A 57,671-nucleotide genomic window follows, 5' to 3' on the forward strand; every position below is an offset into this window, starting at 1 on the left:
AATAGACCTACGCTCATTATTGTATGTAATGCAACTTCACTATTAGTTGATCTCAAAATCCTTGGTTCTTTTTTTATTTTATTTATAAACTCCTCTATTTTCTTTAATTGTTTTTCATTTACTAAATCAGATTTATTAAGAAGAAGGATATCTCCGTATAAAATTTGAGAATAGGCGACACTTGTATTATTAATTTCAAAATCAAAATTTTCTCCATCAATGACAGTGATTATCGAATCTAATCTTACTTTTTCTCTAAGATCACCAGCCGCAAAAGTCATGGCTACTGGTAATGGATCTGCTAATCCAGTTGTTTCAACAATCAAATAGTCTAATTTTTCAGCTCTTTCTAAAACTTTGGATACGGTATTTAATAATTCGCCATTGATAGAGCAACATATACATCCATTATTTAATTCGATCATATCTTCTGAGCCTTCTATTATTAAGTCATTATCTATTCCGATTTCTCCAAATTCGTTGACTAAAACAGCTGTTTTAATACCAACTTGATTTTTTAAAATATGATTTAGAAGTGTAGTTTTGCCAGAACCTAAAAATCCACTAATAATAGTAACTGGCAATAAATTTTTAGACATTTTGAATAGTTGAAAACAAGTTTATATTTTTATTGATCGAAAATTTTGTTGATTTCCGAAGCTAATGTTTGATCCAGATTCGTAATACCTCCTAGATCATGTGTATTTAATTTAATTATTACTTTTGCATAAACATTCTCCCAGTTAGGATGATGATTATATTTTTCACAGATTAAAGCAACCTTAGTCATAAAAGCAAAGGCTTCAATAAAATTAGCGAAGTTAAATTCTCTTTGGATTTGTTTAGATTTAATTTCCCAGCCAGGTATTTTGACAACTAATTCATTCAATTCTTCATCTTGCAAAATGTAGGGTTCCATTAAATAAGAAATCTGACTTATTACATTATAAATATCTTACTTTTTCTCACCAATTATATGTACATTAATGATTCTTTCCTTTTGATCAAATCGATGTTCCCATAAATAAACTGCTTGCCATGTGCCAAGCATAATTTTCCCGTCTTGAAAACTCAAAGATAAACAAGTGTTTGTTAGGGATGTTTTAATATGTGCTGGCATATCGTCAGCCCCTTCTTGATAATGTTTATAGGATATTTCTTCTCTATTTTTTGATAAGGTTAAGTAGGAATCATAGGGAACTATCGATTGCATATACTTTTTTAGGTCCCTCAGTACATTTGGATCTGCGTTCTCATTAATAGTTAAACTGCAACTTGTATGAAGTGAAGTTAAATTTAAAATTCCGGAATGAAAATTATTTTTTTCAACACATAAATTTAAATCATATGTGATATCAATAAAACCCTCGCCATGGGTTATGAATTTTAATTTTGAAAATATTTGTTCCATATAAGTTAAAACTTAATTAATCAATATCCTATTATGGATAAAGATGCATGTTTTACTGCAGACATTAAAATTTTTATCTTAAGATAAATTTAATTTCCATTTAAATCTTTGGCTGAAACTCATTGGAATAAGCTGGGTGCTTACCTTAAAGAAACACAAATATTAGGTTCAATCCAAAATACACTTTATTGGGATCAGAATACTGGAATGCCAAAGAAAGGTGCTTCTTGGAGGTCTGAACAACTTACTTATATTGCAAAAGTATTGCATGAAAGAAATTCTTCCGAGGAATTTTCTAATTTAATACAATCTGCTAAAAATGAACTAGCAGATATTGAACGAAATTCCGATAATCAACTTTTCATAAAAGATAAAGAAAGAAATATTAGTCTTTTATTGAAGGAATTTAATAGAGAAAGAAATTTAGATCCTAAATTAGTTGAGTCTCTAGCAAAGGCAAAATCTAAAGGGTATGAAAGCTGGCAAGAAGCTAAGGAAAAATCAGATTTTAAAATTTTTCTTCCTTTCTTTGAAGAATTAGTTAAATTGCGGATTGAAGAGGCAAAACAAATATCAGATCAATATTCACCATGGGAAACTTTAGCCCAACCCTTTGAGCCTGAATTAACTTTAAAGTGGCTGAATAAAATGTTTCAGCCTTTGAAAGACACTCTCCCAGAGTTGATTAGAGGGATTAATAAATCTAAGAAATATCACTGGGATTTGAGTCCAGAATCTCAACATAATTTATGTTCTCAATTACTTGATGAGTTTGGGAGAGATAAAGATCTAGTTGTTGTTGGTAAATCTCCCCATCCTTTTTCGATTACATTAGGGCCTAATGATTACAGGATTACGACAAGAATTGTTGAAGGTGAACCATTATCAAGTTTTTTAGCAACTGCGCATGAGTGGGGGCATTCTATTTATGAGCAGGGTTTGCCATCTCAAAGTCATCAATGGTTTGCTTGGCCTTTAGGTCAAGCAACCTCTATGGGTATTCATGAAAGTCAATCTTTATTTTGGGAAAATAGAATAGTTAAATCCAAATCTTTTTCAAAAAGATTTTTTAACAAATTTGTTTCGGCTGGATGTTCTCTTAATAATTATTTAGAACTATGGAAATCTATTAATCATTTGGAAGCAGGATTAAATAGGGTTGAAGCGGATGAATTGACTTATGGCTTACACATATTAATAAGAACCGAACTTGAAATAGATTTAATTGAAAGAGGGTTACCTGCTGAAGATATTCCAACAGAATGGAATAAAAGATATGATGAACTCCTAGGAATTAAACCATCTAATGATTCAGAAGGTTGTCTTCAAGATGTTCATTGGAGTGAAGGGGCGTTTGGATATTTCCCCTCATATTTGTTAGGACATGTTATAAGTGCGCAAATATCTTCTCAAATGGAAAGAGACATAGGTTTGATTGACAACTTAATTGAAAATGGTGAATATCAAAAGATCATCTTTTGGTTAAAAAATAATATACATAAATATGGCAGATCAGTTAATTGTATGGAGTTGGTAAGAGCTGTAACTAATGAAGAACTATCGCCAAACTATTTTATTAATCATTTAAGGTCTAAAATAAATGATTTTTGCTGAAACATTACTTTTAAAGAATTTGGTTAGGTGTGAGGATGTAAGATAAACAAAAATAATTTCTTGATGGCAAATCTAAATCAGCCCCCAAGCAGGGTTACCCCAAATTTATTGCACATACTAAATGCTTTCACTGATAGCTCAAATACAATAATAAACACTATTGTTGAATTGAACTCTAATACCATAAATAAATATGAATTAATTACAGAAACGGGCCATCTTAAACTTGATAGGGTAGGTTATTCATCACTTGCGTATCCTTTTGCTTATGGATGTATTCCAAGGACATGGGATGAAGATGGAGATCCACTTGATGTAGAAATTGTTGGAGTAACTGAGCCATTGATACCCGGATCTATTGTGGAAGCAAGGATTATTGGGGTGATGAAATTTGATGATGGTGGAGAGGTCGATGATAAGGTAATAGCGGTTCTCGCAGATGATAAAAGAATGGATCATATCTCAAGTTATGAAGACCTTGGAGATCATTGGTTAAAAGAAACAAAGTATTATTGGGAGCACTACAAAGATCTAAAAAAACCAGGAACATGTACTGTTAATGGTTTTTTTGGGATAGAAGAAGCTGTTAAAGTGATTAAAGATTGTGAAGAGAGATACAAAAAAGAAATTGATCCTAAATTAGTAAATTAACTAATTTTATTTTTCTCTAAATTTTTCAAATATTTCGCTTAGTATTTCTTCGGCACCTTGCTGCTTTAATTTTTTAGCTAGTTCTTTGCCTACTTCTTCGGGATCATTAATATTGCCAATATATTGATCTTTAATAAGCCTTTCTCCATCAAGAGATGCAACCATACCAGTAAGGCAAAGTTGTTCATTCTGAATTTTACTATTCACACCTATTGGGACTTGGCATCCACCTTCAAGCTCTCTTAAAAAAGCCCTTTCTGCTAGACATCTTTGACTGGTGGGTTTATCTTCTAAGATATTTATAATTTCTAAAACTTTTTTATCATCAGATTTACATTCAATGCCTAGTGCTCCTTGGCCAACGGCATGAAGGGAAACTTCACTTGGGATAATCTGGTGAATTCTTGATTCAAAGCCTAATCTCTTTAAACCAGCGGCCGCAAGAATTATACAATCAAATTCTCCTGCATCTAATTTTTCAATTCTTGTAATAACATTTCCCCTGATATCTTTGAAAACAAGATGTGGGTACTTATTTCTTAATTGTGCAAGTCTTCTTAGAGAGCTTGTTCCAACAATCGAACCTTCAGGTAAGGTTTCTAATTTATAACAGTCATTTTTTTTGTTTACTACTAAAGCATCTGCAGGATCCTCCCTTTTTGTAATGCATCCTAATTTAAGGCCATTAGGCAAATTGGTTGGTAAATCTTTTAGAGAATGTACTGCTATATCTGCATGGCCTACGAGCATTTGTGCTTCAAGTTCTTTTGTAAATAAGCCTTTGTCGCCTATTTTTGCTAAGGCTACATCAAGGATTTTGTCACCTTGAGTTGCCATAGCTTCTATAGATACCTCTAAATTGGGAATATTCCTTTCTAGTTGATCTTTAACCCATAAAGTTTGAACCATTGCTAGCTTACTTCTTCTACTAGCTATTTTTAGCTTAAAATTAGTCATTAAATATTATTTTGAGTTTGAATTAAAAATTAAGTCGAATTTATTTTAAGCTATTATTTTGCCAGTTTTTAAAGCTAATTATTATACTTAACTTTTTTTATTTTATATATTCTTTTAAAACCCCATTTCGATTTGGATGTCTAAGTTTTCTTAGGGCTTTTGCCTCTATTTGTCTAATTCTTTCTCTCGTCACATCAAAAATCTGGCCAATTTCTTCAAGAGTTTTCATTCTTCCATCATCAATTCCATATCTCAATCTGAGAACATCTCTTTCTCTTGGACTAAGAGTGGCTAATACTCCTTCCAAATCTTCTCTTAATAAAGTTTTAGAAACATCTTGCTCTGGATTTTCTATATCAGCCTCTATAAAGTCTCCTAGTCTTGAGTCTTCTTCTTTCCCTATTGGAGTTTCTAAAGAAATAGGAAGTTGCGCACTTTTAGCTATAAATCTTAATTTTTCGATTGTCATTTCCATACTCTCAGCGATTTCTTCTTCACTAGGTTTCCTGCCAAATTCTTGGCTAAGAACTTTTGTGGTTTTTTTAATTCTGGATATTGTCTCGTATAAGTGAACTGGCAATCTAATAGTTCTACTTTGATCCGCAATTGCTCTTGTAATGGCTTGGCGAATCCACCAAGTTGCATATGTAGAGAACTTATAACCTTTTTCATGGTCGAATTTTTCCGCTGCCCTAATTAGACCCAAACTTCCTTCTTGGATTAAATCTTGAAATGATAAACCTCTGTTCATATATTTTTTAGCAATGGAAACAACTAATCTTAAATTTGATTGAACCATTTTTTCTTTAGCTCTCCGCCCTAAGAGAAGTCTTCTTCTAAATTTGGGAAGAGGCATATCTATTAACTCGGCCCATTCTCTTACAGATGGGAAATGTCCTTTTTCTGACTCATATTGAGTTGCTAGCTCTTCTAATTGGAGTAAGTCAGCAATTTTTCTTGCAAGCTCAATTTCTTCATCTGGTCTTAAAAGTCTAATTCTTCCAATTTCTTGGAGATAAACTCTTATTGAATCTTCAGTGTAGATACCTTTTGGCCCAAGCTTTATATTCCCGAGCCCTTTATCTTCTTCTTCAGAATCACTAAATTCATTATTGTTATTTTCAATATTGCTTTCGTTTAACTCAGCAGATGTCTGTAAAGTTTGATTATTTTTATTACTATCTTCTTCAACTACTGTTTCTAAATTTGTATTAATTTTTTTATTGATCTTTTTTTTTGAACTAGGCTTGGAATTCTTTGATTCTGCTGCGACTGGACACATAATTGACTCCTTTCTACGGTGAATTTAACTAGATAAAATTTTATTTAGGGCTAATTTGAACATTTAGTAGTAAAGTCCCCTTAATGTTTAAAAAACTTTTTCACAAAATGAGAATAAGAAAAGTTTTCTAAATTGTTGAAAAATTTAAATAGTGCTATAGATTACCTAAAGTAAAAAGTCTTGGGATTTCTCAGACAGGCAGATCATTTTTTGAATTTTCAGTCAATGATCAAAGCTTCATGTCTCCCTTAAGAGCAGGATACTTACAATGTGCAAAAAACACTTTGTGGAATGTTCAACAATCCAATACTAAGAAAAAGTTTTGAAGCCGGCAAGTAATCAGTTATTAAATATCTCCTACAAATTGGAAATTTTGCTTGATATAGGTAGTAGTAATGAAAGCTTTTACTATTTAGATGGAAATAATCTTGGAGCAGAAGTTGGAGATATTGTAAGTGTGAGACTAAGGGGGAGATTATTGAATGGGTTGGTGATCTCCAAAAAAGACTTTTCGACAATCAATAATGATGAATCAAATATTACTGGAGGAAAAAGCATAAGATATTTGTTTGTTGAAAGTATTTTGCAGAAAAAAATAATTGATGAATCTTGGAGAGAATTGATAGACTCCCTAGCCTCTTTTTATATGGTTAGTAATTTAAAAATGTTTAAAACTGCATTTCCTCCTGGCTGGATTGGTAAATATAAGAATTTTTCTAAAGGTTTAAAAGATCAAATATGGATTGAAACTAAAAAAGAATTTGATATTAAGAAAAATGGATTAACCAAAAAAGAATTTTTTTTAATGGATACTTTATCTAAAAAAGGTAATTGGCAAAGTGAATTAATAAAGTCTGGTTTTAATTACACTCTAATTAACTCAATGGTCAGTAAAAATTATCTTGCTAAATCTAAAAGAAAAAAAAATATAAATACTAAATTAAATTCCTTTTTAAATGATCATATTGCAACGAAAAAACCAAATCTTACAAATGAGCAAAAAATTGCATTTCAAGAATTTCAAACAATGAAACCAGGAGATGCATTACTTCTTTGGGGCGAAACAGGTTCAGGTAAAACAGAAGTGTATATGAGAATTGCTGAAGATCAATTTCTTAAGAAAAAAAGTTGTTTGATACTAGCCCCAGAAATTGGATTAATTCCTCAACTTATTGATAGGTTTAGTAGGCGATTTAATAATGTCGTTTACGAATATCATAGTAATTGTTCTCCCGATCATAGAACTTTAGTTTGGAAGAAAATTATTAATGCTAATGAACCTTTAATAGTAATAGGTACAAGGTCGGCAGTTTTTCTTCCAATCAGAAATCTGGGATTAATAATAATGGATGAAGAACATGATGTTTCTTATAAGCAAGATAGTCCTATGCCTTGCTATGACGCAAGAGAGATTGCTATTGAAATAGTAAAAAGGAATTCTGCAAAGTTAATTTTTGGGAGTGCAACCCCATCAATGAAGACTTGGAAAAAGTGTATTTTTGAAAGGAATTTTAAATTGGTAAGAATGATTCAAAGGATATCCAGTAATGAGACTCCTGAAATAAAAATTATTGATATGCGGGATGAGTTCAAGAAGGGAAATATGAAAATTTTTTCCAATGAATTATTACAATTGCTTCCTCAACTACGCTTAAAAAAAGAGCAAGCAATAATTTTGATCCCTAGGAGGGGGCATAGTGGATTTTTAAGTTGTAGAAATTGCGGATATTTAATAAATTGCCCCAACTGTGACGTTCCTTTATCAGTTCATCTCGGATCACAAGGAAAAAAATGGTTAAGGTGTCATTGGTGTGATCATAAATCAAGATTGATCAATCGTTGCCCAGATTGTCATTCAACTGCTTTCAAACCTTTTGGAATTGGTACGCAAAGGGTAATAGAGTTTTTAAATGAAGAATTTCCTGACTTAAGAGTACTTCGCTTTGATAGAGATACAACTTCAGGAAAGGATGGTCATAGAGATATTCTTTCAAAGTTTTCTAAAGGTGATGCTGATATTCTTGTCGGTACTCAGATGTTGGCAAAAGGTATTGACATCCCCAATATTACTCTTTCAGTAGTTATTGCAGCAGATGGGTTGCTTCATCGCCCAGATATTTCAGCAGAAGAAAAATCATTACAATTATTTTTGCAAGTAGCAGGAAGGGCCGGCAGGGCACAAAAAAAAGGGAAAGTAATTTTTCAAACATATAAACCTAACCACCCGGTGATTTCGTATCTTCAAAAAAGAGATTATGAAAGATTCTTAATTGAAAACTCGAGATTGAGAAAGGATGCTAATTTATTTCCATTTTGCACAATTTGCCTACTTAAATTATCAGGTGAAAATTATGAATTAACTGAGTCAATTGCAATAAAATTAGCAAAATATCTACTCAGTTTTTGTGAGAAAAAGAACTGGAAATTAATTGGTCCTGCCCCTAGTTTAATAGCTAAAGTCGGTAAAAAATTTAGATGGCAGATATTAATACATGGCCCTGAAGGAACAAAGATACCTTTACCTGATAGATCAATATTATGGAAACTTATTCCAAAAAATGTTTTTTTAACAATAGATGTTAATCCAGCAGAGTTGTAATTACTTTGATGGAAGTTGAGGTAAATCTGAACCTAATTTAAATCTATAGAATCTTAATAAATAAGCCAATATTATAATTATTAAAATAATAGATATCCCAATCAAAAGTTTGTTGAGGCTCCAGAAAGAAAATTCAAGACTATTTATCTGCCCTTGATTTAAATTCCAAATTATTAGATTTTTTGTGATTTCTAAATTTGAATTATTTTTATCGGTAAGGATAGCTTTATTAGGGTGAATAATTTTGAAAATGAGTTCTAAATTATCAATACCTTGAATAGAATTTAGATCCAAATCTAACCTGTAAAAGTATTTTTTAAAAAAAATGAAGTTTTTTTGAGTAGTATTAATTTCTATATTTGTTGATTCTCCCGCTAACTCTCCAGCTGTATTTTGGGTGATTTTAAGAACTTGCTTTGTATCTTCTAAATTGAGATTTTTATGTTTCAAAGAAAAGGTTGATTCGTCTTGTTCAATTTCTGCGTCAGGAAAAATATCTTTCATCTTCTCTTCAAATTTTAATTGCCAAGGAAATTTCTTTATGTATTTACTCTCTATCACTAAATTATTAGTTATTGAATCAAGTTCACTAAGATCAAGGGTATCCTCAATTTTTACGCAGCCACTTAAAAGTGGAATTAATAATAATAGTATTAAAAAAATGATCAGTGAAAAGCCTTTCTGAAAGGGTTTTGTTTCACCAGTTGGTGTCTCAGTTACATTAATAAATTTTTTTTTCTTCAATACTTCTCTTTTTTTGCGCAGTGAGTTAAGAGATTTTTTATTGAGTGATGGGTCGCTTTCAAACTGTACGTTCCAATTTTCTGGCTTTTTAATGTCAGGAGAGTCTATAACTTCCATCAAATATTTTGCATTTTCTCTCGTCTTATTATCGTAAGATTTTAGAAGTTCTTTACAAAACCTTTTAGCCTCCTCCCTTTTATTGATACCACATAGAGCAGTAATTAAGATTGTTCTTAAATTTACTCCCTCTTTGCTTGATAAAGGAAATGATTCGATTATGGGCAAAAGAAATTCAATGCAATAATGATACTCACCTTTAGCTAAAGCAAGTTCTACTTTTTCTAAAACTTGCTCATAAGTTTTCATGGGTTAGGCGACTATCATTGTACCTATTCCGGAATTTGTAAAAATCTCAAGAAGTAATGAATGTTCTATTCTTCCATCAATTATGTGAGCTGCTTTGACTCCTTGGGCTAAAGCTCTTATACAGCATTCTGTCTTTGGAATCATACCTTCAGTCACAATTTTTTTATCAATAAAATCCCTTGCCTCTTTGAGATTAGTTTTTTCAACAAGACTATTTTTGTTATCTTTTTCTTTTAAAATCCCTTGAGTATCAGTAAGAAGAATAAGTTTTTCTGCATTTATTGCAGCAGCAATTTCTCCAGCAACAAAATCTGCATTAATGTTATGGGAAATACCCTCCAAGGTTGATCCAATGCTAGAAATAATTGGGATGTATCCTTTAGAAATAAGAGGATCTAATATTTCAGGATTGATTTTTGTAACCTCTCCCACTAACCCATGGCTACCATCTCCTAGTTCTCTAGATTGAATTAAGTTGCCATCAAGACCTGATATTCCCACAGCTAAGGATCCAGTTTTATTAATCCCTTTTACAATTTGTTTGTTAACTCTACCCATTAGAACCATCTCGACAATTTCCATTGTTTTTTGATCAGTAATTCTTAATCCATTTTCGAATTTAGGAGATATTTCTAATTTCTTTAACCAATTATTAATCTCGGGTCCACCTCCATGAATTACTATCGGACAAACCCCAACGGTTGATAAAAGTGCTATGTCTCTAAAAAAAGCATTTTTTAAATTATCATTCTCCATAACAGAACCACCATACTTGATAACAATTTTTCTACCTGAGAAACTTTGTATATATGGAAGTGCTTCGCTTAATATTGATACTCTTTGAGAATCATTCATTATTAAAATTCATTAAAACTTGATTGAATTGAGAAATTAGGTTTTTACAAATATATCCCTATATTCAATAAAAGAGAATAAAATCAAATTCTTTTTTATTATCGTCGATAATAAATTCTGATTCAAGACCTTTGACGAAAAACCTGTTTAATCTTTCTTGTTTTTCAATCCATTTTTCTAGAGGGACAGCGTTTAATTCGAAACGCATTCTGAGACCATTTTTTTCTTCCTTTGTAATTTCTTCTATTTCTTTTAATTGAGGGGGGTTATCCTCGTCCCACAAATTTAAAGATTCTAATGACGATTCAAGATGAGCTTTTATCCCATACCTCCATCTTGTAACATCTTTAACTAGTGCTGTTAATTCTTTTGGTCTATTAAATTTATTTGTCGCAAAATTTGTCTTGTCAAACAACTCTACAGGAGGTATTTCGGAAGTCTTTAAGCCTAATCCAATTAGAAAAATAGGTACTCCATAAAAAAAAGTAGGTACACTTAAATTCACTGAGTCTGTAAAATAAGCAGTCATTCCAACAAAAGCTAATATACCCCCAGCGGTTACGATTAAGTTTCCAGGCGATAAGTATTTCTTCATTTTGATTTAGTAGAATGAGTTTTAAATGGGCTAACAAGTATTATGCAAGATCCTAATACTGCAAATCAAGGAGATTTAATTTTTAAACTTGATCAAGATAGAGCATGGCTACTAGAAAATCTTGATAAGGGTAAATGGCCAGAAATCAGAAGCGAACTTGCCGCGCTTGAAAGAAAAATAAGCAAATTAATTATAAGTGTTCAAGAAAATAATGTTGATATTTGATTTAAAAAGGTATTTCGTCAACTTCAGGTACTAAAGGTGAACTATCCCAACTAGATTTTTTGGCGGTTTCTTTATTTTCAAATGACTCATTATTTTCTTTTTGATCAGACTTAATAACATCAACTGGCGATATTTGATGAATTTTTGAAGCTGTTAGTTCTGGTTGCTTTTCTTTCGTTCCGTCTTTTCTAGTGACAGAATTCATCTTTAGACGTCCCTCAATAACAATATTTTGCCCCTCCTTTAGTTCATCTACCATTTCTTGGGCAATATTTCCCCATCCTATGATCTTGAGATCTCTGGTTGGATCTTCACTACGTAATCCTTTAAAATTAACAATCATTTCTGCAATTGGAGTTTGGTTTTCTTTGGTATACCTCATTTGGGGAGCGCTATTAATGACCGCCTGAATTAAACAATGATTCATTACTTACTATTTAATTAAAGACATACTGATGCAGAATCAAGGAAATTGCTATAAAAATGTTTGGATCCTATCAGGAACTTCGGATGGACCTGTAATAGCTAATAGGCTTCTTGAACTTAATTATTCAGTCTTTGCAAGTGTTTTAACTTATAAAGCAGGGCAAGCTTATATTGAAAATCCAAAGTTACATATCATTACGGGGAAATTAAATAATAAAGATCAAATAATTAATTTCATAAATAAAAATAAAATCACATGCGTTGTCGATGCTACTCATCCGTTTGCCGTAATAATTTCTAAAAATCTTAATAATGCATGTAAAGAAATTAATACACCTCTTTTACTATTTGAGAGGAAATCTCTAATAAATAACACTAATAATTTTTTTTATATTGATCATTTAAAGGATATAAATAATGTTGATATAGAAAATAAGAATATTCTTCTTGCAATAGGATCAAGATTCCTTAACGATACAGCTAATTATTATATGAATTGTAAAGCAAATGTATTTACAAGGGTACTTCCAACTTATGAGAGTATAACTAAAGCTTTTGGATCATGTATTAAAAATTCAAACATAGCGATACTTGAACCGAGTAAAAATAATAAAAGCATTTTAGAAAAAAAACTTTGTGATTTTTGGGAGATAGATTATGTTCTATGCAGAGAATCTGGAAGTTATTCTCAGAAAAACTGGGAGAGTATAGTTTCTGGAAGTAAAATGAAGTTATTTTTGGTTAAAAGGCCGAAAGTTAAAAATGATTATTCTTACTCTTTTGATCAATATCACAATTTGATAAATCACATAATTAAAAAATATTGATGTTTAATTCATTATGGAAGTATTAGTTATGATCACAACTGAATCAAGTAACGCAAATGCTTTGCGAATGGCTAAATTACTAATACAAAATAAACTTGCAGCTTGTGTTTCGATAAAGCAAATTTTTTCAATTTATAAGTGGGATGATGATATTGAAGAAACTAAAGAGTTTGAAATCACAATAAAAAGTAAACTAGAATTTAAAGATTGTTTAATTGATTTCGTAAATAAAAATTCCACATATGATGTCCCTCAAATTATTTACAAAAAATACCATGCTGAGATGAAATATTATGATTGGTTGAATAAGACTATTTGATTAAATCTATTTTATTAACTCTTTAAGATCAATATCTGATCTAGATCCTAATTGCGTAATTATTTGCCCCGCACAAATTGAAGCTATCTCTCCGCATTTTTTGAGGGAACAATTGTTTATTAATCCATGGATAAATCCTCCCGCATAGATATCTCCCGCTCCTGTAGTATCAATAATCTTGCCTTTCGTTATTGACTCAATTATTTCAACATTATTTTTGTTAACTATGAGAGAACCATTGCTTCCAAGAGTTACTATGACTAATTCACATAAGGAAGATAGGTCTTCTTGGCAGCTTGCTAATTTATCATTTTTAAATAGACTTAACACCTCGGATTCATTACAAAAAACAATATCTACATATTCATAAATTAATTCCAAGAAACTCTCACGATGTCTATCTACACAAAATGAATCAGACAAAGAAAGGATTATTTTTGTATTAGATTGTTTTGCAATTTGGGCGGCTTTAATAAAAGCTTTTTTAGCTAATTCGCTGTCCCATAAATATCCTTCTAAATATAAGTATTTACTTTCCTTAATTACAGTAAAGTCAATGTCTTTTGGTTCAAACTCTACAGATGCTCCTAGGTAAGTGCACATAGTTCTTTGTGCATCAGGTGTAACCAAAATGATTGAATGAGCTGTTGGAGCACCTTCAATAGTTGGTGGAGTATTAAATATAGTTTTACTTTTTTTTATATCGTCAGAAAAGAAATTCCCAAATTGATCATTTTTCACTCTTCCTATAAACTGCACATGATTGCCTAATTCTGCTAAAGAAACAACGGTATTTGCTGAGGACCCACCTGAAATTTGTTTGATCACTTTGCAATTTTCTAACAATCTCTGAGATTCATCAGAATTAATTAGATTCATTGATCCTTTATCCAGATTATTTATCTCAAGAAACTCATCTTCAATATTTACAATAATATCTACTATTGCGTTGCCCAGACCAATGAGATCAACTTTTTTATGTTCAAAATGTCTAAAGGATTCCTTCATTAATTTGGAACTAAATTACCTTAGCAGTGCTCTTTTAGGACCATGTATTGGGTCTTCAATTACTATAGTTTGATCTCTATTCGCCCCCAACGAGACAATGGCAATTGGAACCTCCATTAATTCAGCTAAAAATCTTAGATAATTCATAGCATTCTCTGGGAGATCAGATAGTTTTCTGCAATCTGCAGTTGAACATTGCCAACCTTTTAATTTTTTGAAGATTGGCTTACATTTTTTTAAGTCATCTGAATTTGTAGGAAAGTAGTCTATTTCCTCTCCATCGAGATCATATGCAATGCAAACTTGAATCTCATCTAATTCATCTAACACATCAAGTTTCGTAACGGCTAAACAATCAAGACCATTTACAGATACAGCATATTTACCAATAACTCCATCAAACCACCCACATCTTCTCCTTCTCCCAGTAGTGGTTCCAAATTCACTGCCTCTATCACAGAGTTGATCATTAATACTTCCTTGTAATTCAGTTGGGAATGGCCCTTCACCTACTCTTGTGGTATAAGCTTTTGCGACACCTATGACTCTATCAATTAAAGTTGGACCCACTCCAGCCCCAATACATGCCCCTCCTGATATAGGGTTTGATGAGGTAACAAAAGGATAAGTCCCATGATCTAAGTCAAGTAGAGTCCCTTGAGCACCTTCGAAAAGAATATTCTTCTTGTTTTTTGAGGCTGCATGGATAGTCCTCGTACAGTCAACAACATGCTTTGATAATCTTTCCCCATAGTCAAGATATTCTTCAACAATATCTTCTAATTTAAGTGGTTTAATGCCATAGATTTTTTCTAGTAGACCGTTTTTTTCTCTTAATGGAATTTCGATCACATCACTTAGCCTTTCCTTATTGAGCAAGTCTCTTATCCTAATGCCATTTCTTTGTGATTTATCCGCATAAGTTGGGCCAATCCCACGACCTGTTGTCCCTATTTTGTTTGAACCTCTATCAGCCTCCATCGCTTCATCTAATATTCGGTGGTAGGGCATTGTTACATGTGATGTTGATGAAATTTTTAATCCTGAGATATCAATTCCATTATCAATTAACATGTCAATTTCTTTAAGCAAGATTTTTGGATCTACAACAGTTCCCGAACCAATTAGACAAGAAGTATTTTTATAAAGTATCCCTGAGGGAATTAAATGTAATTTTAAGACTTTATCATCTACGACTATAGTATGACCTGCATTTACTCCCCCTTGATAGCGAACGACAACATCTGCCGAACGACTAAGTAAATCCGTTATTTTACCTTTTCCTTCGTCACCCCATTGGGCTCCGATTACAACAACATTGGCCAATTTTAGAAGAGCATTATTTTTGTGCGAATATTTAATATATTCAAAAATCTTGGTTTACTTTTAAAAAGTAAATGAATTGTATCAACTTTCTCTTAGAACCATTTTTTCAGCAAGAGAAAATTCTTTGGTTAAACGCTCTTTAAGTTTATCTGGTAAAGGTCTACTTGCAAAGTTTTTGTAATGACCTGCCATAGCATTTAATGCTGTTTGCATTGTGGTAAATGATTGCGTTTTATTCACCATCCCTCTATTTCTATATCTGGAAATATAGTCAGTTATGAGTGTAAGAGCCTCACTTCTTACTTCATCTTTATTTGGAGAATCTTTTGGAGTATCAACAGCTGTTTGTAATGTTTTAACAACTGAAATTGTATCTTTTGTATAGTCACCTGTCATAGCGGTTTTTGCAGCTATGGAAGGGGAACTAAATAGTGTAAAAACAACAATTAAGGATATTGCAAAAGATATAGCTTTGGTAAGATTCTTAAAAAATAATTTTGATGTCCATTTCAGTAACATAACTTAGCTCCCAAAAAAAATAAGCCTCAAGACTTTTTATTGTACATTATTTCAGATTCGGAAATAAATGTTTCTAACAATTTATCAGTACTAATTTTAAGCTTAGTATTATTTGTTCTGCATAAAAGTTCTACTTCTTTATTAATAGAATCTCTGCCAATAATTATCTGAAAAGGAATACCAATTAATTCCGCATCTTTAAATTTCACTCCAGCTCTATCGTTTCTATCATCAAGAAGGACATCAATTTTATTAATTAAAAAGTTGTTATAGATTTGCTCAGTAAGATCACTTTGAATAGGATCTTTTAGGTTTGTTGGGATAATAATAACTTCAAAAGGAGAAATCTGGATAGGCCAACAAATTCCTTTTTGATCATGATTCTGTTCGATAGCAGCTTGAGCTATTCTTGTCACTCCTATTCCATAACAACCCATCCATAAATTTTTTAACTGACCATCCTTATCAGAGAACTTTGCATTTAATTTTTCACTATATTTCTGACCTAGTTGGAAAATATGTCCAATCTCGATACCTTTTTTTTCTTTAAGTTCTTCATCATCATAAATACTTATTTTATCTCCTTTTTTGGCATTCCTGATATCCCCAATTAGATAGTCTTTCGAATCAAAAGAAAATTCTTGAAAAACTTTATGGAAATTAACTTTATTCCCACCACTTATAAACTTTGAAAGGTCACTTGCAGAATGGTCAATTATTCTTGTCCATTTTTTTTCCCAATTAGAACTAGCTTTAATAGTTTTATTATCTAAATCTGGCCCGATAAAACCTAAGGGAAAATCAACTAGATTTTTTTCGATAGTATTTTTGTCTTCAATCTTTTTAAGATTAAGGAGATTGAAGTGATGAAGTTTATTGATTAAGTTAAAAAGCTTTACTTCATTAATGTGTTGATCGCCTCTTATGCATGCAAGAATTGGGACCTCAAATTTACCTTCGAACTGTGCAAGGAATATTACTACTTTAATAATCTGACTTGGGTCTAAATTGTTATTATTGCAAACTTCTAGGATTGTTTTTTGATGAGGCGTTTCCAACCACTCTGCAATATTATCTTTTAGTGGAATAGGTTGAGAGGGTAGAGAAACAGCTTTTTCAATATTTGCAGCATAAGAACCACTTTGAGTAAACAAAATGGAATCTTCCCCAGCATCAGCAGTGACCATAAATTCTTTAGATGAAGCACCGCCAATTGCTCCACTATCAGCTTCAACCCCTACTGTCTGCAGTCCACAAGATTTAAAAATATTTTCATAAGCATTGCCCACCTTTTCATAGAAAGAAGCTAGATCGTTTTCTGAAGAATGAAAAGAATAACCATCTTTCATTATAAATTCTCTACTTCTCATCAATCCAAACCTTGGCCTTATTTCATCTCTAAATTTTGTCTGAATTTGGTAAAAACATTGAGGTAATTGCTTATAGGAGTTGATGGTCTCTGATGCAATACTCGTGATCACCTCTTCGTGAGTTGGAGCTAAACCAAATTCTTTACCTTGTCTATCTTTGAGATTAAACATTATTCCTTCACCTGCGGTATATCCTTCCCACCTTTCACTTTTTTTCCATAAATCTGCAGGATGAAGTTGGGGTAATAGTAATTTTGTACAACCAATACTATTAAGTTCTTTCTCTATTATTGCGGATATTTTTTCAATAACTCTAAGCATTAGTGGCATGTATGCATAAATACCGCTGTTAACTCTGCGAATATACCCAGCTTTTAAAAGTAATTGATGTGAAATAATCTCAGCTTCAGAAGGTGTGTCACGAAGTGTCCCCAGAGGAAATGAGGTTGTCACGCGCATACAAAAAAATCCTTAATAATATTTAATTTTATCAATTAAGATGAAAAAATAATTTAAAGTGTCTTGAGTCCCTCAACGCGGCTAGTCTAAAAATATTGTTTCTGCTAACTTCTTCAGTAATGAAGTTCAAACTCTTTTAAAAGTTCATTATTACTAAAACATTTTCTTAAGTTTATGGAAAATATAGATTCCAATATTTCTAGCGAAGAGGAATTAGTAGGTATTGATGAAGTTCAAAAATTCCTAAACAGATCAAGAGCTTCTGTCTATAGGTATACAAATACAGATTTAAGAAATCTAAACCCTAGCTTTAATCCAAGAAAATTAAATCCCGAATTTAGAACTGATCAAAAAGATCCTTTAAAGTTTCATCCTAATGAAGTAGCAAGATTTGCAAAAGATATTTTAAGAATTAAGGAGGTTACTGTAGAGGTCTTTAATACACCTTCCTCCGCTGCTCAAAATATACTGGTGCAAATATTAGAGGAACTAAAATCTATCAGGTCTTTGCTAGAAAAAGAGTAATTAAAAAGTTACTAATCAATGTTTTGATTTATTGACATTTTGAATGTAGGATAATGATGTTTAATTATCTCCTTAATCTTTACCAATTAAGAGTTCTTGAGTTACACGAAATCAAAGCAGTTTATTCAAAGTAAATCAAGCGAAGAATCTTCTCATGGTTCTGCTCGAAATGATTTTGAAAGAGATGATGATGACCCCTTAAGTATAAGGAGTTTATCAATAACATCTTTAGGTATTATTTTTGCCTTTTTGACAATTTTTTTACCTTCAATAAGCATTTTAATTGGCAGACCTTTATCTCAAGGAAACGAGATAATTCATAATCACGATTTTAAAAAAGATGGACCTTAGTTCAATACCTCCATCTCCAATGAAGGGAATAGTAAATATTGTTGTTGAAATACCTGCAGGGAGTAGGAATAAATATGAATATTGCTCTGATGCAGGAATAATGGCCTTAGACAGAGTATTGCATTCTTCAGTGAGGTACCCTTTTGATTATGGTTTTATCCCAAATACCCTTGCTGATGATGGAGCTCCTCTTGATGCAATGGTGATAATGGATGAGCCTACTTTTGCTGGTTGTTTAATAAAAGCTAGACCTATTGGAGTTTTGGATATGCATGATTGTGGTGCATATGATGGAAAACTTTTATGTGTGCCTATGGCTAATCCTAGGCAGGCTAATATAGTGAGTATTAATCAAATTGCTCCTAATCAGCTTGAGGATGTTGCTGAATTTTTTAGAACAAGTAAAGGACTTGATGGAAGAACAGTTCAAATTGATGGTTGGAGGGATTTTGATGTAGTTGAAAATTTATTGAAAAGTTGTATGCCTCTAAAAAAGAAAAACTTTAAAGTACTTAAGAAATCAAATATTAGTAAATTAAATTGAAAAAAATAATTTTTTATAGTTATTTAAAATGCTCTACATGCCGAAAAGCTGCAAAGTGGCTTGAAAGCAAAGATTTTGAATTTCAGTTAATTGATATTGTAAAAGAACCTCCACTTGTTAATTATTTAAATCTAGCCTTAGAACAATACTCTGATGATAAGAAAAGGATTTTTAATACAAGAGGTAAAGCCTTTAAAACTCTTAATCTTGATATTGATCGTTTGTCAAAGGAAGAAATTATTCAACTTCTTTTAAGTGATGGCAAATTAATAAAAAGACCATTTTTGATTTACGAAGGAAAAAAAGTAATATTAGGTTTTAACGAAATTGAATATGCAAAACAATTTATATAAGTTTAGAAAATCAAGACTTGATTAATCCTATGCCTAGTTCCATAAAAAGTTTTTTAAAAGAATGGGGTCTACTAATTCTATTAACTTTTTTTGTTTCTTCTTGTAGATCATTTTTTGCAGAACCACGTTATATCCCTTCTGGTTCAATGCTCCCAGAATTACAAATAAATGATAGGTTAATTATTGAAAAATTTTCGCTAAGAAACTCTTTACCAAAAAGAGGAGATATTGTTGTTTTTAACTCACCTTACTCGTTTGACAAAAAATTAATTTCATCAAGATCTAAGCCTTTACCAAAAAAAAGATATTGTTTTTTTATGAGTTTTCCTCCAATGTCGTTTATTCCTGGTTTGAGGGATCAAGCTTGCGATGCTTATATTAAAAGAGTGGTGGCACTTCCAGGAGAAATTGTAAGTGTAAACTCTAATGGTGAATTAATAATAAATAATAAATTAATTCCTGAACCCTATGTCTCTTATAAGTGCTCATTATCCCTATTTAATAATTGTGGTAAATTTGAAAACATAAAAGTGCCAGAAGATCATTTTTTAGTTTTAGGTGATAATAGGGCAAATAGCTGGGATGGAAGATATTGGCCTGGAAGTAAATTTCTTCATAAAAAGGAGATAATTGGTAAAGCATATTTCAGATTTTGGCCTCTTAGTCAAGTTGGCTTTTTCAATAATTAACCCCCCTTTTCTGCATCTGACTTGATCAAAATAAATTTTAAAAAGGGTTTTAATTTAAAGTGCTCCTGAAGCAGTTGAATCAATTATTCCTCCTAGGTGGGTTGTAATGTTTAGAGCGCTAATCACAGGGGGCTTATTGGGATCATTAAAAAGGTCAATTATAGTTATGCCACCATTACCTTGTTTTATCATCCAAATATTTGAATAATTAATCCCAAGGATATTACAAATTAGAGTTTTATTGACTGCATCATGAGCAACCATGAGGGTTTGATCATTATCCTTTTGAGATAAACAAATTTTGTCAAAAGCTTCTACTGACCTTTCTGATACATCTTTTATAGATTCACCTTCGGGCATTATTACTTCTTCAGGTTTATCATGCCAATTTTTTAGTAAAGCAGGCCACTCTTCTCTAATTTCTGCTTCCAATTTACCCTCCCATAATCCGTGACTGATTTCTACGAGTGAATCTATTTTCTCAATTTTTAAATCTTTGTTATTTTGAAGGATTATTTGTGCAGTCTCATAAGGCCTATGCATTGAACTTGAAAATGCCTTATTGAAAGAAATATTTCTCAAATATTCAAAAGTCTTTCTAGCTTGATCTTTTCCGTTTTCATTTAAAGGGATATCAATTTGGCCTTGAAATCTACCTTCTTTGTTCCAGTTAGTTTCACCATGCCTTATTAGAAATATTCTGGAATCTCCAATTTTATTTGGAATATTTTTATTAAGATGGGAAGTTTGATTTAAGCATTCAATTTGAGTCTTAAAAGAGTTATCTTTCTTTGAAATATTGAGTATCGAGAAAGAAGCATTTTCTAATCTTATTTTTCTAAAACCTTGCTTAGGCTTTCCTAATAACAAGAGTATTAAACATCTGAGAATTGCATTATGTCCAACAACTAAAATATTTACATCATCTTTGTCTAGATAAATTTTTAAAATATCTTCTACAAAATTTGTTGCTTGAAAAAATAACTCTTGAATTGGTTTATAAGTTTTATTGTCATTTCTTTTTAAGATAAGATTTTCTGGATCATTTTTCCATATAGGGTAAATTTCTGGAAATTTCTTTTTTATTTCATCAATTTTTAGACCAGACCATTCACTAAGATCTACCTCTAGCAAATTATCATCGAATACAATATTTTGTTCTTTATTGAAGGTCTTTTTAATTGTTTTTGCAGTCTCTGCCGCTCTCACAAGTGGGGAGGAATAGATTTTATCGAAGTTTATTTTTGATAATGCTTTTCCTGCTTTTCGGGCTTGTTCGTATCCTTCATCAGTTAATAATGAATCGTCTGTTCTTCCTTGAATTAATCCTTTTGCATTGAAACTGCTTAGTCCATGCCTAACTAAAACTAATCGTATAGCCATTATATAAATTTGAAAATTAAGATAATTTAATCATCTCATGGCGTGATTAAAATAGATACATAAATATAAGGAAATTCAATGATAACTAACTATAGTTTTCAAGAATATAATAAGTTATGATCTTTAAAAATACTTCTAAGTCAAAACTCACTTTAGCTTTTATTTCTATCGTCATAACTTTTTTTGTATGGCAACAAGGATTAAGAGACAGTTTAAATAGACCATCTGTTTCATTTGATATTAGTCAAAAAGAGCAAGAAATTGCTGAATTATCTGTCCAATCAATACCTGTAAATCTTAAAAAATTTTTTATCATTAATGATCCTGTTGATCAAATAAATAAATCACTCTCTGATGTCTCATTTGAAGAGCTAACAGAAAGAAATAAATTAATTCGAATAATTACTTCAGAATCAAATGATCCTTTAATTTATAAAAATATATCCAAAGATTTTAAAGATAAAAACTTTAAATTTCTGATTGATGAGATAGAAAAAAAATCTAATAATAATTCATATAAACCAAATTCTGATAAATTTGATTTATTTAAAGGTGATAGATTTTTATATCACCTTTTAAGCCGGAAATTTGATTTTGACGATAGTTCATTAATAACAAAATCATTTTCAAGCAAAATGTTTTTAAAAATATTAGCCATAAGACTAATACCACTTTTAACAATAATTATTGGCTCTATTCTGGCTTTAAAAATATTATGGACCACCATATCTTTGAAAAAGTTTGGTTGGCAAGAAATTAAATCCTTAGATTTAGAATTAATAGATATGGTTTTATTAATTGCAGGTGGATTTGTTGTTTTAGGAGAAGTGGTATCACCTTTGTTTTCTATCAGTTTGGTTGAACTTTTTTCTAAAAATATCTCTAATGAATTGTCTCAATCTTTAAAAATTTTCTTTGGATATCTTTTTATGGCTATTCCGCCATTATGGATAGTTTTTTATCAAATTAAATCCTTGAATGGTGAATTTACTTTTAAAAAGGATTATTTACAGTTCAATTTCTTGCCAATAAAATATGCAATTATTCAGGGAATTAAAGGTTGGTTAACAATTGTTCCTTTTGTTTTATTGATTTCTCTAATTATGAATAGTCTGATCGATAATCAGAATGGTAGTAACCCTTTGCTGGAAATTGTTCTTAATAATAATAATTACTTATCATTTTTTCTATTATTTGTAACAACAACTCTATTAGCTCCTCTATTTGAAGAGATTATATTTCGCGGTATTTTACTACCAACTCTTTCAAGAGATTTTGGAGTAATTTCGGGCATCATAGTTTCAGCTTTTATCTTTGCATTAGCCCATTTAAGTTTGGGAGAAATGCCGCCATTATTTGTTCTAGGGATTGGATTAGCAATTACAAGAATTGCTTCAGGGAGTTTGTTTTCCTCAGTGATTATGCATTCTTTATGGAATGGATTGACTTTCTTAAATTTGTTCTTATTGAGGACATAAAGAATTTAATTTTTTACTTGCGAATCAAACAAAAAGATGTTTATTTAATTAATAACACTTCTTTTATTTAAAAATAAATCATAGATGAAACCTTATGGGAATCAACTTAATTTAAAAAAAAAAGTTTCATATGAAAGTAAAAAAAATTCTGAAAAAATATCCATAATTAATATCAAATTAATACATCAAATTTTCGACACCATTAATATCTCTCTTTTGGTATTAATTTTCACCTTATTTTTCTTGTCTTTTAATAGTCAAAGAAAATGGTCAAATACATATAAAAACTTATCTAAAACAAGAGCTATCAATAATAATCTCATTGATTATATTTCTAAAATTGAGGAATTTTATATTAGTGAACTTGAGTCTCTCAATATTTATAGAAAAACTAAACCTGAAGATTTAATCTATCTAGATAAACTTCCAGAAAAAAAAGAAAGTTTATTTAAGAAAAATTTAAGTAGTTTCATTGAAGGTTTTAGTGATAGCAAATATCAAAGGGGATATTGATGAAAAAATACAAAAAAATTGTTCGTCTAATACCCCTTGATCAAAGAAGATTTAAATTTCTCTATATTTTTAGCTTACTATTAATATTTTGTTTGTTTGGTAGGTTAGTTAAATTGCAAGTCTTTAACGCCTCTGATTTGCAAAGGAAAGCTAGATTAATACAGTCTTCTAAAACTAACGCCTTAAAAAAAAGGAGAGCAATTGTTGATAGAAATAATAGACTAATTGCTTACGATAAACCGCTCTATAAATTATGGGCCCATCCAAAATATTTTAATTTTCCTGGTGATTCAATTAACAGAGTTCGCAGTATTGAAGAAGTTACAGAAAAATTGTCACCTATCTTGGATATAAATGGTGAAATACTCTTGAGTAAATTTAATAATAAAATGAGTGGTATCAAGCTTTTGGATAAAATTTCCGAAGAAAAGGCAGAAAAGATTAAGAACCTTCAAATAAGCGGACTTGATTTGTTTAAATATTCGCAGAGATATTATCCACAAGGGGAGCTTTACTCTAATCTTGTCGGTTTTGTTAATGATGAGAATATAGCTTCAGCAGGTTTAGAGCTTCATTTAGATAATCAAATTAAAGTTTTTAATAAAAGTAATTTAATAAAAAGAGGAGGAGATGGAACTCCTCTACCGGATAATTCAGCCCCAGGTGATTTTATTTCTGATTACAAAAGTTTAGGCCTAACTATAGATTCAAAATTACAGAAAGCGTCATTCAATGCATTATCAAAGCAAGTAAGCAAATGGAAAGCAAAGAAGGGATTTGCCATAGTTATGGATGTTAATAATGGTCGGATTCTCTCCTTGGTTACAGTCCCGTCATATGATCCAAATAAATTTTGGCAGTATGATTCTGGACTTTTTAGGGGTTGGTATTCTCAAGATTTATTTGAGCCTGGTTCAACTTTTAAACCTATTAATCTTGCCTTAGCTTTAGAAGAAAAAGTAATCCAGAAAGATGGAGTAGTTGAAGATATTGGAAAAATTAATGTTGGAGGATGGACACTTTCTAATTGGGATAAAAAAGGTAATGGATACATTGACTATCCAAAAGTTTTGCAGGTTTCAAGTAATGTTGGGATGGTAAAAATAATGCAAAATTTAGACCCTACAATTTATTGGGATTGGCTAAAAAATTTAGGTATAAATAAAAATTTAGAGACTGACTTATTTGAATCAACTGCTGGCCAACTAAAGAGAAAAGATTTATTTGTAAATCAATCAATTGAGCCTGCCGTAACTTCTTTTGGTAAAGGGTTCTCAATCTCGCCACTTAAATTGGTTCAACTTCATGCGGCTCTAGCAAATGGTGGTTTTGAAGTGACTCCTCATGTAACCTCAACTTTCAAAGAAAGAGTTAATAAAAATCCAAAAAAACAATTTTTTTCACACGAAGTCTCTAAAACTGTTCTTGAATGGATGGAGAGCGTAGTTGATAAAGGTAGTGGATCTGGAGTGAAAATCGAGGGTTATAGGATAGCGGGGAAAACGGGCACTTCCCAAAAAGCCTTAAATGGTTCCTATACAAGTAAAAAAGTTTGCAGTTTTGTGGCGACCTTACCAGTTAATGATCCGAAATATGCTGTCCTTGTAGTCGTTGATGAGCCATCTAAATCTTATGCATATGGTTCAACTGTTGCTGTACCAGTTGCTAAAGAAATTATCGAGAGTTTGATAGTAATTGAAAAAATACCTCCCAAGATTAAAGATCATGGAATGATTGTTAAAAAACCCTAAAATTTTCCAATTTTATAAATATTTAGTTCATTATCTGATGATTTCATCAGGAATAAAAGCTAGTTTATGTATATATATGATTATCTAGATATGAAATCAATTTTAGAACAATTGTCCTCAATGACCGTTGTTGTTGCTGATACTGGAGATTTAGATTCGATAAAAAAATTTCAACCAAGGGACGCCACCACCAATCCATCGCTAATACTTGCTGCTGCTAAGAACCCTGATTATGTGAAATTAATTGATAAAGCTTTAGAAAGTTCAGAAAATGCATTGCCCCAAGGATTCTCCGAAATTGAATTAATCAAAGAAACTGTTGACCAAGTTTCAGTATTTTTTGGAAAAGAAATATTGAAAATTATTTCAGGGCGCGTATCTACAGAAGTTGATGCAAGACTGAGCTTTGACACCGAAGCTACGGTAGAAAAAGCGAGAAAATTGATCAATCTTTACAAAAATTTTGGAATTGAAAAGGAAAGAATTTTGATTAAGATTGCTGCAACTTGGGAGGGAATTAAGGCAGCTGAAATTTTGGAAAAAGAGGGTATTAAGTGCAACTTAACTTTACTTTTTAACTTCTGCCAAGCGGTAACTTGTGCCAATGCAAAGATAACTCTAATTTCTCCGTTCGTTGGCCGTATATTGGATTGGCATAAAGCAAAAACTGGTAAAACTAGTTTTGTTGGTGCTGAAGACCCTGGTGTTATTTCGGTTACACAAATATACAAGTACTTTAAAGAAAAGGGATTCAAGACAGAAGTAATGGGAGCGAGTTTTAGAAATCTTGATGAAATAAAAGAATTAGCAGGTTGCGATCTTTTAACAATCGCACCAAAATTTCTTGAGGAACTGAAAAAAGAAAAAGGAGAGTTAGTTAGAAAATTAGATGTAAGTACCCAAATAAATAATTCTATTGACTACGAATTTGAAGAAAAAGATTTCAGATTAAGTATGTTAGAAGATCAAATGGCAAGTGAAAAGCTTAGTGAAGGTATCACTGGATTCAGTAAGGCTATAGAAGAATTGGAAGAGCTGCTACTAAAGAGATATTCAGAGATTAAAAATCATAAATTGATTTCTGCTAACTAAATTTAAGTTTGAATTGAAAAAGAATTAAGTCCCACTTTTTGTTAAAAGTCTTCTGATAACTCTTTTTGCAATATCTTCATAACTCATTTCTCCTGATAATATTTGAGCAATACGTTTAGGTGCTGTTTTTCTTTTGACACCTAATTGATATCCAGTTCTGGGAAATCTATAAAATACTTGGGCTATTCTCCTCCCCCAAGCCATTGATTTCCCCCAAATGTTGTTAATTTTTTTCGTATAAAGATTTAAATCATCTACTTTTCCTGATAGGCACTGATCTATGTATTCTGCAGCATAAAAACTGCTAATTAAAGATGGTCTAATTCCTTCAGCTAAAAATGGATCACATAGAGATGCTGCATCTCCAACCGCTAAAACTTTGTCACCATTAATTGAGTGGAAGCCATTCCATATTCTCAGTTTCTTACTAATTGTTTTATGAGGAAAATCATCAAAACCGAAGCTTCTGATTACTTGTTTATTTATAGCCTGATTTTCTAAAAGACCATTATTTATAAAAGTACCTAAACCAATATTTAAGCTTTCTCTTAGGGGGAATGCCCATGCAAAACCATATTTTATAAATCCAAACTCAAATCTAACTGCATCTCTAGGTATTTCACCTAACCCTTTCAATCTTAATGAGATTGTGTTCGCAAATTTCGGTTTTCTTGGCCCTAAATTGAAATAACTCGCCCATTTCGATTGGGACCCATCTGCAATTACAAGAAATTCTGTAATATATTTTATTTTGTTATTGCAAGTAATTTCCCATTTATCATTTTTTTTTATGATTTTTTCTATCAATAATGGTCTCATTATCTGAGCTCCATTACTCAAGGATTCATCAAGTAATAATTGATCTAGTTTTTCTCTTTTAACAATCCAAAATGGGGATTCACCAGTCAGATCAGCAGTTACATTATCTGCAGCCTTCCATCTGAATTCAACATTCTTAATTTTTGATTCTATGCAATCTTCTATATTTAAAGGAAGAAATCTTTGCATTGAAGATGCCATCCCACCTGCACATGGTTTGTAATCTTGGGATTTTTCTTTTTCAATAATTAAAACTGAATATCCTTTCTTTGATAGGTTAAGAGCGGTGGAAGATCCTGATAAACCTCCACCAATTATTACAACGTCAAATCCTATCAAACTTTTAGAATTTCCTTCTCTTTTTCAGACAATTTAGTTTCTATTAAAGCAATATATTTATCAGTAATTTTCTGAATTTCAGATTGATTATCTCTCGATTCGTCAATAGAAATAAGGCCATCTTTTTCGTCTTTTTTTTCTTTATCAACAGCATCTCTTCTGATATTTCTCAAAGCTACTTTTCCTTCCTCTGCATATTTAGAGGCTAATTTACAAAATTCTTTTCTTCTTTCTTCTGTTAAAGGAGGAACATTTATTCTTATTACTTTCCCATCATTATTTGGAGTAATACCTAAATCACTCATAGAAATAGATTTCTCTATCGCTTGTAAACATGAAATATCGAAAGGTTGTATTGAAATTGTTTGCGAATCAACAGTGCTTATAGTGGCAAGCGATTTGATTGGTGTTTCTGCTCCGTAGTACTCAACACTTACTCTGTCTAACAAGGAAGCATTAGCTCTGCCTGTCCTAATTGTATTAAAGTTTCTTTGTGTGGCTTCAATACTTTTATTCATATTTTCTTGAATTTCTTTTTCTTTCATAATTAAAAAAATTAAATGATCTTTAACTAATTAAAGAGCCTATTGGCTCACCAGCAACAGCTTTAGAAATGTTCCCTTTTTTGAATATATCAAAAACCATAATTGGGATATTATTATCTTTGCAAAGTGCAATCGCAGTACTGTCCATTACTGCAATTTCATCACTAAGAACTTGTTGATAACTGAGAGAGGAATATTTTTTTGCATCTTTAAATTGATTAGGATCACGATCGTATACTCCATCAACTTTAGTAGCCTTCATAACAACTTCAGCGTTTATCTCTGCTGCCCTCAAAGCTGCCGTAGTATCAGTTGTAAAAAATGGATTTCCGCATCCACCTCCGAAAACTACAACTCTACCTTTTTCTAGGTGCCTCATGGCTCTTCTTCTGATGTAGGGTTCGGCAATTTCCTGCATTTCGATTGCTGTTTGCACTCTGGTTGCAACTCCTACTCTTTCAAGACCATCTTGAAGTGAAATTGCGTTCATTACTGTTGCTAGCATCCCTACATAATCAGCAGTCGCGCGATCCATTCCGTCTGCAGATCCTTTAAGCCCCCTAAAAATGTTTCCACCACCAACAACTATTGCAAGTTGTACATTATTTTCGACTACTTTTGAAACATCCTCTGCAATTGACTGAACTATAGCAGGATCAATACCATAAGGTTTTTCACCCATTAGTGCTTCACCACTAAGTTTTAAGAGAACTCTTTTGTAAGTCATTCAATAATTGTACTTTTAAGACCTTAGCAAGTAAATGCACCAAATTTATTTTTTGTTCAGATATTGCTTGCGTCTTTAAACATTTCTAAACCTGCCTAAAGAAAATTTTAAATAATAATTTACTTCAACTAAAATTCAACACACTTTTGTGCTTTTATTCCTTGTTCTTTAAATGGATGTCTTATTAGTTTCATTTCTGTAACTAGATCAGCGTAATTGATAATTGAATCAGATGCTCCCCTTCCAGTTAAAACAATATGATTTTTTCTATTATTTAAGCTTTTTAAAAAAGTGATTATTTCTTCGGGTGCAAGATAACCAAGTTTTGTCGCAATATTAATTTCATCAAGAATGATAAGTTTATAAGATTCGTTTTGTATGTATTTTTTGGCTAGTTGCCAAGCCTCTTGAACTAATTTTTCATCTCTTATTCTGTCTTGTGTTTCCCAAGTAAATCCCTCTCCTAATGAATGCCAAGATATGTTTGAAGACAAGTTTTTAAGTGCTTTTTCTTCTCCAGTGGTCCAGCCTCCTTTGATAAATTGAATTATTGCTACTTTATAGCCATGCCCTATCGTCCTTAAAGCCATACCTAAAGATGCAGTTGTCTTGCCCTTGCCATTTCCTGTAAAAACAATCAATAATCCTTTTTTTGTTTTTCTAATTTGTAGTCTTTCGGCTTGAATATCTTTTCTTTGCTGCATTCTTTTTTTATATGAGCTCTCATCGCTATCCGGTGATAATTTACCTCCCATTCCAAGTTTATTTGCTTGATTATCGAGGTTAAATATTTTCTCGGAAGATGAAGGTTTTTCTTGCATATGACCCTTATTTTTATTTAATTATTATAAATCTTTAAATATTTTTAACTCTTTTAACTTTTAAAAGTGCATTATTTACTGCCTGTTGTTGATCTCTTTTAGTAATCCAGTGGTGATAAGTTTGAGTATGTAAACTAACCGAATGTCCCATCATTCTGGCAGCCACAGTATCAGGTAAATCATAAAAAATTGTTCTAACTGCCCAAGCATGCCTTAGATCATAAGGTTTTATTTGTAAAGAGTAACGCTTAAACTGGTCTGTAATTTTTTTTCCAATATTCTGTAAGGTTGTAATTTTAAGGTCTCTATTAATATTTGGTAGAAGTTCTGGATTTTCACCAAGTTTTGATAATTCGAACTTTTCCACCCATTCAGGATGAAATGGCCAAACTTGATGTTCCCCAGTTTTAGTCGTAGGTAAAACTCTAATAATTTTGTCCCCAAAATTAGTAAGAGAACTTAAATCACAAAAAAATACTTCATGATTTCTTAATCCATATGTAGCCATCAGACCAAAAACAAATTTCCAAGACTTGTTTGGTATGGTTTCCCAAAGTTTCTCTATTAATTCGTCTTTAGGTAGATCCCTAAATCCTGCTTTGTTCAGACCATATCCTCTAGAATTTAATTTCCAATCTTCTGGTAGTTTAATGTCCAAAAACTTAGCCAAAACACTTAAAGAAGTAGCGCATTGTTTCCTACTTCTGGTACCTTCCTTATAACTTTCAAGTGTTTTTTGAAATATTTTTTCTAAAGCTTCATTCTCATAGTCATTGTAAATATTTAGGATTCTTTTCATATATGGTTTGTAAGAACTTCTCCAAGTAGTTTTTCTAGTGCTGGTTCGAAAATCACTTTTATTTTCTTTAAAAAAAAATTCCTCAAATTGATTTAATCTTTTTGGGAATTCAAAACCATCTTTTATTTCCTTTTTATAAGGTTTGCCTATCCAATTAATCCAATCAAATTGATTCAATTCCAATTGCAAATTGATTAATTGTAATTTTTTTTTGGCCTCCTCTAATCCAGAAATATCAGCCTTTAAACCAAGAGATATTCTTTGAATTTTAAAGTTATTTTTATCTTCTTTGGAGGGTAGTGAACCACGAATATTTAATTTCTCTCCTCTTTTCTCAATTTTAAGCTTGCTGCCTTGAGTAGCAAATTTATCATTGACATTATTAATTTCCTGAATTACGTTCATTTACTTATATAATTGACCATATAATGACGTTTTTAATGTTGATTTTCAATCTCCATAAATTTTAAATGGATAAAATAGGCGTCTTACTAATGAATTTAGGAGGGCCTGAACGCATTACTGATGTAGGCCCATTCTTATACAATCTTTTTTCTGATCCAGAAATAATCAGGACTCCTTTCCCTGTTTTTCAAAAGCCCCTAGCTTGGTTAATTAGTACGCTTAGGAGTACTACTTCACAACAGGCCTACCTTTCCATAGGTGGAGGTTCACCTATCAGAAGGATAACTGAACAACAAGCAAGAGAATTACAATCTAAATTAAGGGACAAGGGGTTTAATGCTACTACCTATATCGCTATGAGGTATTGGCATCCTTTTACCGAATCAGCAATTGCTGATATGAAAGCAGATGGCATAGATCAAGTTGTTGTAATACCCTTGTATCCACATTTTTCGATAAGTACTAGTGGTTCGAGCTTTAGGGAATTAAAAAAATTGCGAGATTCTGATGATGAATTTAAGAAGGTTCCAATGAGATGTGTAAGGAGTTGGTTCAGTCAATCAGGTTATTTAAAGTCTATGGTCGAATTAATTTCTGAACAAATTTCACTTTGTGAATCACCTTCAAAAGCCCATATATTTTTCACTGCTCATGGAGTTCCTAAGAGTTACGTAGAGGAAGCTGGAGACCCTTACAAACAACAAATTGAAGATTGTTCTTTATTAATTATAAATGAGCTGGAAAAATGTTTAGGGCATAGTAACCCTCATACACTTTCTTATCAAAGTAGAGTTGGTCCTGTTGAATGGTTGAAGCCTTATACAGAAGAAGTGTTAGCTGATCTTGGAAGGTCAAATGTTAATGATCTGATTGTGGTCCCTATAAGTTTCGTTGGAGAGCATATCGAAACATTGCAAGAAATTGATATTGAATATAAAGAAATTGCTGAAAAGGCTGGTATTAAAAACTTTCGGAGAGTTAAGGCTTTAAATACTCATCCTACTTTTATTGAAGGTCTTAGTGATCTAGTGATTTCCTGCTTGGAAGGACCTCTAGTTAATATAGAGGAGGCTTCTCAGTTGCCTGAAAAAGTTAAACTTTATCCCCAAGAGAAGTGGCAATGGGGTTGGAATAATAGTTCAGAAGTGTGGAACGGAAGGGTTGCAATGATTATTTTTCTTGTGCTTTTTATTGAACTTATTTCAGGCTCTGGACCTCTACATAAATTAGGCATTTTATGAAGGACAATTGAAATTTATTTGAAAATTTTAAATTTATTGAAAGATTTTTTTGAATACATTTCTGACATTACATTTCTAAATGAGGCAAAAGTATTTAATTAAGTTTAATATTTATAGTAAATATTGAATTTCTTTAGTGACTCTTACTTCGAGATCCTTTTCAAAGGGTAGTTCAAAACATGAAAATCCAGTTTGGATAACTGGTGCAGATGCACTAATGGATTCTTTAAAAATTCATGGAGTAAAAGTTATATTTGGATATCCTGGGGGAGCCATACTACCAATATATGATGCTGTTCATAAGGCAGAACAAGAAGGTTGGTTAAAGCATTATATGGTTAGGCATGAACAAGGTGGTTCACATGCGGCTGATGGATATGCAAGATCTACTGGTGAAGTAGGAGTATGTTTTGGGACCTCAGGCCCAGGTGCAACAAATTTGGTAACTGGAATTGCCACTGCGCAAATGGATTCAGTCCCCCTAGTTGTAGTTACAGGTCAAGTCCCAAGACCTGCTATAGGGACAGACGCTTTTCAAGAAACTGATATTTTTGGCATAACTCTTCCAATAGTGAAACATTCATGGGTAATAAGAGATCCTTCAGATATCGCGAAAGTAGTTTCTGAAGCTTTTTTTATAGCCTCATCTGGAAGACCTGGCCCTGTTTTAATTGATATACCCAAAGATGTAGGTCAGGAGTTCTTTAATTACCAAAGAGTTTTGCCTGGTGAGATTATTCCTAAAGGATTTAAAAGGAATGGAGAAATTAATGATTGCGATATCAACAAAGCAATTAAATTAATAGAAGATTCTGAAAGACCTCTTCTATACGTAGGAGGTGGGGCAATATCTTCAGGAGCTCATGATGAAATAAAAACTTTGGCAAAGAATTATCAAATACCAGTTACCACAACCTTAATGGGGAAGGGTGCTTTTGATGAAAAAGATAATTTATCAGTAGGGATGTTAGGAATGCATGGAACTGCTTATGCAAATTTTGCTGTTACAGAATGCGATCTTTTAATTGCTATTGGAGCTAGATTCGATGATAGGGTGACAGGAAAATTAGATACTTTTGCACCTAATGCAAAGGTAATTCATATAGATATCGACCCAGCAGAAGTTAATAAAAATAGACGTGTAGATGTTGCAATTGTTTCTGATGTTTCAAAAGCTGTTCTCAAAATTAATGAACAATCTCTAAAAAACAAATTTACTTGTCAGACGAAAAACTGGTTAGAAAAAATTGATTTTTGGAAAAATAAACACCCTTTATATGACCCGCCTAAAGAAGGAGAAATTTATCCTCAGGAAGTTCTTTTAAAAGTGAGGGAACTTTCACCAGAAGCTTATGTAACTACAGATGTAGGACAACATCAGATGTGGGCTGCTCAATATCTTAGGAATTCTCCAAGAAAATGGATTAGTAGTGCAGGCTTAGGAACTATGGGTTTTGGATTGCCAGCGGCAATTGGAGTAAAAGCAGCCTTACCTAATTCAGATGTAATTTGTATTGCAGGAGATGCAAGTGTCTTAATGAATATTCAAGAATTAGGAACTTTATCTCAATATGGTCTAAAGGTGAAATTGATTATTATCAATAATCGCTGGCAAGGGATGGTAAGACAATGGCAGGAAAGTTTCTATGATGAAAGATATTCCTCATCTGATATGAGTTGTGGTGAACCTGATTTTGTAAAACTTGCTGAGTCTTTTGGAGTTAAAGGATACTTAATTTCTGATAGAAAACAATTACAGAATGAATTAAAAAATGCGCTTGATCATGACGGCCCTGCCTTGATTAATATCCTTGTCAGAAGAGGTGAAAATTGTTATCCAATGGTTCCTCCTGGTAAAAGTAATGCTCAAATGGTTGGATATGTTAATTGTGAAGACTAATTTTTTTTAAAATACGTCATTTTAAAAAATTAACTTTAAGATAATTTAAAAACTTAGATATTTCTGAATTGAAAAAATTATCAAAAATTTTAATTATAATCTGCTTGATTGTTCTTAATCCTGTAATAGTAAACTCGGCCGAAATTCTTCAAATTAAAAGTTCAAATACTATTTTGGTGGGGGATCAAAATAGAAATTTAACTATTGGATTATTTTGTGTAGATGTAAATGAAAATGATGAGATTGAAGCAACTAATCTACTTAAGAGTGAATTCCCAAGGGGGAGCAAAGTGAAAATAAAGCCTTTTGGTTTCAAAGAGAATGTTTTGTTAGCCAAAGTTTTTAATATTAAAGGTACTAAGGAGATGACGGAATTATTGGTCGCTAAAAACTTAAGTAGTGAAATTTGTCCAAGTTAATTATCTTTATGAGCAAATAAGATTCCATTGTCTCGAGATTGTTTTGCTCCTTCTCCAGGAATAAAATTCATTATTGAATTTGTATGTGCATAAATTTGAGATGTCTATATTTGTATGAGGGATGTTCTCATTTAAAAGTTGTCTATAGGCAGATCTTTTTAGATCAAGTTGATTTAAGTTTTGCTCTCTGAAGTGATTTGAATCACTAAAACAAAGATCTTTTTTAGTTTTAGTCAATTTGACAGTTATGTTTTTGTTTTCGGCCTTTCTATAAAATTCTTTGAGTGTCATTTTATCAACTAGATAATGTTCCTTAGAAATCGCTGGTCCTATTGCAACAAGTAAGTCATCTCTAGATGTCCCAAAATTATCGAAAATTTTAACCAGATTTTTTATTATTTTTTTTTCTAAACCTTTTCTTCCACAATGCAAGGTTGCTACATTTCTTGTCCTTTTATCTGCAAAAAATATTGGCATACAATCAGCTGTGTAAACCCATAAGTTTTGACTGCATTTATTGCCAACAAGACCATCTGCATCAGTCTTAGTTCCTTTTTGCGAATGAGATCCAAACACTATCACATTACTGTGAATTTGATTGGAAACACAATTTATGGAATTTTCATTAAAGTGATTCCCTAATAATTGAAGAAATTTCTCAGAGCAAGACTTCGTGAAGTATGCATGTTTGAAATTATTTTGACTAAGAATAGGTGATGAATAATACTCAAATTTTTTGTTTTGAATATAAATTTCATCTTTTGAGAAATATATTTCTTTGTAAGGAATAGTTCCTGCTCCTAAACTGAATTTATGAAATTAATTCAATATCTCTTAAGATCCAGAATCCTGCAAATTTTTCGATATACGGCGTTGACTGTATGGAAATAAATTGATAACCAAAAGAATTTTTTTTATTCTCTAAAAACTTTGTATTCAAAATGTTTGCATCTTTTTCTGGTAAATCAGTTACCAGCCACTTATCATCTTCTGAAGCTTCAAGTATGAGTTGGTTCTTATTGATGACTAATTTAATAGGTTCTAAACAACTGAACCATGCAGAAAGTGCTAAAGATCTATCTTTGCTAAAAAGTCTTAATCCTGGAACTAAGTAATTATCATCTAAATCTTGCTGAATTGGGAAAATATCTCCAAATTCCATAGGCCAATTTTCTGCTGATTTTAATTCGCCAATTGATATTTCAGAGATAGTTAAAGCATCACCCCTTACTGCTTCTGGTAGAGGTGTAGGAGGGTTTTCCATTTTAGAAGTAAAAGTAGGAGCTAATACACCTCTTACATAACCTTTTTCCTTTGGATAAATCTCTTTCTCAAGAAATTCGATTCTATCTAATAAATCGTAAGTTCTCCTACTTACAATAGCCTCAATACTAAGGGCCTCCAGAGATTTTTTAATGATCGATTTCATTGACGACCTCCAGAATCGAACTATTGAAGGTTTCTCCCACCCTTGTTTTTTTGCTTCACTTATTGCTTCATTTAGTGCCTTTGTAAGCCATACTGAATTAACTTCATTGGCAGGGCATTTTTTATTCCAAAGAAAAATATCTTCTGTCTTATAACTTCTTGTAGAGCAAATAATTAACTCCCACCTTTTTTTTCCATTTGATTCAATAATTGGTCTTGAGTAAAAGTCTAATTCCCAATCTGAAATTTTTAATTTAAGACTTGACTCCATTTTTTTATTAATGTTCATTTATCTTGTTCTTTTTTATCGAAGAGTGCTTTAGTTTTTAGTGCTCTCTCTGTGGCTTCTTGCATAACTTTTTGCTTATCAATAATTAATTCTCCCGCAGAGTTTTCTAGGAGTGCTGTATTGAGACCAATGCGCCCTTTTTCGAGGTCAATTTCAGATATTAAAGCTTTTATAATTTCCCCTTCTCTAAAAACTTCTCTTAAAGAACGAATCGATCCATTTGTTAGTGAGGATTGATGAAGAAGTCCACTAGCTCCACCTAAATCTATAAAGAAGCCATATGGTTTTACTGCTAAAACTTCTCCTTCAATTAATTGACCTAATTCTAAACTTGTAAGTTTAGAGACTAATGATGCTTTCTTTTCAGAGAGAACTAATTTTCTGGATTCTGGATTCACCTCAAGAAACGCTACTTTTAGAGTTTTGCCAACAAAAGATTGATAATCTTGACCATCTTCAAGTTGGGATCTTGGGATGAATCCTCTTAATCCATCTACATCACAAGTAAGCCCACCTCTGTTAAATCCATTAATTAAAACGTTAATTAATTCTCCATTTTTTGCGGAACTTGATACTTTCTCCCAACTTTGCCTGAGAATTAATGCCCGAGCGCTCACTGTTACCATCCCATCAGCATTTTGTTCTTTGATAACCAAAACTTCCATTTCAAGGCCTATAGAAAACTTTTCTTTAAAGTTAGTGATGACACCCAAACCACATTCTTTTTTGGGCATATAACCAGGTGCTTTTCCGCCAATGTCAACATATAGTCCATCACTTTCGATTGCTATAACCTTACCTGAAATTGTTTCTCCTGTAGCCCCAATTGGCTCATTTGCATTTAAAGCCTCCAAAAAAGCACTTTCATCAAAATCGAATTCATCAACTGTTCTTTCTAATTGAAAATCTGTATTTTGCTCAGAAAAATTAAGCGGTCTATTTAAGTCTTGTTGAGTTAAATCTTGTTGAGAAATATCAAAATCCTTAGTCTTTTCATTACTGTCCTCAATTTCTTTTACTGAATTATCTTTAATGATTTGAGGTTTGATTGCAATATTTTCTTTTTTTATATCTTCTTGCGAATTGTTTTGCTCATTATTTATTTCTTGAGAATCTTTCTTGCTTATGTGAAGTACCTGAAGAGGTTTTTTATTGCCCTTTGGTTGGATATTATCTTGGGCATTTTTATTACTGACTCCCATCGTAGGTAAAATAAGAATAATTAATTATTAACATACTCTAAATGTTAGTACTCAAAATTAAAATTAATGAACTTTAAACCAATACCTAATAAATTTGAATATTTAAATTGGCAAGAAATTGAGTGTGTTGCAAAAAACAAAAGATCAACAGTGATTTGGCCATTCGGTGCTGTTGAGCAACATGGGCCGCATTTGCCTCTTGCTACAGATAGTATTTTTGTTGATGAAATTATTAGCGAAGTTTTTAAATTATTCTCTGCCGATATTCCATTAAAAAAACTTCCAACCCAATATATTGGTTTTTCTCCAGAACATAAGGGTTTTGCCGGGACAATTTCACTTTCCTCAAATTTAATAACCTCAATGATTAAGGAAGTCGGAGGTCAATTATCTGAAATGGGTTTTAAAAGATTGATATTAATTAATGGACATGGAGGTCAAATTTCACTATTAAATACAGCTGCAAGAGAGCTAAGAAGTGTCGCACCAGGGATGGCAGTTTTCCCTTGTTTCTTATGGAGTGGTGTTAATGGATTAAGTGAATTGTTAACAAAAACTGAGATCGAGGATGGGCTTCATGCTTCTTTAGCTGAAACAAGTTTGATGCTGGCTTTGAAACCAGAATTAGTAGGTGATGAACGCCCAAATGAGGGTAATAAAGTAGAGATCCCTGAAGGTTGGAGTCTAGAGGGCAATGCGCCTACTGCTTGGCTTACTGACGACTTCAGTAAATCAGGTGTTATTGGAGATAGTAGAGGAGCAAATGAGTCTTTAGGAAAAAATTTAAAGGAATTATTGATTAATCATTGGTTCAAATTGATTATGAATCTGATGCAATCAGATTGGCCAAACAATTCTTAAATAAGTTTAAGTAAAAAATGTGACTTAACAATTGAAACTATTTTCATGATATTTAAATAAACTCTCTATAATCATGTAATATTCATGCATAATGAGCTAAAGATTACTGACATGCAAACTCTAGAATCAAATAAAAAAACTATTGAAGAATCGACTAATCCGATTTCTTTAGATTTGCCCGACTTCACTACAGATTCTTATAAGGATGCATACAGCAGAATAAATGCAATTGTTATAGAGGGAGAGCAAGAGGCTCATGATAATTACATTTCAATAGCAACTTTAATTCCAAATGAGTTAGAGGAGTTAACTAAATTGGCGAGAATGGAAATGAAGCATAAAAAAGGCTTTACTGCATGTGGAAGAAATTTAGGTGTAGTAGCTGATATGGAATTTGCTAAAAAATTCTTTTCTAAATTACATGGTAATTTTCAAGTTGCTCTTGAAAAAGGAAATTTAACAACATGTCTTTTAATACAAGCTATCTTAATTGAAGCATTTGCAATTTCTGCTTATAACGTCTACATAAGAGTTGCGGATCCTTTTGCAAAAAAAATAACAGAGGGAGTGGTTAAAGATGAATATCTTCATTTAAATTATGGTCAAGAGTGGCTTAAAGAGAATCTATCTACTTGTAAAGAGGAATTAATGGAAGCTAATAAGGTTAATCTTCCGTTAATTAAAAAGATGTTAGATGAAGTAGCAGATGACGCATCAGTTTTAGCTATGGACAGAGAAGAATTAATGGAAGAATTTATGATTGCTTATCAAGATACATTGATGGAAATAGGTCTAGATAATAGAGAAATTGCAAGAATGGCTATGGCAGCTATCGTCTAATTACATTTCTAATTAATTAAGGCTTTTAATAATTAATCAATCCTATTTAAGTAGTTACCTCTGTGCTATTGTTCATAACATCGTATAGAAACCATTTATAAATTTTAAATGTTTGGGTTAATAGGCCACTCAACCAGTTTTGAAGATGCAAAAAGAAAAGCTTCGATGCTAGGCTTTGATCATATTGCTGATGGCGACTTGGATGTTTGGTGTACTGCTCCTCCTCAGCTTGTTGAAAATGTAGAAGTTAAGAGTGCTACTGGAATATCTATTGAAGGTTCTTATATAGATTCGTGCTTTGTTCCTGAAATGCTTTCTAGGTTTAAAACGGCTAGAAGAAAAGTACTAAATGCTATGGAACTAGCTCAGAAAAAAGGGATTAACATTACCGCTTTAGGAGGATTTACTTCTATTATTTTTGAGAATTTTAATCTTCTACAGCATAAACAAATTAGAAATACTTCATTAGAGTGGGAAAGGTTTACTACTGGCAATACTCATACCGCCTGGGTTATTTGTAAGCAACTAGAAATAAATGCGCCTCGCATTGGGATAGACCTTAAAAAAGCAACTGTTGCTGTAATTGGTGCTACAGGTGATATTGGTAGTGCTGTTTGTAGATGGCTTATCAATAAAACTGGGATTTCAGAACTTCTTATGGTAGCAAGACAACAAGAACCACTAGCGCTGTTACAAAAAGAATTAGATGGTGGCACCGTAACAAGCTTAAATGAGGCATTGCCTCAGGCGGATATTGTTGTATGGGTTGCAAGTATGCCTAAAACTATTGAAATTGATACTGATAACTTAAAAAAACCATGTTTAATGATTGATGGTGGATACCCCAAAAATCTTGATGAGAAATTTCAGGGTGAAAATATTCATGTTTTAAAAGGAGGTATAGTAGAGTTTTTCAATGATATTGGTTGGAATATGATGGAACTTGCGGAAATGCAAAACCCTCAGCGAGAGATGTTTGCTTGCTTTGCAGAAGCTATGATTTTAGAATTTGAAAAGTGTCATACAAACTTTAGTTGGGGAAGAAATAACATTTCCCTTGAAAAGATGGAGTTTATTGGAGCAGCATCTTTAAAGCATGGTTTTTCTGCGATTGGACTTGATAAGCAGCCTAAAGTATTAACTGTTTAAATTATGGCTAAACGTTACCTCCTTGATTTTGAAAAGCCTCTTGTTGAACTTGAGAAGCAGATAGAGCAAATTAAAGAATTAGCTCGAGATTCAGAAGTAGATGTTAGTCAACAGCTTCTGCAGCTTGAAACCTTAGCTGCTAGGAGAAGAGAAGAAATATTTAAATCTCTCACCCCTGCTCAAAAGATTCAGGTAGCTAGACATCCTCAAAGACCTAGTACTTTGGATTTTGTTCAAATGTTTTGTGATGACTGGATCGAATTACATGGAGACAGAAATGGTGGCGATGATATGGCACTAATTGGGGGGATAGGTTCGATAAATAATAGACCAGTGTTGATGTTAGGGCATCAGAAAGGAAGGGACACAAAAGAAAATGTAGTAAGAAACTTTGGGATGGCAAAACCAGGAGGTTACAGAAAAGCTCTTAGATTAATGCAGCATGCAAATAGATTTTCTTTGCCAATTCTTACATTTATTGATACTCCTGGAGCTTATGCTGGTTTAAAAGCTGAAGAACAAGGTCAAGGTGAAGCAATTGCAAGAAACCTTCGAGAGATGTTTGGATTGAAAGTTCCAATTGTTGCTACTGTCATTGGAGAAGGAGGTTCAGGAGGCGCACTTGGAATAGGTGTCGCCGATAGGTTACTAATGTTTGAACACAGTGTTTACACGGTTGCTAGTCCAGAAGCATGTGCATCAATTTTGTGGAGAGATGCTGCGAAGGCACCAGAAGCTGCATCAGCACTTAAAATCACAGGTAAAGATTTACTTAAATTAGGTATAATAGATGAGGTATTACCAGAACCTTCTGGTGGGAATAATTGGGCTCCTTTAGATGCTGGTAATACACTAAAAGAGGCTATTGAGAAACACCTTAATGCTTTACTGCAAATGCCTGAAGACGAATTAATTGAGGAAAGATACAAAAAGTTTAGGGTTTTAGGTAAATTTATCGAAGCAAATAATATTGAAGAGATTTATAGTGAAATCCCCCAAAAAACTGAATAACTTGAAACTAGCTTTTATAACGGGTGCTACGAAAGGTATTGGTAGATCTACCGCAATTACTTTTGCCAATGCTGGCTGGGATTTAATTTTACTCTCCAGGAATATGGATTTAATGGAGAAACTAAAGAGCGAACTGTTGACCACTAAATCAAAAATTAACCTAGTAAAATGTGATTTATCTAATCCTCTAGAAATAGAGCATTGTGTTAAAGAAGCAATTGAGAAGTATGGGTGCCCTTCAGTATTGATAAATAATGCCGGTTGCGCATTTAATGGCCCTTTAGTTGAAATGGAATTAGGTCAATGGGAACAAACTATTCAAATAAACCTCACAAGTGTTTTTCAAATTTGTAGTTCAATAATTCCTCAAATGAGAAAAAATGGTGGTTTAGTTATTAATGTTAGTAGTCATGCCTCTTATAATGCATTCCCCCAATGGGGAGCTTATTGTGTTTCAAAATCTGCACTAGCTATGTTTACTAAATGCTTGAGGGAGGAGGAGAGATCTAATTCAATAAGAGCGTGCACAATAACTCTTGGTTCAGTAAATACTCCTCTTTGGGACTCCGAATCAATCAATTCTGATTTTGATAGAACTTCTATGCTCTCCTCAAAAGAGGTATCAGAAACTATTCTCTACATGGCTCAAAAACCTGAATCACAATTGATCGAAGACTTGACTTTGATGCCTTCTGGCGGAGCCTTTTAAACATTCTGTTTATCTGATTAATCTTAAAACAGTGATTTTTTTTAGTGCTATTTGAACCCGATTGAACAAGAGAATGTGATATAGTATATGAGCAATTAAGCTTTTGGAAGATACAGTTAATTAAGTTGCATACAATTTTCTGTTTAAAATTTTATGACCTCTACATTACCCAACGATAATATTAGAAACTTTGACGACCAGATTACTAATAAACTAATTTCTGAAATTATAAGAGACAGAATTAAGAATTCTGGTACAAGATTTAGTGCTAACGATAATATTTCTGATTTTATAAATCCTGGTGAATTAGAAATTTTAGAAAAAGAAGTAGCCTCAAGAGTTAAAGACTTACTAAAGTCCCTCGTAATTGATGTTGAGAATGATCATAATACTCAAGAAACTGCTGAAAGAGTTTCAAAAATGTATCTAAATGAAGTTTTTAAAGGCAGATATCATGAACAACCTAAAGTTACAAGTTTTCCTAATGACAAGAATCTTGATGAAATTTATACAGTTGGTCCAATTTCGGTCAGATCTGCATGTTCACATCACTTAGTTCCAATTCTAGGAGAGTGTTGGATAGGTATTAAACCTGGAAATAAAGTCATAGGACTTTCAAAATTTGCGAGAGTTGCTGATTGGGTTTTTTCAAGACCTCATATTCAGGAAGAAGCTGTAATGATCCTTGCAGATGAAATTGAAAAACTGTGTGAACCTAAAGGTTTAGGCATTATTGTAAAGGCCCAACATTATTGTATGAAGTGGAGGGGAGTCAAAGAACCAAATACAAGTATGATTAATTCTGTGGTGAGAGGCGATTTTAGACACGATTTAAGTTTAAAACAAGAATTTTTTGAGCTTGTAAAACAGCAGTCCGCTACTAATAATTACTAATTTCTTTTTAAAAACTTAAAAAGATCCTCTGTTTTTTTAATATCTTTTAAACCTGGAGATATTTCAATACTACTTGAAATATCTAATCCATCTGGTTTGAAGTCAGTAAGGATTTCATCAATCCATTCAATTGATATTCCACCTGCCAACCACCATGGTTTGCTAAATTGCAAATTCTTTAAATAAATAGAATTTATTTTTTTCCCTGAACCTCCATAAGTTTCTTTATTCCAAGAATCAAGTAGTATCGCATCTACAAAATCCTCAAAAGGTTTTATTTTATCTATGTCCTTTTCCGTTTTTATTCTGAAAGCCTTCCATAGGCCAATATTGGGAATTTTTTCCCTTATTTTTTTGCAATAATCAATATCTTCATCTCCATGTAATTGAATGATAGTTTCACTTGGGTTTCCTAAGAAATTTTTAATAATTAAGTCTATTGGACAATTTTGTACAACTGATACCCTCTCGATTTTTGGATAAAAATTTTCTAGGGTTTTAAATATTTTTTTCTTAATTTCAGCTGATACATACCTTGGAGACTCTTCAACCGAAATAATGCCAATAGCATTCGCTCCTAATTTAGCGACTTGAAGAGCTTGTTCTTCAGAAGTTAGTCCACAAATTTTAACTAAAGGATTAGTCTTGGGCATATCATTATCCTGCATGTAAGATTAATATTATTGCTAAATATAGCGGAGATTATTTTTGAGAAGTTGGCAAATTTTTAAAATATGGGGAATTCCCTTTAAAGTTCATCCCTATTGGTTTGTTATTCTCTTTTTATTCTCATGGAGTATAAGTAATCAGGTCAATTTATCTTCTGGCGATATCTACAATAATAAAGAAGCTTGGATTATAGGGTTTTTAACTTCTTTTTTCTTATTATCTTCAATTATTTTTCATGAGGTTTTTCATACTTTTGTTTCACTTAATCAGGGTGTAAAAATAAAAAAAATTACTTTTTATTTTTTAGGAGCAATTTTACAAATAGATAAGTATTGTCAAACTGCTTTAGGTAATATAAAAATTGCAATTGTTAGACCTCTTTTATGTTTCGCTACAGCATCTATCCTACTTTTAATTAGTAATAACAGTGCATCTCAAGAACAAATAGCAGTTAATGTAATTTCAAGAGTAGGTATATTTAATTTATTCTTAGGCTTCTTAAATTTGATTCCAATTGGTTCTTTAGATGGAGGGAATTTATTAAAAAGTATTATTTGGCATTTCTCAGGGAGTAAAAATAAAGGAAGAAATTTCCTCAATAAAGTAAATTTATTATTATCTTTTTTTGTTTTATTTTTTGGGATAATTTGTTTATTTAGATTTAACTTTTACTTTGGTTTTATTCTTTCTTTTTTGGGCTTGTTTGGAATTAATTCTTCAAAATCTGAAAGTCAATTTTTTAAAATTGAAAACATACTTAAATTTAGTAAAGTTTCTGAGATCAAATTAAAGCCTTTGAGGAAAATTGAATACGATTCAAATTTCTCAGAATTTAATAAATTAATAAAAAATAAGAAGGATGCATCGGATAAATATTTTTTTGTTACGAATAATGGTAGATGGACCGGTTTTGTTGATGAGAATATTTTAAAAACTGTTTCCTTAAAAAAATGGGAACGGAACTTTGTTGGAGATTTTAAGAAACCAATCGATAGTTTTGAAAGTGTATCTTATAACGATAAATTATGGAGAACTATAGAAAGACTTGAAGAAACAAATGAAGGTTTTTTATTGGTTCTCAATGCTGCAGATATCCCTTTGGGGATAATTGATAGGTCAAAAATTGGAAACTTTGTATTGAATAAATTAGGTTTTAATTTGCCTTCAGATATTGTTAACAAATTAAACTTTAAAAATCATTATCCCTTAGGAATTGAATTGCCGAGAATAATTAATTCAATGAAGCAGAAAGGAGATCTTTAATAATTCTTGTCATTAAAATTTTCTATTTTTTATTATCTATGGCAATATTTTTGAAATTTATATTTGATTTATTTTTCAGGAATGAATTTCTCAAATGTTGAACTATTTCATCATTTGTTAGTTTTAAATTTACTTTTGGTGGAGCTTCTTCTTTGAATAATTTGAACCACAAATCTCTTGAAGGATTTGTTTGAATTTCTCCATGTTGAAGGAATGCACCTTTTTTACGAAATTGAGCACTACCTATTCTCTTAAACCCATCCTGATCAACTAAATCGGAAATTAATGAAGTCCCAAAACAATTTGTTTTAATGCTTGATTTTCGTAAATTACCATATTGTAAGTTTAGACCTAATTCTCTAAAACTTTTAATTAACCAATTATTAACCATTTCATAACTTAAGACTTTATAGTAAGTTTTTTTAAATGTTAATGCATATGTTATGCCTCCTGAATGCAGAACAGCACCCCCTCCAGAGGGACGTCTAACAATATTAATTTCCCCATTTGATAATAAATTTTCCCAATGAAGAGGAATTTCCTTTTGGTGATAGCCAATTGAAAGCCAATCCCCAGTCCAATAGTAGAACCTCAATGTGAGAATTATTTCAGGATTCGAAATTGTCTGATCTAAAGAATTTAAATCTAAAGCCATTTGATCAAATCCAGGTAAATTATTTGTTGAAAAAATTAAAGCCTGATTTTCAATTCCCAAAATTAACTTTGTAGGTTTATTTATGATAATTTTCAATAAATTTTTTCTTTCAATTTGTTAATTACGTAACATCATTTTGTAATAGTGTTTCAAATCTTCTCTTTTCGGTGGAGAATATAGAAAATAATTTTTTTACCATGGAGCCAACTCAAACAATAAATCTTATTGCATTAAGCCTCATAGTTGTTATGCATGCAGGAGTTTTAGCATTAAGACTAGGAATTAGTTTAGGTAGGAACTAAAGTCTATTAGAAAATTTAAAATTTATAAGGTAATAATAAAGTAAGACTGAATTGATTTATTCAGTAAAAATATCAAGTACTTAATTTGTCAAAATCTTTTTATAAAAATAGTATTTTCATCAAAAAATATTTTGGGTCTGTATTTCTAAAAAGACAACAGAAACAGGATAATTTTGTATCATTGATTTTTTTAATTATAAAAATTAGCTTTTCCCTTTTAGCAATAATAAGCCTGATTAAGCTTGGCTATAGTTCTAAAGTAAGGTTGACCAGATTAAGGGAAATTGAAGAATCATTTTTATACGAAAAATATAGATTTAATGTTTTAACAGATAAGTTTGATGATTTATTCTCTTCTGAAGGTGAGCAAAGATTTATGAAGGATCAGGATCAAATAATTTCTAGGGACATTATCAGAGTAATATGGCGTTGATAAGGATGATCTTGAATCATTCTACTTTTCATTTTTCAATTAACTTTTTTGCTAGTGAGTAAGAACATTAAGGGTTTAGTCCTAATAACAGGAACAACTTCAGGAGTTGGATTAAATACTCTAAAACCTCTTTTAAGATTTGGATGGGAGGTTATAGCAGTTAATCGATCAAATAAAAGAGCTATAAAAATAGCTGAGGAATTCTTGACAAAAGAGGAAGTTAAAAATGTTCACTTTATAGAAATAGATCTTTCTAACTTGGATGATGTGAGAAAAGGTTGCGATGAAATATTAGAAAGATTTAAGAAGCCAATAAATTCTCTTATTTGTAATGCAGCAGTTTATAAACCGAGACTAAAGAGACCTGAAAGGTCTGCTCAGGGGTTTGAAAACTCTATGGCAGTAAATCATTTTGGGCATTTTCTTATGATAAACCTACTTATGGAAAATATTTTATCTTCTGAAAGAGAAATTGTTTTAAATGGCAAATCAACTGTATTCAAGCCAAGAATTACAGTATTAGGGACTGTTACGGCTAATTATTCAGAACTTGGAGGAAGGATCCCCATCCCTGCCCCAGCTGATTTGGGAGATTTATCTGGATTCAAAAATGGTTTTTTATCTCCAATAAGTATGGCGAATGGAAAGAAATTTAAACCTGGTAAGGCTTATAAGGATAGTAAACTTTGCAATATGGTGACCGTTCAGGAATTATCAAAAAGATATCCTGCAGAGAAGATTATTGTAAATTCTCTATATCCTGGATGTGTTGCTGATACAAAACTTTTTAGAGATACACCTTGGTTATTTAGATTCCTTTTCCCGATATTTCAAAAATTCATAACAAAAGGATATGTTTCACAAAGACTGGCAGGAGAGAGGGTCGCTCAAGTGGCAACTTATAAAGAATTTGCTAAACCATCAGTCCATTGGAGCTGGGGAAATCGTCAGAAAACTGGCAGAAAAGCTTTTTCTCAAAAGTTGTCAAAAAGAATAATTGATACGAAGACCTCTCAACAAACTTATGATTTAACAAGCCAATTGGTTGGATTAGATTAATTTAGACTAATCAAATCCTAATAAATCAAAAATTTCTCTATCTTTAAGTGGATTACCTTCTAAAGGTTCTACGTTTTCAAGCATATTTTTGGCAAGAGATAAATATTCATTTTGAACTTCAATAACATCTTCAGTTGGTTCCATTTCAAAAATGGTGCATTTTTTTAGTCTTGATCTTCTAATGGCGTCGACATCTTTAAAGTGGGCCATAGTTTTTAAACCTGTTCTTTCATTGAATTTATCAATTTGATCTGTGTCTTTTGATCTATTTGCGACTACCCCACCTAATCTGACTTTATAATTTTTTGCTTTTGCTTTAATTGCAGAGACAATTCTATTCATAGCGAATATTGAATCGAAGTCATTAGCAGTAACAATTAGACAATAATTTGCATGTTGCAATGGAGCTGCAAATCCTCCGCAAACGACGTCTCCTAGGACATCAAAAATAACAACGTCAGTATCTTCTAATAAATGATGTTCTTTTAATAGTTTAACTGTCTGACCGGTTACATATCCCCCGCACCCTGTCCCAGCAGGAGGACCTCCACTTTCAACGCACATTACGCCATTAAAACCTTCAAACATGAAATCGGTTGGCCTCAATTCTTCGCTATGAAAATCTACCTCTTCGAGAATATCGATAACTGTAGGAACCATTTTGTGCGTCAAAGTGAAAGTGCTATCGTGTTTCGGATCACATCCAATTTGTAGAACCTTTTTACCTAATTTTGAGAATGCTGCAGAAAGGTTTGATGATGTAGTTGATTTTCCGATGCCACCCTTCCCATATACGGCAATAACTAAAGCCCCTTCTTCAATATTTATTTTTGGATCTTGCTTTACTTGAACACTTCCTTCTCCATCAAGAGGTCTATTTATAGTACTTGTCATTTAAAGCTTAAAACACATTATTATTTATATTCTTGCAGCGTAAATACACATGAAATATGTTTCTAAACAAATATGTATTTAATTGTATTAAAAGTGGGAAATATGTTCTTATAACTGAATTTTTAGGATTAAATCTATTAGATTATGAGTGAAAATACTCATGACTTAATTATAGTTTATTAGTAAAAATTAACTGAAATATGCTTTGGCATCGTAAAGAGTTTCATCGCTTATCTCTGGAATTCCTCTCAAGATTGCGTATTTTTCAGTATTTGTTTTAACTTTACCTCTTACAAAAAATGGAACTTTTGTTAATTCAGCTCTACCAGATTCAGTCCAGATAATTCCTTCTTTACTATTTTTTTCTTTTTTTTCGTCAGAATTTAAAATGTCCTTTGTGTTTGTCGCTGTATGTCCTAAATGGCTTTGATGACCATCAACAAACTCAAAGTCATGTTTGAACATATCAATAAGATGCTCTTCTAAGCCCATCATTAGGGGATGTACCCAGTCATCAAAAATCACATTTGCTCCTTCCCATCCCATTTGAGGGCTATATCTTGCAGGAACATCTTGAACATGCATTGGAGTACTAATTACTGAGCATGGAATGCCGAGTCTTTTTGCACTATGCCTTTCCATTTGGGTCCCTAAAACTAGTTCAGGGGCGGCCTTTTTCATGGCATCTTCCACTTCTAGATAATTGTTAGTTATCAGAGCTTCTACATTAAGATCTTTTGCAGTAGCTCTTACTTGCCTGGCCATCTCCCTGCTGTATGTTCCAAGACCCACTACTTCAAAACCCAATTCTTCCTTAGCAATTTTGGCTGCTGCAATTGCATGTGTTCCATCACCAAAAATAAAAACTCTTTTACCAGTTAGATAATTAGAGTCAACTGATTTTGAGTACCAAGGAAGTTTTGATTTATTTTCTAATTCTTCTTTATTCGTTAAAGGAAGATCTAATTTCTCATGAACTTCATTTATAAATTCAATTGTATTTTTTATTCCAATAGGAATAGTATTCGTATATTCCATTCCAAAGTTCCGTTTAAGCCACTCACATGAAGCTTCAGCAATTTCTTGATAAAGACAGATATTTATTTCAGCATCAATTAGTCTTTCAATATCATCAGGACTAGCACCTAATGGAGCAACTACGTTTGTATCTATACCTTGTTCCGAAAGTATGCGTTGGATTTCGATTACATCATCTCTGCATCTAAATCCTAGTAATGAAGGGCCAAGTATATTAACTTTTGGTCTCCTACCTAATTCCCTCCACCTAAGGGGATTTATTTTGTCTGAAGAACTTACTTTTTCTTTTAAAAGGGTTCTTGTTAGTTGATAAAAGGTTTCTGAGGCCCCCCAATTTTCTTTCTTGCTATAAGCAGGTAATTCAAGATTAACAATCGGCATATCAAACCCCATCCCTTTCGCAAGTGCTCCAGGTTGGTCTTGGATAAGTTCTGCTGTACAACTTTCTCCGACTAAAAGAGTTTTGGGTTTGAATCGTTCAACCGCTTCCTTAATATTTTTCTTCACTAATTCAGCTGTATCGCCTCCAAGGTCTCTAGCCTGAAAAGTTGTATAAGTTACTGGAGGCCTTTGCCCCCTCCTCTCAATCATTGTAAAGAGAAGATCTGCATATGTATCTCCTTGGGGGGCATGAAGCACATAATGAATGTCTTTCATTGACGAGGCAATTCTCATAGCACCAACATGTGGTGGTCCTTCATACGTCCAAAGAGTTAATTCCATAGTTTTTAATGAGTTACTAAAGTTTTTGAAGTTAGTATTTGATTTCTTTTTAAAGGCTTGGAGAAGAGACCAGCCAAATCTGCGGCTTGATCAATTCCATGAATTGGACTGAATACCATTTCTATTGACCACTTAGTACTAATCCCCTCCGCCTCAAGTGGGTTAGCTAAACCCATTCCACAAACTACTAAGTCTGGATTAGATTCTCTCACTCGATCTAATTGTTTTTCTACATGTTGCCCTTCGACAATTTTTGTATTATCAGGTAATAAATTAATCTCCTCTTTCATTAAATCTTTATTTAGGTAAGGAGTGCCTACCTCTATAAGATCCATTTCGCATTCATTATGCAAAAATCTTGCCAAAGATATCTCCAGTTGCGATTCAGGAAGAAGAAATAATCTTTTCCCCTTAAGTATTTCTTTGTGAGATTCAAGAGCAAGTTTTGCTCTATTAATTAAAGGCGAAATAATTTCATGAACTTTAAGTTCACTAATTTTGAAAGCTTTCGCTGCAGCTAAAAACCATTCAGTACTTCCTTCGATACCAAGAGGAAATGGAGCCGAAATTATTTCACAACCACGATGTTTTAGGTCTCGAACGGTATCACTTAAATAAGGCTGAGTTAATAAAACTTTTGTATTTTTGCCAATCTTTGGTAATTCTGTTGATTGACGGGGTGGGAAGCTCTCAATATTTGAAATTCCTAAATTTCTAAAAATCTTTTTAAACCTATCCTCTACATTATTTGCAAGAGTCCCAACTAATAATAATTTCTCCTCATTTGATGACTCCATTAATGGAATTAAAGCTTTTAAGGCGCCATCCTCTCCTTGGGTAAAAGTTGTTTCTATCCCACTGCCAGAGTAATTAACGAATCTTACTTGACCTAAAAATCTTTTATTTAATTTCTCTGCGACAGTTGCAAGATCTAGTTTGATTACTTCACTTGGACAAGATCCAACTAGAAAAAGAGTTTTTATTTCTGGTCTTCTTGCAATAAGATCATTAACCACTCGATCTAATTCTTCATGAGCGTCAGCAAGACCAGCAAGATCTTTTTCTTCAAGAATAGCCGTCCCAAATCTTGGCTCAGCAAAAATCATAACTCCAGCAGCGCTTTGAATTAAATGAGCACATGTCCTTGAGCCTACAACTAGAAAAAATGCATCCGGCATTCTTCTGTGGAGCCAAACTATTGAAGTTAACCCACAAAAAACTTCCCTGGGCCCAGTTTCCTTATTAAATTCAACTTTACTCATTAAAAATTTTCAAGAGCTTATATTTCAAGCTTGCATAAACTTTTTAATTTAAGAAAGTAATTAATAAGTTCTCTTACAAAATGAACACATTTAAAAAACTTATATGAATGTTTAAATACTTAAATGAGAATTATGAAAATTATTTTTAGGGTATATTCTAATTTCTATAGAAGGAATTTCCTTGACTTGTTTTTGAAAGCTTCCATACATTTCTAGCTATTTTCGTAGCTAATAATCCTGCTCTTTCTAACTTAGATTTCCCGGGCTTTGCCCCAATTAAAGCTGTCACTTCTGAAGTGGTTAAAGGTGCTCCAGTATTTATAGCTAATTGCGTTAACTCCAATCTATCTCTAAGGTTCTTAAGATTTACTTTCTCAATTTTATCTTCTTCTAACCAGCTAAAAGATGGGTCTTTCTGAGATAGTTTTTGCATCAAGCTTAGGCTAACTAATCCAAGAGTTTGATCAGGAGTTAATTCTTTTTCAGTACCAGAAACATTTGGTTCTTTTTTTTGAGAAGTTCCCATAAAAATGCATATCTTTTACTTGAAGTTATCGTTTTGTGGTAAGCATGCAAGTAAATTTAATAGAAAAAATGAACCATTATCCGTTATAGTCGCCTCAATGGAACCAACTTCTAGCTTAAACAGAGGGAAACGAAAAAAAGGGAGTTCTCTAGTCACAGGATCTGAGGTGCAATCTCAGGCCAGTGGTGCTAGCTGTTTTATTACTACCGATTCAGAAAAGTCTCTGGTATCCAGACAAGCAAGTCAAGTTGAGCAAATTGAGTTAAGAACATATGTTTTTTTAGATTCTCTGCAACCTCAATTAGCCGCATATATGGGAACTGTTAGTAGAGGTTTTTTACCTATTCCTGGTGATTCATGTCTTTGGATGGAAGTTTCACCCGGGATGGCTGTTCATAGAGTCACTGATATTGCCCTAAAAGCAAGTAATGTAAGACTTGGTCAGATGATTGTTGAAAGAGCATTTGGATCTCTTGCTCTTTACCATAAAGATCAAAGCACGGTTTTACATTCTGGAGATGTTGTTCTAGATGCTATTGGGAGTGAAGTTAGAAAAAGAACAAAACCTGCTACGAGTTGGACTGAAGTTATTCGAGCAATTACTCCAGATCATGCAGTTTTAATAAATAGACAAAACAGAAGTGGATCAATGATTCAATCTGGAATGAGCATGTTTATATTAGAAACTGAACCAGCTGGTTATGTTTTAAAAGCAGCTAATGAAGCTGAAAAGGCATCTAATATAACTGTTGTTGATGTTAAGGCAGTTGGAGCTTTTGGTAGATTAACTCTCGCCGGGAAAGAAGGGGATGTAGAAGAGGCTGCAGCTGCTGCTATAAGAGCAATTGAAGAAATTTCAAATTATTGAGAATTTTTTAATTTAAACTTTTTTTTAACTTAAACCTATCTCTTTTTTTAAAAAAGGTGACATAATTTTTGCAGCTTTACCTCTACTACCTAATTTATTTAGTTGTGATTGTGAGAGCTCACCGTAAACACAATTAGCTTCTTTAACCCAAAAAATAGATTCGAATTCCCCATTTGGATATTTGGGGTTCTTAAGAATTTCTCCCCAGCATATTCCTGTTGTATCTTTAACTAAGTTTCCTGAGGGATCGCACAAAACCATACAACTTATAAATCTTGCACTCCTATAAGGACTATCAGAAAGTTCATTAATTAATTTTTTAATTTTCTCATCATTATTTTTGGCATATCGAGCAGAATAAATTCCTGGTCGACCATCTAAAACATCTACTTCAAGACCCGAGTCATCAGCTAATGCCCAAGTTTTTGTCTCTAGAGAAGCTGCCTTGGCTTTAAGTAGTGCATTCTCAAAATATGTTTTCCCAGTTTCTTCGACATTTAAATATTCTGGTTGCTTCTCAACCTTTAAAGACAAAACATCCAGCATCTCTGAAATTTCAGATACTTTTCTTTGATTGCCACTAGCAATAGTTAGAACTGGAAGGTTCAAAATAACAAATAAATTTATTGTGAATATTATCTTACTTCAAAGCTTGATACGGAGACAGGAAAGGTTGAACATTCCACACCTGTGTAGACAGGGCCTGTCTCGTACGGAAATAACATAATGTAAATTTTTTCTTAACACAACAGTATGTTTTGATGCACTAACTAATTTGCATAAGTATTGACATATCAATAGTACCAAGGGTGATAAGTTTAACTTATGAATGATAGAAAAAACATTAATGGAGATTTTGTCGAAAACGCTTGACTTATAAGTACTTAATGAAGCATTCTTCGAATTGAACATTCCACATTTAGTATTTAGTAGACAATGGCTACAGAAACAATGGGTATCGCTCTCGGCATGATCGAGACACGCGGACTTGTACCTGCAATCGAAGCAGCAGACGCAATGACAAAGGCAGCAGAAGTTCGCCTTATTGGTCGTGAATTCGTTGGTGGCGGTTATGTCACAGTATTAGTTAGAGGCGAAACAGGCGCAGTTAACGCAGCTGTAAGAGCTGGTGCTGATGCTTGTGAAAGAGTTGGTGACGGTTTAGTTGCAGCTCACATTATTGCTCGTCCTCATAGAGAAGTTGAACCTGCTCTAGGTAACGGTGAATTTCTTGGTCAAAAGGACTAATTAAGTAAAGCAAGATTTATAAATTTTGCACAATAATTATTTTCCCTACACAGACCTAAATTTATCCTTATGAGTAAGAAGTATGACGCAGGGGTAAAGGAGTACAGAGATACCTACTGGACTCCAGAATATGTACCCCTAGACACCGATTTACTAGCCTGTTTCAAATGTACAGGTCAGGAAGGTGTTCCAAGAGAAGAAGTTGCAGCAGCTGTTGCCGCTGAATCTTCAACAGGTACTTGGTCAACAGTTTGGTCCGAGTTACTTACAGACTTAGAATTTTATAAAGGACGTTGTTATCGAATCGAAGACGTTCCTGGAGATCCTGAAGCTTTCTATGCTTTTATTGCATATCCTTTAGATCTTTTTGAAGAAGGCTCAATTACAAACGTATTAACATCTCTTGTAGGAAACGTTTTTGGATTTAAAGCTCTAAGACATCTACGTCTAGAAGATATTAGATTCCCAATTGCTTTCATTAAAACTTGCGGTGGTCCACCAAACGGAATCGTAGTTGAAAGAGATCGACTTAACAAATACGGAAGACCTCTACTTGGTTGTACCATCAAACCTAAATTAGGATTATCTGGTAAAAACTATGGTCGAGTTGTATATGAATGTCTTAGAGGCGGTCTTGATTTAACGAAGGATGATGAGAATATTAATTCTCAACCATTCCAACGTTGGAGAGAAAGATTTGAGTTTGTTGCAGAAGCAGTTAAGCTTGCTCAGCGAGAAACTGGAGAAGTTAAAGGTCACTATCTAAATTGTACTGCTAACACTCCTGAAGAACTCTATGAAAGAGCTGAATTTGCAAAAGAGCTAGATATGCCAATCATCATGCATGATTATATAACTGGTGGTTTTACTGCAAATACTGGATTAGCTAATTGGTGTCGTAAAAATGGCATGCTTCTGCATATTCACAGAGCTATGCATGCTGTTATTGATAGACATCCAAAGCATGGTATTCACTTCAGAGTTCTTGCAAAATGTTTGAGACTATCTGGAGGAGACCAATTACATACTGGAACCGTTGTTGGAAAACTAGAAGGTGATCGTCAAACAACTCTTGGTTATATTGACAACTTAAGAGAGTCATTTGTTCCTGAAGATAGATCAAGAGGTAACTTCTTTGATCAAGATTGGGGTTCAATGCCTGGAGTATTTGCAGTCGCATCAGGTGGTATCCATGTTTGGCATATGCCTGCACTTCTAGCGATCTTTGGGGATGATTCCTGCCTTCAGTTCGGTGGAGGAACACATGGTCATCCATGGGGTTCAGCTGCTGGAGCTGCAGCTAACAGAGTTGCTTTAGAAGCTTGTGTAAAAGCCCGTAATGCTGGTCGCGAAATCGAAAAAGAGAGTAGAGACATTCTTATGGAAGCTGCTAAGCATAGTCCTGAATTAGCTATTGCTCTAGAAACTTGGAAGGAAATTAAGTTCGAGTTTGACACTGTCGACAAGCTTGATGTTCAGGGTTAACTCAAGTTTCGAAATTGAGGAGATTTATTCTCCTCAAACTTATTAAAATCTCGTTTTTACGAGTAATTACATTCACATTTTGATTAATTATGCCTTTCCAGAGCACAGTAAGCGACTATCAAACAGTTGCAACCCTGGAAACATTCGGTTTCTTACCACCGATGACCCAGGAAGAAATATATGACCAAATTGCCTACATAATTGCTCAAGGTTGGAGTCCAGTTATTGAGCATGTTCATCCAAGTGGATGTATGCAAACTTATTGGTCTTATTGGAAACTCCCATTCTTTGGGGAAAAAGATCTTAACTTGATCGTGAGCGAATTAGAGGCATGCCATAGAGCATACCCTGATCATCATGTAAGAATCATCGGATACGATGCTTACACTCAAAGTCAAGGAACAGCTTTTGTAGTTTTCCAAGGACGTTAAAGCTACTTTTCGTAGTAAATAACTTTCTCCATAAGAACTTAATTTTTTGGAGAAAGTCTTTTTAAAAAGTTTCACAATTGAAGGTTATGTCAATGAAAACTAGTAGAGAAATTGCATTAGAGAGAAGAAAAGCTATGAGTGATAGCGGAAAAAAAGCTGTTGCCAATTCTTCTACTACTAAAGACAGGGTTCGCACATCTGATGATATGCAAATTTCTGGGATAAAATCTTCCATTGATACAAATAGTACAAATACTGCGAAAAAACATATTCCAACAGCAAAAATGAATAAAAAATCCTTTTCTAAAAATTTATCCAGCAAAGAACTTGTAATTGAAAGAAGGAAAGCAATGTCAACTCATGGCAAATCAGCCATAAGTTCATCTGATAGAACTCGTACAGAAGCTAATAAAAAGATCCAAGTAAATGAAATAAAAATAACTTCAGATAAAAGCCCTGACTTATCAAATTCTGGTAATTCAGAGAATAAAGTTCTAAATACTAAAATTAAAAGAAGGGTAACTCAAAAAAGAAAACCTATCACCAATACAAGTAGAGATATTGTTTTGGCAAGAAGAGAAGCTCAATCTAAACATGGCAAATCAGCTTCTAAACAAAATAGTAGTGCAGCATCTTTAGCTAGAAGAGGAGATCCAGATTTATCAAGCAGAGAAATATCTCAAAGAGTTAGGGAATTAAGAAGTAAAACTGGAGCAACCTCAAAAAAAGGAAATGGTAAATGTAGACCATGTGGTCCAAATAAAAATGGATCAAAAATGAATATTGCTGATGCAAGTTGGAAAGTTGGTAAAAGTGAAACTAATTCTGGACAAACAGTAACTGGAACACAGGCTAATAGATCGTTAAAAACTACTGGTAATGAAGCTAGTACATGTAGAAGCGTCACAGGTACACAATATTTGGGATCCGAAGTACTTAATCAATTTTGCCAAAATCAACCTGAATATAAACAGCCAACTAGATCCTCAGTAACTTCAACATCAGCTGGAAATAAAGTCACAGGTAATGAGGTCGGAAGATCTGAGAAAGTTACTGGCGATGAACCTGGAACTTGCAAAAATGTAACTGGTACTGAATATAGTTCTGCAAATCAGTCAAAGGAATATTGTGGGGAAGTTCCCAAAAATCCCTCAAAGGTTAAACATAGTAATACAGCTGACGGATTAAAAGTATCTGGTTCTTTACCTGGGAGATCTGCACTTGTAACTGGAGATGAGTCAGGATCTGGTCATCAATTAACAGGCGATCAATATCTTGGTTCAGAAACTAATCCTAAAGGGAGATCTCATGAAAAAGTCGGGAAATATAATACATTAAATGGCAATGCATTAACTGGTACAGGAGTAGGGAGGTCTGAATTCGTTACTGGTAATGAACCAGGAAGCTGTAAAAATGTAACTGGCGATGAATATATTGGTTCCCAACAATACGAGTCATTCTGTAAATCCAAACCAAAACCTGAAGCAATGAAGGTTGGAGTTAGTCTCTCAAATAACGCTAATGAGATTAGTGGCACCTTAACTGGAAGATCTGAGAAAGTTACTGGCGATGAACCTGGAACTTGCAAAAATGTAACTGGGACACCATATGCTGGATTAGATCAAGTTGAGGAAAATTGTAATTCTGACTTAATAACTGAATTAAAAGATAAAGGAAAGATTTATTTAGGAGGTAGCTCAAATGCACGTCTTACTGGTATACAACCGGGTATCGGAGGAAGTATGACTGGAGCAGGCAAAGGTGCTTGTCTAAATCCAACAGGCACCCCTTATGTTGGCGGAGATCAGTTAGGTAATAATTGTTCCAATCATTCATCCGAAAAAAATTATGCCAATAGTGAAAGAAAAAATTCAAGCTCATGGGAAGAATTTTCTGTAAATTCTCCCTCAAGAGATAAATACTCTGATAAAAAAAGAGATGGTGTAACAGGCAATGAGTATGAAAATGGCTCAAAGATTACAGGCCCATTCGATATGGCTAAGGACACAGTAACAGGGACAGAACAATTTAGGTTTGATAAAAACAAAAATTCCCTACTTACCCCAAAAAAAGATTTAAAGGAATTTGATTCTTCAAAAGAGAGAGCACAATCCAGAATTACTGGCGAGGGTCAATCTGCTGGGTTGAAGATAACAGGGGATGATTGGGCAAGAGGAAACAGGGT

At 32.6% G+C, this 57,671-nt stretch carries 62 protein-coding genes (1 of these 62 running past the window's edge); 33 read left to right on the plus strand and 29 right to left on the minus strand.

Annotated elements, in window-relative coordinates; translation table 11 throughout:
* From MK115_RS00780 to MK115_RS00790, 3 genes are all read right to left on the minus strand, one after another.
* A partial coding sequence (locus MK115_RS00780; RefSeq protein ID WP_287608223.1) for a CobW family GTP-binding protein occupies positions 1-599 on the minus strand: 599 nt, incomplete at its 3' end.
* 29 nt (positions 600-628) lie between these two features.
* Entirely contained in the window at positions 629-919 is a 291-nt protein-coding gene (locus MK115_RS00785; RefSeq protein ID WP_011818001.1) for a 4a-hydroxytetrahydrobiopterin dehydratase, read from the minus strand.
* A 36-nt stretch (positions 920-955) separates the two neighbouring features.
* Entirely contained in the window at positions 956-1,411 is a 456-nt protein-coding gene (locus MK115_RS00790) for a secondary thiamine-phosphate synthase enzyme YjbQ (protein ID WP_025928159.1), read from the minus strand.
* A 108-nt stretch (positions 1,412-1,519) separates the two neighbouring features.
* Between MK115_RS00790 and MK115_RS00795 the strand changes: the two genes are divergently transcribed.
* Together MK115_RS00795 and MK115_RS00800 are read left to right on the plus strand one after the other, a co-directional pair.
* A complete protein-coding gene (locus MK115_RS00795; protein WP_287608233.1) occupies positions 1,520-3,025 on the plus strand; it encodes a carboxypeptidase M32 in 1,506 nt (501 codons plus the stop codon).
* Positions 3,026-3,088: 63 nt separating this feature from the next.
* On the plus strand, positions 3,089-3,676 hold the full coding sequence (locus tag MK115_RS00800; protein WP_025887731.1) for an inorganic diphosphatase: 588 nt from the start codon (positions 3,089-3,091) through the stop codon (positions 3,674-3,676).
* Between the two features lie 6 nt (positions 3,677-3,682).
* On the opposite strand, the gene hemC is transcribed toward MK115_RS00800, so the two are convergent.
* Together hemC and rpoD are read right to left on the minus strand one after the other, a co-directional pair.
* Positions 3,683-4,633, minus strand: a complete 951-nt coding sequence (hemC, locus tag MK115_RS00805; RefSeq protein WP_287608236.1) for a hydroxymethylbilane synthase — start codon at positions 4,631-4,633, stop codon at positions 3,683-3,685.
* A gap of 97 nt (positions 4,634-4,730) precedes the next feature.
* Complete coding sequence (rpoD, locus tag MK115_RS00810; protein ID WP_287608238.1) at positions 4,731-5,915, minus strand: RNA polymerase sigma factor RpoD; 1,185 nt, start codon at positions 5,913-5,915, stop codon at positions 4,731-4,733.
* A gap of 322 nt (positions 5,916-6,237) precedes the next feature.
* Here rpoD and priA point away from each other — a divergent pair, with 322 nt between their 5' ends.
* Positions 6,238-8,514: a replication restart helicase PriA gene (gene priA, locus MK115_RS00815; RefSeq protein ID WP_287608240.1), complete on the plus strand. Its 2,277-nt coding sequence runs from the start codon at positions 6,238-6,240 to the stop codon at positions 8,512-8,514.
* Here the strand turns inward: priA and MK115_RS00820 are convergent, their stop codons facing one another.
* The 3 genes from MK115_RS00820 to MK115_RS00830 form a co-directional block, all read right to left on the minus strand.
* On the minus strand, positions 8,515-9,624 hold the full coding sequence (locus MK115_RS00820) for a DUF3153 domain-containing protein (RefSeq protein WP_287608242.1): 1,110 nt from the start codon (positions 9,622-9,624) through the stop codon (positions 8,515-8,517).
* Positions 9,625-9,627: 3 nt separating this feature from the next.
* Complete coding sequence (gene argB, locus MK115_RS00825; protein WP_012007323.1) at positions 9,628-10,479, minus strand: acetylglutamate kinase; 852 nt, start codon at positions 10,477-10,479, stop codon at positions 9,628-9,630.
* 64 nt (positions 10,480-10,543) lie between these two features.
* Positions 10,544-11,074, minus strand: coding sequence for a DUF2854 domain-containing protein (locus MK115_RS00830; RefSeq protein ID WP_025894150.1), 531 nt, complete (start codon positions 11,072-11,074; stop codon positions 10,544-10,546).
* Between the two features lie 42 nt (positions 11,075-11,116).
* Between MK115_RS00830 and MK115_RS00835 the strand changes: the two genes are divergently transcribed.
* Positions 11,117-11,299 carry a DUF8666 family protein gene (locus tag MK115_RS00835; RefSeq protein ID WP_075440528.1) on the plus strand — a complete coding sequence of 61 codons (183 nt, stop codon included), beginning with the start codon at positions 11,117-11,119 and terminating at the stop codon, positions 11,297-11,299.
* 1 nt (position 11,300) lies between these two features.
* Here MK115_RS00835 and MK115_RS00840 read toward each other — a convergent pair whose 3' ends face one another.
* A complete protein-coding gene (locus MK115_RS00840; RefSeq protein WP_025922241.1) occupies positions 11,301-11,726 on the minus strand; it encodes a single-stranded DNA-binding protein in 426 nt (141 codons plus the stop codon).
* A gap of 28 nt (positions 11,727-11,754) precedes the next feature.
* Here MK115_RS00840 and cobK point away from each other — a divergent pair, with 28 nt between their 5' ends.
* Positions 11,755-12,552, plus strand: a complete 798-nt coding sequence (cobK, locus tag MK115_RS00845) for a precorrin-6A reductase (protein WP_287608250.1) — start codon at positions 11,755-11,757, stop codon at positions 12,550-12,552.
* A 28-nt stretch (positions 12,553-12,580) separates the two neighbouring features.
* Positions 12,581-12,871 (plus strand): divalent cation tolerance protein CutA, encoded by a 291-nt coding sequence (gene cutA, locus MK115_RS00850; protein ID WP_287608252.1) that lies wholly within the window; start codon positions 12,581-12,583, stop codon positions 12,869-12,871.
* 6 nt (positions 12,872-12,877) lie between these two features.
* On the opposite strand, the gene MK115_RS00855 is transcribed toward cutA, so the two are convergent.
* The 4 genes from MK115_RS00855 to MK115_RS00870 form a co-directional block, all read right to left on the minus strand.
* Positions 12,878-13,879 (minus strand): adenosine kinase, encoded by a 1,002-nt coding sequence (locus tag MK115_RS00855; protein WP_287608254.1) that lies wholly within the window; start codon positions 13,877-13,879, stop codon positions 12,878-12,880.
* 15 nt (positions 13,880-13,894) lie between these two features.
* On the minus strand, positions 13,895-15,205 hold the full coding sequence (locus MK115_RS00860; protein ID WP_025926147.1) for an adenylosuccinate synthase: 1,311 nt from the start codon (positions 15,203-15,205) through the stop codon (positions 13,895-13,897).
* A gap of 81 nt (positions 15,206-15,286) precedes the next feature.
* Positions 15,287-15,724, minus strand: coding sequence for a photosystem II protein Psb27 (gene psb27 / locus MK115_RS00865; RefSeq protein WP_025926148.1), 438 nt, complete (start codon positions 15,722-15,724; stop codon positions 15,287-15,289).
* A 26-nt stretch (positions 15,725-15,750) separates the two neighbouring features.
* Positions 15,751-17,553: a proline--tRNA ligase gene (locus MK115_RS00870; protein ID WP_287608259.1), complete on the minus strand. Its 1,803-nt coding sequence runs from the start codon at positions 17,551-17,553 to the stop codon at positions 15,751-15,753.
* A 174-nt stretch (positions 17,554-17,727) separates the two neighbouring features.
* Here MK115_RS00870 and MK115_RS00875 point away from each other — a divergent pair, with 174 nt between their 5' ends.
* From MK115_RS00875 to lepB, 5 genes are all read left to right on the plus strand, one after another.
* Positions 17,728-18,078: a DUF8631 domain-containing protein gene (locus MK115_RS00875; RefSeq protein ID WP_025887761.1), complete on the plus strand. Its 351-nt coding sequence runs from the start codon at positions 17,728-17,730 to the stop codon at positions 18,076-18,078.
* 96 nt (positions 18,079-18,174) lie between these two features.
* On the plus strand, positions 18,175-18,429 hold the full coding sequence (locus MK115_RS00880) for a hypothetical protein (RefSeq protein ID WP_209088954.1): 255 nt from the start codon (positions 18,175-18,177) through the stop codon (positions 18,427-18,429).
* The gene (locus MK115_RS00885) at positions 18,419-18,973 is read left to right on the plus strand and encodes an inorganic diphosphatase (RefSeq protein WP_287608264.1); all 555 of its coding nucleotides are present in this window, start codon (positions 18,419-18,421) and stop codon (positions 18,971-18,973) included. Before MK115_RS00880 ends, MK115_RS00885 begins: the two co-directional genes overlap by 11 nt.
* Positions 18,970-19,326: a Spx/MgsR family RNA polymerase-binding regulatory protein gene (locus tag MK115_RS00890; RefSeq protein WP_287608266.1), complete on the plus strand. Its 357-nt coding sequence runs from the start codon at positions 18,970-18,972 to the stop codon at positions 19,324-19,326. The genes MK115_RS00885 and MK115_RS00890 overlap by 4 nt, the downstream gene beginning before the upstream one ends.
* Positions 19,327-19,355: 29 nt before the next feature.
* Positions 19,356-20,015, plus strand: coding sequence for a signal peptidase I (gene lepB / locus MK115_RS00895; RefSeq protein ID WP_287608268.1), 660 nt, complete (start codon positions 19,356-19,358; stop codon positions 20,013-20,015).
* A gap of 54 nt (positions 20,016-20,069) precedes the next feature.
* Here the strand turns inward: lepB and MK115_RS00900 are convergent, their stop codons facing one another.
* Positions 20,070-21,398: a histidine phosphatase family protein gene (locus MK115_RS00900; protein ID WP_287608269.1), complete on the minus strand. Its 1,329-nt coding sequence runs from the start codon at positions 21,396-21,398 to the stop codon at positions 20,070-20,072.
* Positions 21,399-21,514: 116 nt separating this feature from the next.
* Between MK115_RS00900 and MK115_RS00905 the strand changes: the two genes are divergently transcribed.
* The 4 genes from MK115_RS00905 (at position 21,515) to tal (ending at position 26,232) form a co-directional block, all read left to right on the plus strand.
* Positions 21,515-22,876, plus strand: coding sequence for a CPBP family intramembrane glutamic endopeptidase (locus tag MK115_RS00905; protein WP_287608270.1), 1,362 nt, complete (start codon positions 21,515-21,517; stop codon positions 22,874-22,876).
* An 84-nt stretch (positions 22,877-22,960) separates the two neighbouring features.
* Positions 22,961-23,389: a hypothetical protein gene (locus MK115_RS00910; protein WP_287608271.1), complete on the plus strand. Its 429-nt coding sequence runs from the start codon at positions 22,961-22,963 to the stop codon at positions 23,387-23,389.
* Positions 23,389-25,140, plus strand: coding sequence for a peptidoglycan D,D-transpeptidase FtsI family protein (locus MK115_RS00915; RefSeq protein WP_287608272.1), 1,752 nt, complete (start codon positions 23,389-23,391; stop codon positions 25,138-25,140). The genes MK115_RS00910 and MK115_RS00915 overlap by 1 nt, the downstream gene beginning before the upstream one ends.
* 90 nt (positions 25,141-25,230) lie before the next feature.
* Entirely contained in the window at positions 25,231-26,232 is a 1,002-nt protein-coding gene (gene tal / locus MK115_RS00920) for a transaldolase (RefSeq protein WP_287608274.1), read from the plus strand.
* A gap of 24 nt (positions 26,233-26,256) precedes the next feature.
* On the opposite strand, the gene MK115_RS00925 is transcribed toward tal, so the two are convergent.
* From MK115_RS00925 to MK115_RS00945, 5 genes are all read right to left on the minus strand, one after another.
* On the minus strand, positions 26,257-27,390 hold the full coding sequence (locus MK115_RS00925) for an NAD(P)/FAD-dependent oxidoreductase (protein WP_287608276.1): 1,134 nt from the start codon (positions 27,388-27,390) through the stop codon (positions 26,257-26,259).
* Positions 27,387-27,935, minus strand: coding sequence for a ribosome recycling factor (gene frr, locus MK115_RS00930; protein WP_011818029.1), 549 nt, complete (start codon positions 27,933-27,935; stop codon positions 27,387-27,389). Before frr ends, MK115_RS00925 begins: the two co-directional genes overlap by 4 nt.
* 22 nt (positions 27,936-27,957) lie before the next feature.
* The gene (pyrH, locus tag MK115_RS00935; RefSeq protein ID WP_025931535.1) at positions 27,958-28,662 is read right to left on the minus strand and encodes a UMP kinase; all 705 of its coding nucleotides are present in this window, start codon (positions 28,660-28,662) and stop codon (positions 27,958-27,960) included.
* Positions 28,663-28,790: 128 nt separating this feature from the next.
* Positions 28,791-29,483: a cob(I)yrinic acid a,c-diamide adenosyltransferase gene (gene cobO / locus MK115_RS00940; protein WP_209127739.1), complete on the minus strand. Its 693-nt coding sequence runs from the start codon at positions 29,481-29,483 to the stop codon at positions 28,791-28,793.
* 34 nt (positions 29,484-29,517) lie between these two features.
* Complete coding sequence (locus MK115_RS00945; protein WP_287608286.1) at positions 29,518-30,687, minus strand: site-specific integrase; 1,170 nt, start codon at positions 30,685-30,687, stop codon at positions 29,518-29,520.
* A gap of 65 nt (positions 30,688-30,752) precedes the next feature.
* On the opposite strand from MK115_RS00945, the gene hemH reads away from it, so the two are divergent.
* The 3 genes from hemH to MK115_RS00960 all read left to right on the plus strand — a co-directional run bounded on the left by hemH (position 30,753) and on the right by MK115_RS00960 (position 34,247).
* On the plus strand, positions 30,753-31,928 hold the full coding sequence (gene hemH, locus MK115_RS00950; RefSeq protein ID WP_287608288.1) for a ferrochelatase: 1,176 nt from the start codon (positions 30,753-30,755) through the stop codon (positions 31,926-31,928).
* A gap of 136 nt (positions 31,929-32,064) precedes the next feature.
* Positions 32,065-33,828, plus strand: a complete 1,764-nt coding sequence (ilvB, locus tag MK115_RS00955; RefSeq protein WP_287608290.1) for a biosynthetic-type acetolactate synthase large subunit — start codon at positions 32,065-32,067, stop codon at positions 33,826-33,828.
* A 68-nt stretch (positions 33,829-33,896) separates the two neighbouring features.
* On the plus strand, positions 33,897-34,247 hold the full coding sequence (locus MK115_RS00960; protein WP_287608292.1) for a hypothetical protein: 351 nt from the start codon (positions 33,897-33,899) through the stop codon (positions 34,245-34,247).
* A gap of 6 nt (positions 34,248-34,253) precedes the next feature.
* Here the strand turns inward: MK115_RS00960 and pgeF are convergent, their stop codons facing one another.
* From pgeF to MK115_RS00975, 3 genes are read right to left on the minus strand one after another with little or no spacing between them, the layout of a single operon-like run.
* A complete protein-coding gene (gene pgeF / locus MK115_RS00965; RefSeq protein ID WP_353847951.1) occupies positions 34,254-35,036 on the minus strand; it encodes a peptidoglycan editing factor PgeF in 783 nt (260 codons plus the stop codon).
* Positions 35,037-35,058: 22 nt separating this feature from the next.
* Complete coding sequence (locus MK115_RS00970) at positions 35,059-35,964, minus strand: Tab2 family RNA-binding protein (protein WP_287608294.1); 906 nt, start codon at positions 35,962-35,964, stop codon at positions 35,059-35,061.
* Positions 35,961-37,166, minus strand: a complete 1,206-nt coding sequence (locus MK115_RS00975; RefSeq protein WP_287608296.1) for a S1 RNA-binding domain-containing protein — start codon at positions 37,164-37,166, stop codon at positions 35,961-35,963. Before MK115_RS00975 ends, MK115_RS00970 begins: the two co-directional genes overlap by 4 nt.
* Positions 37,167-37,232: 66 nt before the next feature.
* Here MK115_RS00975 and MK115_RS00980 point away from each other — a divergent pair, with 66 nt between their 5' ends.
* The 6 genes from MK115_RS00980 to folE all read left to right on the plus strand — a co-directional run bounded on the left by MK115_RS00980 (position 37,233) and on the right by folE (position 42,630).
* The gene (locus tag MK115_RS00980) at positions 37,233-38,027 is read left to right on the plus strand and encodes a creatininase family protein (protein WP_287608298.1); all 795 of its coding nucleotides are present in this window, start codon (positions 37,233-37,235) and stop codon (positions 38,025-38,027) included.
* Between the two features lie 111 nt (positions 38,028-38,138).
* Complete coding sequence (locus MK115_RS00985; RefSeq protein ID WP_025945786.1) at positions 38,139-38,867, plus strand: aldehyde oxygenase (deformylating); 729 nt, start codon at positions 38,139-38,141, stop codon at positions 38,865-38,867.
* Positions 38,868-38,975: 108 nt separating this feature from the next.
* On the plus strand, positions 38,976-40,016 hold the full coding sequence (locus MK115_RS00990) for a long-chain acyl-[acyl-carrier-protein] reductase (protein ID WP_025924281.1): 1,041 nt from the start codon (positions 38,976-38,978) through the stop codon (positions 40,014-40,016).
* 3 nt (positions 40,017-40,019) lie between these two features.
* Entirely contained in the window at positions 40,020-41,027 is a 1,008-nt protein-coding gene (locus tag MK115_RS00995; RefSeq protein WP_025894182.1) for an acetyl-CoA carboxylase carboxyltransferase subunit alpha, read from the plus strand.
* A complete protein-coding gene (locus tag MK115_RS01000) occupies positions 41,002-41,736 on the plus strand; it encodes an SDR family oxidoreductase (RefSeq protein WP_287608301.1) in 735 nt (244 codons plus the stop codon). The genes MK115_RS00995 and MK115_RS01000 overlap by 26 nt, the downstream gene beginning before the upstream one ends.
* Before the next feature lie 153 nt (positions 41,737-41,889).
* The gene (gene folE / locus MK115_RS01005) at positions 41,890-42,630 is read left to right on the plus strand and encodes a GTP cyclohydrolase I (protein WP_025945790.1); all 741 of its coding nucleotides are present in this window, start codon (positions 41,890-41,892) and stop codon (positions 42,628-42,630) included.
* Here the strand turns inward: folE and MK115_RS01010 are convergent.
* The gene (locus tag MK115_RS01010; protein ID WP_287608305.1) at positions 42,627-43,283 is read right to left on the minus strand and encodes a phosphoribosylanthranilate isomerase; all 657 of its coding nucleotides are present in this window, start codon (positions 43,281-43,283) and stop codon (positions 42,627-42,629) included. The genes folE and MK115_RS01010 overlap by 4 nt on opposite strands.
* A gap of 55 nt (positions 43,284-43,338) precedes the next feature.
* Here MK115_RS01010 and MK115_RS01015 point away from each other — a divergent pair, with 55 nt between their 5' ends.
* The gene (locus MK115_RS01015) at positions 43,339-44,562 is read left to right on the plus strand and encodes a site-2 protease family protein (RefSeq protein WP_287608307.1); all 1,224 of its coding nucleotides are present in this window, start codon (positions 43,339-43,341) and stop codon (positions 44,560-44,562) included.
* Between the two features lie 22 nt (positions 44,563-44,584).
* Here MK115_RS01015 and MK115_RS01020 read toward each other — a convergent pair whose 3' ends face one another.
* Positions 44,585-45,313, minus strand: coding sequence for a lipoyl protein ligase domain-containing protein (locus tag MK115_RS01020; RefSeq protein ID WP_287608309.1), 729 nt, complete (start codon positions 45,311-45,313; stop codon positions 44,585-44,587).
* 101 nt (positions 45,314-45,414) lie between these two features.
* Here MK115_RS01020 and psaM point away from each other — a divergent pair, with 101 nt between their 5' ends.
* From psaM to MK115_RS01035, 3 genes are all read left to right on the plus strand, one after another.
* Positions 45,415-45,519: a photosystem I reaction center subunit XII gene (gene psaM / locus MK115_RS01025; RefSeq protein WP_025887817.1), complete on the plus strand. Its 105-nt coding sequence runs from the start codon at positions 45,415-45,417 to the stop codon at positions 45,517-45,519.
* Between the two features lie 265 nt (positions 45,520-45,784).
* Positions 45,785-45,952, plus strand: a complete 168-nt coding sequence (locus MK115_RS09365; protein ID WP_287608315.1) for a hypothetical protein — start codon at positions 45,785-45,787, stop codon at positions 45,950-45,952.
* A 54-nt stretch (positions 45,953-46,006) separates the two neighbouring features.
* Positions 46,007-47,011, plus strand: a complete 1,005-nt coding sequence (locus MK115_RS01035; protein WP_287608317.1) for a protochlorophyllide reductase — start codon at positions 46,007-46,009, stop codon at positions 47,009-47,011.
* Between the two features lie 6 nt (positions 47,012-47,017).
* Here the strand turns inward: MK115_RS01035 and bchL are convergent, their stop codons facing one another.
* From bchL to MK115_RS01055, 4 genes are all read right to left on the minus strand, one after another.
* Entirely contained in the window at positions 47,018-47,905 is an 888-nt protein-coding gene (gene bchL / locus MK115_RS01040; protein WP_011818051.1) for a ferredoxin:protochlorophyllide reductase (ATP-dependent) iron-sulfur ATP-binding protein, read from the minus strand.
* Between the two features lie 189 nt (positions 47,906-48,094).
* Positions 48,095-49,666: a ferredoxin:protochlorophyllide reductase (ATP-dependent) subunit B gene (locus MK115_RS01045; protein WP_287608324.1), complete on the minus strand. Its 1,572-nt coding sequence runs from the start codon at positions 49,664-49,666 to the stop codon at positions 48,095-48,097.
* A 5-nt stretch (positions 49,667-49,671) separates the two neighbouring features.
* Complete coding sequence (locus MK115_RS01050; protein WP_287608326.1) at positions 49,672-50,928, minus strand: ferredoxin:protochlorophyllide reductase (ATP-dependent) subunit N; 1,257 nt, start codon at positions 50,926-50,928, stop codon at positions 49,672-49,674.
* Positions 50,929-51,085: 157 nt separating this feature from the next.
* The gene (locus MK115_RS01055) at positions 51,086-51,454 is read right to left on the minus strand and encodes a DUF8679 domain-containing protein (protein ID WP_025906778.1); all 369 of its coding nucleotides are present in this window, start codon (positions 51,452-51,454) and stop codon (positions 51,086-51,088) included.
* Between the two features lie 97 nt (positions 51,455-51,551).
* Here MK115_RS01055 and MK115_RS01060 point away from each other — a divergent pair, with 97 nt between their 5' ends.
* Positions 51,552-52,322 (plus strand): BMC domain-containing protein, encoded by a 771-nt coding sequence (locus tag MK115_RS01060; RefSeq protein ID WP_079322872.1) that lies wholly within the window; start codon positions 51,552-51,554, stop codon positions 52,320-52,322.
* A gap of 24 nt (positions 52,323-52,346) precedes the next feature.
* Here the strand turns inward: MK115_RS01060 and rdgB are convergent, their stop codons facing one another.
* The gene (gene rdgB, locus MK115_RS01065) at positions 52,347-52,931 is read right to left on the minus strand and encodes an RdgB/HAM1 family non-canonical purine NTP pyrophosphatase (protein WP_025945799.1); all 585 of its coding nucleotides are present in this window, start codon (positions 52,929-52,931) and stop codon (positions 52,347-52,349) included.
* 327 nt (positions 52,932-53,258) lie between these two features.
* Between rdgB and csoS1 the strand changes: the two genes are divergently transcribed.
* From csoS1 to csoS2, 4 genes are all read left to right on the plus strand, one after another.
* Positions 53,259-53,570 carry an alpha-carboxysome major shell protein CsoS1 gene (csoS1, locus tag MK115_RS01070; protein WP_002807869.1) on the plus strand — a complete coding sequence of 104 codons (312 nt, stop codon included), beginning with the start codon at positions 53,259-53,261 and terminating at the stop codon, positions 53,568-53,570.
* A 69-nt stretch (positions 53,571-53,639) separates the two neighbouring features.
* Entirely contained in the window at positions 53,640-55,055 is a 1,416-nt protein-coding gene (locus tag MK115_RS01075) for a form I ribulose bisphosphate carboxylase large subunit (protein ID WP_011862567.1), read from the plus strand.
* Positions 55,056-55,144: 89 nt separating this feature from the next.
* Entirely contained in the window at positions 55,145-55,486 is a 342-nt protein-coding gene (locus MK115_RS01080) for a ribulose bisphosphate carboxylase small subunit (protein ID WP_011862568.1), read from the plus strand.
* Between the two features lie 86 nt (positions 55,487-55,572).
* Positions 55,573-57,671: the 5' portion of an alpha-carboxysome scaffolding protein CsoS2 gene (gene csoS2 / locus MK115_RS01085; protein WP_287608362.1), read on the plus strand. It continues 187 nt past the right edge of the window; the window shows 2,099 of its 2,286 coding nt (coding positions 1-2,099); the start codon lies at positions 55,573-55,575; its stop codon lies off the right edge, out of view.

The sequence above is a fragment of the Prochlorococcus sp. ALOHA_ZT_50 genome (assembly GCF_022447305.1).
In the GTDB taxonomy this organism is placed as follows: Bacteria; Cyanobacteriota; Cyanobacteriia; order PCC-6307; family Cyanobiaceae; genus Prochlorococcus_A.

Coding starts and splice junctions, on each gene's coding strand:
- MK115_RS00830 (WP_025894150.1), bottom strand. CDS start 11,074: ATGAAGAAATACTTATCGCCTGGAAACTTAATCGTAACCGCTGGGGGT.
- MK115_RS00840 (WP_025922241.1), bottom strand. CDS start 11,726: ATGAATCATTGTTTAATTCAGGCGGTCATTAATAGCGCTCCCCAAATG.
- argB (WP_012007323.1), bottom strand. CDS start 10,479: ATGAATGATTCTCAAAGAGTATCAATATTAAGCGAAGCACTTCCATAT.
- frr (WP_011818029.1), bottom strand. CDS start 27,935: ATGAAAGAAAAAGAAATTCAAGAAAATATGAATAAAAGTATTGAAGCC.
- MK115_RS00870 (WP_287608259.1), bottom strand. CDS start 17,553: ATGCGCGTGACAACCTCATTTCCTCTGGGGACACTTCGTGACACACCT.
- MK115_RS00910 (WP_287608271.1), top strand. CDS start 22,961: ATGAAACCTTATGGGAATCAACTTAATTTAAAAAAAAAAGTTTCATAT.
- rpoD (WP_287608238.1), bottom strand. CDS start 5,915: ATGTGTCCAGTCGCAGCAGAATCAAAGAATTCCAAGCCTAGTTCAAAA.
- csoS1 (WP_002807869.1), top strand. CDS start 53,259: ATGGCTACAGAAACAATGGGTATCGCTCTCGGCATGATCGAGACACGC.
- hemC (WP_287608236.1), bottom strand. CDS start 4,633: ATGACTAATTTTAAGCTAAAAATAGCTAGTAGAAGAAGTAAGCTAGCA.
- psb27 (WP_025926148.1), bottom strand. CDS start 15,724: ATGTTACTGAAATGGACATCAAAATTATTTTTTAAGAATCTTACCAAA.
- MK115_RS00980 (WP_287608298.1), top strand. CDS start 37,233: ATGAACTTTAAACCAATACCTAATAAATTTGAATATTTAAATTGGCAA.
- MK115_RS00945 (WP_287608286.1), bottom strand. CDS start 30,687: ATGAACGTAATTCAGGAAATTAATAATGTCAATGATAAATTTGCTACT.
- MK115_RS00855 (WP_287608254.1), bottom strand. CDS start 13,879: ATGAAGGAATCCTTTAGACATTTTGAACATAAAAAAGTTGATCTCATT.
- tal (WP_287608274.1), top strand. CDS start 25,231: ATGAAATCAATTTTAGAACAATTGTCCTCAATGACCGTTGTTGTTGCT.
- cobK (WP_287608250.1), top strand. CDS start 11,755: ATGCAGAATCAAGGAAATTGCTATAAAAATGTTTGGATCCTATCAGGA.
- MK115_RS00975 (WP_287608296.1), bottom strand. CDS start 37,166: ATGGGAGTCAGTAATAAAAATGCCCAAGATAATATCCAACCAAAGGGC.
- MK115_RS00985 (WP_025945786.1), top strand. CDS start 38,139: ATGCAAACTCTAGAATCAAATAAAAAAACTATTGAAGAATCGACTAAT.
- MK115_RS00995 (WP_025894182.1), top strand. CDS start 40,020: ATGGCTAAACGTTACCTCCTTGATTTTGAAAAGCCTCTTGTTGAACTT.
- MK115_RS01080 (WP_011862568.1), top strand. CDS start 55,145: ATGCCTTTCCAGAGCACAGTAAGCGACTATCAAACAGTTGCAACCCTG.
- MK115_RS01055 (WP_025906778.1), bottom strand. CDS start 51,454: ATGGGAACTTCTCAAAAAAAAGAACCAAATGTTTCTGGTACTGAAAAA.
- MK115_RS00905 (WP_287608270.1), top strand. CDS start 21,515: ATGATCTTTAAAAATACTTCTAAGTCAAAACTCACTTTAGCTTTTATT.
- MK115_RS01050 (WP_287608326.1), bottom strand. CDS start 50,928: ATGAGTAAAGTTGAATTTAATAAGGAAACTGGGCCCAGGGAAGTTTTT.
- MK115_RS00915 (WP_287608272.1), top strand. CDS start 23,389: ATGAAAAAATACAAAAAAATTGTTCGTCTAATACCCCTTGATCAAAGA.
- MK115_RS01075 (WP_011862567.1), top strand. CDS start 53,640: ATGAGTAAGAAGTATGACGCAGGGGTAAAGGAGTACAGAGATACCTAC.
- MK115_RS00790 (WP_025928159.1), bottom strand. CDS start 1,411: ATGGAACAAATATTTTCAAAATTAAAATTCATAACCCATGGCGAGGGT.
- MK115_RS01010 (WP_287608305.1), bottom strand. CDS start 43,283: ATGCCCAAGACTAATCCTTTAGTTAAAATTTGTGGACTAACTTCTGAA.
- MK115_RS00835 (WP_075440528.1), top strand. CDS start 11,117: ATGCAAGATCCTAATACTGCAAATCAAGGAGATTTAATTTTTAAACTT.
- cutA (WP_287608252.1), top strand. CDS start 12,581: ATGATCACAACTGAATCAAGTAACGCAAATGCTTTGCGAATGGCTAAA.
- MK115_RS00990 (WP_025924281.1), top strand. CDS start 38,976: ATGTTTGGGTTAATAGGCCACTCAACCAGTTTTGAAGATGCAAAAAGA.
- MK115_RS00785 (WP_011818001.1), bottom strand. CDS start 919: ATGGAACCCTACATTTTGCAAGATGAAGAATTGAATGAATTAGTTGTC.
- lepB (WP_287608268.1), top strand. CDS start 19,356: ATGCCTAGTTCCATAAAAAGTTTTTTAAAAGAATGGGGTCTACTAATT.
- MK115_RS01045 (WP_287608324.1), bottom strand. CDS start 49,666: ATGGAATTAACTCTTTGGACGTATGAAGGACCACCACATGTTGGTGCT.
- MK115_RS00900 (WP_287608269.1), bottom strand. CDS start 21,398: ATGGCTATACGATTAGTTTTAGTTAGGCATGGACTAAGCAGTTTCAAT.
- hemH (WP_287608288.1), top strand. CDS start 30,753: ATGGATAAAATAGGCGTCTTACTAATGAATTTAGGAGGGCCTGAACGC.
- MK115_RS00800 (WP_025887731.1), top strand. CDS start 3,089: ATGGCAAATCTAAATCAGCCCCCAAGCAGGGTTACCCCAAATTTATTG.
- MK115_RS01060 (WP_079322872.1), top strand. CDS start 51,552: ATGGAACCAACTTCTAGCTTAAACAGAGGGAAACGAAAAAAAGGGAGT.
- pyrH (WP_025931535.1), bottom strand. CDS start 28,662: ATGACTTACAAAAGAGTTCTCTTAAAACTTAGTGGTGAAGCACTAATG.
- bchL (WP_011818051.1), bottom strand. CDS start 47,905: ATGACAAGTACTATAAATAGACCTCTTGATGGAGAAGGAAGTGTTCAA.
- MK115_RS00820 (WP_287608242.1), bottom strand. CDS start 9,624: ATGAAAACTTATGAGCAAGTTTTAGAAAAAGTAGAACTTGCTTTAGCT.
- folE (WP_025945790.1), top strand. CDS start 41,890: ATGACCTCTACATTACCCAACGATAATATTAGAAACTTTGACGACCAG.
- MK115_RS00875 (WP_025887761.1), top strand. CDS start 17,728: ATGGAAAATATAGATTCCAATATTTCTAGCGAAGAGGAATTAGTAGGT.
- MK115_RS00885 (WP_287608264.1), top strand. CDS start 18,419: ATGGACCTTAGTTCAATACCTCCATCTCCAATGAAGGGAATAGTAAAT.
- psaM (WP_025887817.1), top strand. CDS start 45,415: ATGGAGCCAACTCAAACAATAAATCTTATTGCATTAAGCCTCATAGTT.
- cobO (WP_209127739.1), bottom strand. CDS start 29,483: ATGCAAGAAAAACCTTCATCTTCCGAGAAAATATTTAACCTCGATAAT.
- MK115_RS00970 (WP_287608294.1), bottom strand. CDS start 35,964: ATGAACATTAATAAAAAAATGGAGTCAAGTCTTAAATTAAAAATTTCA.